The following is a 54662-nucleotide window of genomic DNA, read 5'->3' on the forward strand; positions in this document are numbered from 1 at the left end:
TATTCTACGATACGCTTTTCTTTTTTCTGTCTATTTTCTCTACAGCACTTCACTGGCAGGAGCTTTTTCTGTTACAGTATTATTTAGGGACGATGTCGCCGACGCCGTTTAAAATATAGCGGGGGCGATAAGCAAAGACCTGCATATTTTCCAGATCAGTAACACCGGAAAGCACCAGGACAGTAGTCAGGCCGCTTTCCATCCCCGCTACGATGTCCGTATCCATACGGTCACCGATCATGACAGCTTCGTCTGAATGAACGCCTAGCATTCTCAGGCCGGTACGCATCATCAGTGGATTGGGCTTGCCGACAAAGTAAGCCTGTTTGCCTGTAGCAAGTTCGATCGGCGCAACCAGAGCGCGGCAGGCAGGAATGATGCCTGTTTCCGTGGGACCGGTCAGGTCAGAGTTAGTGGCGACTAAACGGGCGCCTTTTTGCAGCAGGCTCACGGCTTTTAAAATCATATCATAGTTATAGGCACGGGTCTCGCCGACAACTACATAATCAGGATTAGTATCGTTCATCGTGATACCGGCATCATAAAGCGCATTGACCAGTCCCGGCGCGCCAATAACGTAAACGCTGCATTTGGGTGACTGGCTGGCCAGAAATTTAGCCGTTGCCAGAGCGCTGGTGTAAAAGTGGCTTTCATCAACATCAAGGCCCATACGCGCTAATTTTTGCTGTAATTCTTTAGGTGAACGCTCGCTGGAGTTGGTGAGGAATAAAAACTCTTTCTTTTCTCTGTAAAGCCAGTCAACAAACTCTTTGACCCCGGGCAGCAAACGATTACCGTGATAGATAACACCGTCCATATCGCAGATAAAACCCTTTTTAGCATAAAGTTCCTGTAAAGTATCTATGGTGATCACTTCCTTATATTAGGTAATTCAATCTTATACTATAATTATCGGCTATTAAAGCAAGAATTTCAATGTTTTCAAGTATTGAAATTCATATTCAAAGTAAAATTTATGAAAATTTTTCATTAAAGAGATATTTTGTTATAATATTAAGCAAATATACGAAATAAGTGAGGAGAAGGTTATGCGTATTGCTGTGATAGATGGAATGGGCGGCGGACTTGCCGCACAGGTGGTAAGTCAGCTGACGGGCAGGCTGCCTGAACAGGTCGAGCTTATCGGTTTGGGCACTAATGCTTTGGCAACGGCGGCAATGCTCAAAGCCGGAGTCAAACGCGGCGCTACTGGAGAAAATGCGATCTGTGTTTCGGCAGCGACGGCAGATTTGATCATTGGACCAATCGGGATCATTATACCTAATGCCATGATGGGAGAGATCACCCCGCGTATTGCTGAAGCAATCGGCAGCGCTGCTGCTAAAAAAGTACTTTTGCCTGTGAGCCAGAACCATTTTGAAATAGTTGGCGTGGAGCCTAAATCACTGGCAGCCTTAGTAAAAGAAGCGGTAAGCAGAATTTTGACTTTGGTTGAAGCCAGAGGGTAAGAAGTGGTATAATATAAAATAGTTTTGTTTGGAGAAAGCAAGTAAAGGAGAAAGACGAAATGATTGCTATCCGTGACCGGGTACGTTTTGTAGAAACAGATATGATGGGCGTAGTGCATCATGCCAACTATCTGCGCTGGTTTGAGATGGGGCGTGTAGCTTATCTGCGTGCTGCCAGTGTCGAGCTGCTGGATCTAATGGCGCACGGAATTATTTTCCCGATTACAGAAGTGTATGTCAAATACAAAAATTCCTGTACTTTTGATGATGAGTTTGAAGTACAGACTATCATGACTGAGTTCAGCCGTGCCAAAATGGATTTTACCTATAAGGTAGTAAGGCTTGCTGATGGAGCAGTACTGGTTGAAGGCAGGACCCGTAATTTATTTACTAATCAGCAGGGTAAGATCATCCGTTTGGACGCCTGCTATTTTGATAAAATCAATGCGCTGTTTCAGCAGGAAACAGCCGAGGAGTGAGAAGATGGAAACTAAATTTGAAATCGTGCCGGTGCCGACCCGTATCTTGACCCATCACGACGATATCGTAGCAGCCATTGTGGAATATGGCGGCGATAAGATAGGACCTGATGACGTAGTTTGTGTTGCTGAAAGCGTTGTGGCTATTACTCAGGGCGGCGCCAAACGCAGTGAAGATTTTAAACCGGGCCTGCTGGCCAAGGTTTTGTGCCGTCTATTTCCTTCCAAAGGCAGTATTTCCGGCTGGCACAGTATGCAGGCACTGATCGACGCCGAAGGCGGCATGCGCGTTTTGATTGCCGTCATCTGTGGTTTTGCCGCCAAATGCGTGGGTGTTTCCGGTGTGTTTTACCGCATGGCCGGCGAACAGGCGCGCCTGATCGATGATGTTACAGGTACGATGCCGCCGTATGATAAACATATCGTTTATGGTCCGCATAATCCAGGCAAGGTTGCCGAGGATATTACTAAAGGGACAGGTGCTTTTGGAGCAGCTGTAGCTGACGTTAACGATCTGAAGCGGTCTTGTGTTCTGGGCGTTTCCAAAGGTGTTGATGCTGATGAAGTGGCACAGATTTTGATTGATAATCCCTTTGGCAACGGCAGTCAGAAAACACCGGTCGTTGTTATAAAAAATTACCGCAGGGCACGCTGAGGAGGCTAAAAAATGCTTTTTATTTTAAAAGTTATTGCAGCACTGGTCGTATTGGCAGCTGTTGTGATCGGAATATATATATTACTGCAGGGTAAGGAAGAGATGTTTTTTGATGTCACTAAGCGGACCAAAGCCAGACTGACAAACCGCAGTGAAGACAAGCTGGACTTTGAAGTGGAGCTGCCCATGCATAATGACGGCAAGGAAGAAGGTATTATATTGGATGCCTTTATCCGTGTTTATTTGCCGCAGGAGCAATATGCCGATGCCCAGCTGCGCGGCCGCGTCAATTTAAAAGAAGCGCCGCGTGAAGACGATTATTTTGAAGCAATGTTGCTTGGGCCCGGTGTAAAAAAGACGATGGTCGTAAAATTCGAGCTGGTGCCGGAACATGACGTCACCTTAAAGCAGGCTGTAGAAGGTATGCCTGATGTAGATATTGCACTGTTCCTTGACTGCCGTGGCCGGACAGCACTCTATACTGTCAAAAAAATCATTACTTTGCACAAAGATGAATTGCAGGCTTTGCTGGCCTAATATATAATTGGAACGAAAACCGCCGGAAGGCGGTTTTTCTTTTTGGAATAATTTTTTCTTTTGGCAGGTTTTTTCAGTGTGGATATGGAATTATAAAAGATTAATGAATGTACGGAAAAGCGGGGTGAGGAGATGTTACTGGGGATCGACGTAGGCGGTACTTTTACAGATGCCGTACTGATCGGCAGAGGACGGATCATAGCGCAGGCCAAACGCAGGACAACGCAGGCGGCAGTATTGAACGGTATTTTAGAAGCGCTGGATGAAGTTCTGCAGGAGCAGGAAGTTTATAATATTGAACGGGTTGTGATTTCCAGCACGATCGTAACTAACGCTTTAACAGAAGGACGAACTGATCCGGTATTTTTGGCAGTGATGACAGGGCCGGGAATGAACGTGAGCAAGAGCTTTCCCGTTGAGCCTTATTATGTGAGCGGCTATGTCGATCATCGCGGCAAAATCACGGCGCGCACTGACTGGCAGAAGCATCGGGGCCTGCTGGATAAAGCTAAAACAAAAGTTGCGGCTGTGTCTGGAAAATTTTCGGTACGTAACCCGGAGAATGAATATGTTTTGGCAGCAGAACTTCAGGATTGCGGTTATGAAAAAATTTTTCTTGGTTCGGAATTATCCGGTGAACTGAATTTTGTGCGCCGGACTAATTCAGCTTATTTTGCAGCGGCTGTGTATAAAACCTTTAAAAATTTTTGCCGGCAGGTACAAAACAGCCTGCAGGAGCGCAATATCACCGCTCCGGTGCATGTGTTAAAAGCCGATGGCGGGACTTTGCCATTAGAAATAGCTCTGAAACAGCCTGTAGAAACTATTTTTACAGGACCTGCAGCCAGCGTTTTAGGGATCGAGGCCCTGGGTGCACCGCAGGGAAAGAGTATTTCTCTGGATGTAGGCGGCACTACTACCGATATAGCTTTTTGGGAAAACGGATTGCCGCTGCTGGCCCGTCAAGGCGCAAAGATCGCAGGCTATCCTACAGCGGTACGGTCATTCCATATGCGCAGTATCGGTATTGGTGGCGACAGCCGCATCAGGCGTACAGAAGTCGGTTTTACAGTAGGACCTGAACGGAGCGGTCCGGCGATGGCAGTGGGAGGCAGTGAACCGACCTTGTCAGATGCTTTGATTGTGTCAGGCCGGGTCGAATTTGGCGATAAGGAAGCAGCGCAGAAAGCGATGCAGCAGCTTTGCCGGCAGGGAGAGACTGCGGCTGAGGTTGCCGGACAGATCATTGCCGCAGCTGTAGCTGCTATCGAAAAGACGATTAATGAAATGCTGCATGAATGGAGCGTTCAGCCTGTTTATACAGTCAATGATGTTATTAAAGGAACTGAATTTGAACCGGAACTGCTGGTCGGTGTCGGCGGCGGTGCACCCGGTTTGATCACAGCTTTGGGCGAGCGGCTGGGGCTGCCGGTTGAGATACCGATTGGCGCGACTGTGGCTAATGCTGTCGGTGCCGCATTGGCAAGGCCCACTTTAGCGGCCAGCCTGCGGGCCGATACGACGGAAGGCTACTATCTGATCCCGGAGAGCGGGCGGCGTGAACGGCTGCCCAGCGGTTTCAGCATGCAAATGGCGCAAGAGCTTCTGGAAGCATGGCTGCATGAGCAGGCTAAGGCCTGGCAGCTGCCGGGGCAGGAAGCCGAAGTTATCAGTAAGGAATTTTTCAGAACTATCCATGGCTATTACGACAGCGGCGAGATCATTTCGCTGAGGATGCAGTTGAAACCCGGCATCCTGCAAACTGTCACCGGCAGGGAGGTGGCGTTTTGAAACCGAAGCTTGGTTTGATATTTTTTCCGGCGTTTGACTGGATGATCTCACCGACACATCCGGAGCGGCAGGAGCGCTTATTATATACGCGCGACCAGCTGCTGGAGGAAGGGTTGTTTGACCTGCCGCAGATCAGGGAATACCGGCCCCGTCTGGCCGAGATCAATGATTTGCAGCGTGCGCATATCGGTGTGCCGTCGATCGCACGGCTGATCACCCCGGCGCATCTTACTTCTGCCGGCGGTTGTCTGGCTGCTGCTGACGCAGTCATGTCCGGTGAAGTGAAGCGTGCTTTTGCTTTAGTCAGGCCGCCTGGACATCATGCGATGCGTGTGGTTCATGGTATCAGGGGCTTTTGTACAGTCAATATCGAAGCTGTGATGGTAGAATACCTGCGCAGCGTTTATGGCATCAAAAAAATCGCCGTTGTTGATACTGATGTACATCACGGTGATGGCTCGCAGGATATTTTTTATCATGATCCCGATACTTTATATATTTCTTTTCATCAGGACGGACGAACCTTGTATCCCGGTACGGGTTTTCCTGACGAAGCCGGCAGTCCGGCGTCCTGGGGCACAAATATCAATCTGCCGCTGCTGCCAGGCACAGGTGATGAAGGGCTGCACCGTCTGTATGACGGGTTGATCCGGCATATTCTTGATGATTTCGAGCCTGAGCTGATCATCAATTCAGCCGGTCAGGACAATCATTTCAGCGATCCGCTGGCTTCCATGTCGGTAACGGCGCAGGGCTATGCAAAACTGGCTGATAAGCTGCAGGCTGATATTGCTGTGCTGGAAGGCGGTTATTCTGTAGAAGCGGCGCTGCCCTACGTTAATACGGGCATCATTCTGGCTATGGCGGATATGGATTACAGCAAGGTTGTGGAACCTGACCAAAGCGCTCTGCGGCGGCAGGACGAACGCTGCAATAAGCGTGTGGATCAGCTGATTGCTGAAACAGGCGAACTGTGGCGCAGCAGACTGGTAACCAGAAAAGAACTGCTGGAAAAATGCGGCGGCAGCTGGAGCCGGCGCAAAAGCATTTATTACGATGAAGAAGGTATCAGGGAAGAACAGGTCGAAACAGCCCATTACTGCAAACATTGCAGCGGTTATCTGACGCTTCAGACTGCGGCCGCAGGCACGCGATTTGGTGATCAGAGCGCATTTATCGTTGTGCTGCAGCGTGACACCTGTAAGGATTGTCAGCGGTCTGCTTATGATGAAGCTCTGCGGGAAAAACGCAAGGGCAAGTGGCAATATGTTTTAGTGCAGCATATAGCTGACGGTGAAATAGAAAATTTATGATCAAAACAGGCTAAGGCCTTAAAAGATTAGGAAACGGAGTAAAGAAAGCTAATGAAAGAAATTGTTATTGCAACACGTAATCCCGGTAAACTTGAGGAATTTAAAGTATTGATGAAAGATTTGGAGGTAGAACTGAGATCGCTGGAAGAATGGCCGAATGTACCTGAACCGGAAGAAACAGGCAAGACTTTTATGGCCAATGCCCGTCTGAAGGCTGTTTACTATGCCAAAGCGACAGGCTTGCCCTGTATCGCCGACGATTCCGGTTTGGAAGTACTGGCGCTGGAAGGCGCGCCAGGCGTGCGCAGCGCCCGCTATGCAGGGGAAGAGGCGACGGATGAAGAAAATAATAAGCTGCTTTTGCAAACCATGAAATTTCAGGTGAAACGTACCTGCCGTTTTCGCTGCGCTTTAGCCGTGGCGGCGCCCAACGGCAAGATCCTGCTGGAAAGCGACGGCATCTGTGACGGTATGCTGCTGCATGAGCCATTGGGAACAGAGGGCTTTGGCTATGATCCTTTATTCTGGTCGACAGAACTGCACAAAGGCTTAGGCGAAGCAACGATGCAGGAAAAAAATAAAATCAGCCATCGCGGCAAAGCTATCAAAAAACTTGTTGCGAATTGGGGGAAAATGAAGTGAAAATCGGTATTACCGGCGATACTCACGGCAGCAAACAAGCTATCAGGCAAGTTCTGCACGCCGTGCCGCCTGTTGAATATTGGTTTCATACCGGAGATTACAGCCAGGACGGCCGTTTTTTAGTTGCCGAAACCAAGCTGCCGCTGCTGGCAGTATGCGGCAATACAGACCCCGGCGAAGGCAAGGCCAATGTCGACGAATTTATTACGCTGGCGGGGCAGCGCATCTGGCTGACCCACGGACATCGTTATCTGCATGGATATCAGGTGTCCGAACTGGCCTGGTGGGCGCGTAAGCTGGAAGCTGATATTGTGGTTTTCGGGCATACCCATGTTCCTTTGGTCAAATGGTTCGGCGATGTGCTGCTTGTCAATCCCGGCAGTCCGATTTTGCCGCGCAGTGAAATGGGGCCGACATTTGCAGTATTGACTGTCAAAGAGGGAGAACGTCCCGCAGCAGAGCTTTATAAATTGTGAGCAGATAAGTTAAGCAAGCTTTTAAATTATAAAAAAACTAAAAATTCTGACGTATACCCTTGAAAAAGCAGTGTATTTCATTTACAATGTATAGTGTATACTAAATTGAAATTACGGGGGTAATAATGTATGACATTACGTGACGACGCTTTAAGACTCCATTTGGAAAATCATGGTAAACTTGCCGTTGTGAGCAAGGTTCCCATTAAAACCCGCGAAGATCTGGCCTTGGCATACACTCCTGGTGTTGCTGAACCATGTAAAGAAATCAAAGAAAATAAAGATATGTCCTTTGAATATACCTGCCGCGGCAATATGGTCGCTATCGTCAGCGACGGTACGCGTGTACTTGGTCTGGGCGATATCGGTCCTGAAGCAGCTATGCCGGTCATGGAAGGCAAGGCCGCACTCTTTAAAACCTTTGGCGATGTAGACGCTGTACCTATCTGTATCGACACCAAAGATCCTGCCAAAATTATTGAAACAGTACGTTTCCTGCAGCCCAGCTTTGCCGGTATCAATTTGGAAGATATTTCCTCGCCCAAATGCTATGACATCGAATGCGAACTGAAAAAGATCTGCGACATCCCGGTGTTCCATGACGACCAGCACGGCACTGCTATTGCCTGTCTGTCGGCAGTTATCGGCGCACTGCGCTTTGTAAAAAAAGATATGAAAACGGCTAAATTCGTCGTTAACGGCTGCGGCGCCGCAGGTTCGGCTATCGGCCGCCTGCTTGTCAGCATGGGCGCTGAAAATGTAACGATGGTCGACCGTTTTGGCGCTTTGTACGAAGGTATCGACGCTAAGCTTGACCGTATCCAGTCTTACCTGGCTACAGTCACCAATAAAGAGCATAAAAAAGGTGATCTGGCAGAGATTGCCAAAGGCGCTGACGTTTTGATCGGTGTTTCCGCACCTAACGTCTTTACTAAAGAAATCATTGCCAGCATGGCTGATAAAGCTATCGTTTTTGCACTGGCTAATCCGGTGCCGGAAACTTCTTATGCTGACGCTATCGCAGCTGGTGCCGCTGTTGCAGGTACCGGACGCAGTGACAGCCCGAACCAGGTCAATAACGTTACCGTATTCCCGGGTGTGTTCCGCGGCGCTATCGACGTGCGTGCGAAAGCGATCACCGAAGAAATGAAAGTTGCTGCTGTTTATGCAATTTCCGAGCTGATCGACGAGAAAGATCTGCGTGCTGATTATGTTGTTCCCGATGCCTTTGATCCGCGTGTTGCTCCGGCAGTTGCTGCTGCAGTAGCCCGTGTGGCCATGGAAACCGGCATCGCCCGCATCAAAGTCGATCCCGAAGAAGTGCGTGCCAACACTATGAAACGTGTCGGCAGATAAGGAGGCCATTATGCGCGAGATAAAAGTTCAGGAGATAACTGCCGCTGTCAGTAAGCTTTGTAAAGATTCCTGCTATTACCTGCCGGAAGAGCTGCTGGCAAAATTAAAAGCATCTATTGCCACCGAAGAATCTCCTTTGGGGCAGGAAATATTGACGACTATCGTTGAGAATGCCGAACTGGCCAAAGCCAAAGCTGTACCGATCTGTCAGGATACCGGTCTGACCGTGGTCTTTCTGGAGATCGGGCAGGAAGTACATTTTGTTGGCGGCGACCTGTATGAGGCTGTCAACGCCGGTGTCGCCGATGGCTATGTCGGCGGCTATCTGCGTAAATCCTCTGTTGACGATCCTTTATTTGTACGTAAAAATACTGGCGATAATACGCCGGCAATCATTCATACAACCATCGTGCCCGGCGAAAAAATCAAGATCACAGTTTTTCCGAAAGGCTGTGGCAGTGAAAATATGGGCGCTTTAAAAATGCTCAAACCGGCTGACGGCGTCGAAGGCGTGATCAAATTTGTTGTTGACACTGTACGCAGTTCCGGCCCGAATCCCTGCCCGCCTGTTACAGTCGGCGTAGGCATTGGCGGCAATATGGAAAAAGCTACGATTCTGGCTAAATATTCCCTTACTCGTAAGGTGGGCGAACACAATCCCAATCCGCAGTATGCAGAACTGGAAAAAGAACTTCTCAAACGTGTTAATATGACTGGCGTAGGCCCTTCAGGGCTGGGCGGCAGTACAACTGCTGTCGCTGTGAATATTGAATACGCACCGACCCATATCGGCTCTCTGCCGATTGCCGTAAATCTGAACTGCCACGCTGCACGTCGTGCAGAAGTGGTATTGTAAGGAGGGGCCTGAAATGAGTGAAGCTACTATCAAATATATTACGGCGCCTTTAAGCGCAGAAACTATTAAAGACCTGCATGCAGGCGACGTAGTGCGTATCAGCGGTTACATTTATACTGCCCGCGATGCTGCGCATAAGCGGATGACTGAAGCACTGGACAAGGGCGAGCAGCTTCCTTTTGATGTGCGTGATCAGGTGATCTATTACGTTGGGCCCAGCCCCGCTAAACCGGGTGAAATAGTAGGCAGCGCCGGTCCGACGACCAGCGGCCGCATGGATAAATACACTCCGACTATGATCGAGCAGGGCATGCGCGGGATGATCGGCAAAGGACTGCGTTCGCAGGAAGTTATTGACGCCTGCGTGAAACATGGCGCTGTTTATTTCGCCGCTGTTGGCGGTGCGGCAGCCGTTATTGCCAAATCTATCAAAGGTGAAGAAATGATCGCTTATGAAGATCTTGGGCCTGAGGCTATCCGCCGTTACGAAGTTAAAGATTTTCCTGCAATCGTCTGTATCGACAGCGAAGGCAATGATTTTTACAAAGTCGGCATTGCCAAGTACAGCAAAGAGTAACAAATTTAACAAATATTTAAGAGGCTGCAGCGGCAGCCTCTTATTTTTTACAAAAACCTTGACAAGCTTATTTAGTTGAGCTATCATAATGCCAATCGAATAACACACTCTTATCGAGAGCGGTGGAGGGACAGGCCCTGTGAAACCCGGCAACCAAGCCCCGGCTATGGTGCTAAATCCTGCAAGAACATTCTTGATAGATGAGAGGAAAGCAGAAGCAAGCGCTCTTTCCTCGGAAAGAGCTTTTTTGTTTGCCCGACCGAGCCAAGATAGGTACTGTGTTAAATTCATTATTAAAGGAGAGATTGTTTATGAAAAAGTTGTTTTTAGCCTTGCTGGCAGTGTTCAGCATCGCGTTAGTCGTTGCCGGCTGCGGCGGCGACAGCAAACCTGCCGCTAACAGCGGCGATAAAAAGGTGGTGCTGAAAGTAGGCGCAACGCCTGTGCCGCATGCCGAAATCTTAAATCTGATCAAACCGCAGCTGGCTAAAGAAGGCGTTGACCTGCAGATCATTGAATTCAGTGATTATGTAAAACCCAACCTGTCACTGGCAGATAAAGAATTAGACGCCAACTTCTTCCAGCATACCCCGTATCTTGAAAAATTCGCTTCCGAACGGAATCTGCCGCTTGTGGCCTATACCAAGGTACATATCGAACCGATGGGCGTTTATTCCAAAAAATTGAAAGATTTGAATAATGTTCCCAGCGGTGCTAAAGTTGCTATCCCTAACGATCCCACTAACGGCGGCCGTGCGCTGGCCTTGCTGCAAAGCGCCAAACTGCTCAAACTGCGTGACGGTGTAGGCATTTCCGGTACGCCTGGTGATATTGTTGAAAATCCTAAAAACCTGCAGATCGTGGAAATTGAGGCTGCTCTGCTGCCGCGTTCCATGGATGATGTTGATCTGTCTGTGATCAATTCCAATTTTGCCATGGAAGCACAGCTGAATCCGGTCAAAGATTCGCTCTTTACCGAACCTAAGGACTCTCCGTATGCCAATATCCTGGCGATTCGTAAAGGCGACGATAAGCGTCCTGAACTGCAAAAACTGGATAAAGCTTTGACTAGTCCGGAAGTAAAAAAATTCATCGAAGAAAAATATAAAGGCGCTGTCGTACCCGCATTTTAATGAAAGTTTTGTTTGATTTAAGTAGCTGATCATTGCTTGATCAGGAAATGAAAAAAATATTCCCACCTCAGCGAAAGTTGAGGTGGGAATATTTTTTTGCCTGGCTCTATGGGAATAGAGTCAGGCTTTTGCATGTCAGCAGAAGCGGTGCTGGCAAGTGATATTGTAAATATTGCCACATAGGTACGATAAAAATATAAGTAAGAGCAAAAAGCTGACTGAAATATAAAATAAAACGTGCTTATGTCTTGCGGGGGGGTACAACCGTGGTACAATAATTATGAATTATTGGTGAAATATTTTATAGAAAAGAAAAAATACCAAAGTATTGATTATGGGTGGATTCCAGTGGGATATAATTCTTTGCTGCGTAAGATAATTTTGATCATCGGTGACATATTCTGTTTATATTTGGCTACCAGTATCGCTATGGTGCTGGAGCTTGGCAATAAACAAACGGATAAGATAGCTTTCCATCTGGAATTTTTACCGATCCTGGTCATCATGATGTTCTTTATGTTCAACGTCTATGGATTGTTCAGCCTGATCCGCAAAAAACTGGTAGATATTTTCCTTAATCTTCTGGTTGCTGTGACCAATATTTACATCATGGCGATGGCCATGACTTTCTTTTTTCGCCAGTTTGATTATTCACGTGTCGTACTTGTTTATTCAGCAGTGTTTTCGTTTGTTTTACTGGCTATTTGGCAATACGTCTGTCACCAGTGGGAATGGAAGCACTTTCCCAAGCAGACGGCTGTACTGTTTGCAGCCGGTGAAGAAGCAGCACGCATCCAAAATAAACTGGCCAAAACTTATGGTCTGGAACAGGCGCTGCAGTCTGTTTGTGACAGCTGTCAACAGACCAACTGGCAGCAGCATATCGACGCCAACTACTATGTTTTTATTGGTGCGGAGCTGCCGATTGCGGACAAAGAAAAAATACTGCGCTATGCACGCAGCACGAAGAAACAGATCTTTTTTGTACCGACCATGTATGAACTGGCCTGCAAGAATACGGGCATTTTAGTAGTAGACGACATCCCCATGCAGCGGGTGACGCGGATGCTGCTGACGGCCGAACAGCGGGTGCTGAAACGGATCTTGGATATTACAGTAGCAGTGACAGCGATCATTCTGTTGTCGCCGGTAATGATGATTACCGCGATCATGATCAGCGTAGACAGCAAAGGCCCGGTGCTGTATTCACAGGAACGTGTCGGCTTATATGGCAAAACCTTTTTTGTACATAAATTCCGCAGTATGAAACAGGACGCGGAAGCAAAATGCGGGCCGGTGCTGGCAGCGGAAGGCGACCCTCGGATCACAAAATTTGGCAGGGTCATGCGGGCCACCAGGCTTGACGAACTGCCGCAGCTGTTCAATGTGCTGAAAGGCGAAATGAGCATCGTCGGCCCCAGGCCGGAACGACCCTTTTTCGTTAAGCAGTTTATTGCCCAAAATCCTGAATATGATTACCGTCATAACGTAAAACCGGGCATCACGGGCCTGGCACAGATAGCAGGTAAATACAATACCAGTGCCTATGACAAACTGATCTACGACCTGCTGTATATACAGGACGTCAGCGTCAAAACCGACCTGATGATCATGCTGCAAACATTCAAAGTTCTGCTGACAAAAAGCAGTACCGAAGGAGTACAGGGAAAGTAATGGAGCAAAAGAAAAAAGTCCTTTTTGTGGCAACCGTAGTAAAAACGCATATTAATACTTTCCATTTACCCTTCCTCAAAATGTTTAAGGAACATGGCTGGGAAGTACACGTTGCTGCAAAAAATGACTTTATTGGCGAACCATGTGTCATACCAAACTGCGATCAATACTTTGATATAGATTTTGTACGCTCACCATTTTCACAACGCAATATTGTAGCTTATAAACAGTTAAAACAAATAATAAAAACAAATCATTATGACGTTATCCATTGCCATACACCTGTCGCTGGAGTTCTGGCGAGACTGGCAGCAAGAAAGTTTAAGGATACGACAGTAATTTATACAGCGCATGGATTTCATTTCTACAAGGGTGCGCCACTTTTAAACTGGCTTATTTACTATCCGGTTGAACGCTTTTGCGCAAAGTTTACAGATAAGCTGATAACCATAAATCAGGAAGACTATATCAGAGCAAAAAGCTGGAGCCTGCACGATAATGGCAAAGTATATTATGTACCTGGTGTTGGCGTGGATATAGAAAAAATACACAGTATTTCTATAGATAAAGAACAGAAGAAAAATGAATTAGGCATACCCAATGGTGTTAAGGTTCTGTTATCGGTAGGAGAGTTAAACGAGAATAAGAACCATGAAATTGTTATAAAAACTTTAAGTAAACTAGATAATAAAGATTTTATTTACCTTATCTGTGGTAAAGGCGAATTAAAAGAATACCTGCAAAATTTAGCCAAAGAACTGGGAATTGGTGATAAAGTAAAGTTTTTAGGCTACAGAATAGATGTATTGGAAATTTGTAAAATTGCTGATTTATTTATTTTTCCATCCAGAAGAGAAGGACTTCCAGTGTCGCTAATAGAGGCACTGGCTTGCGGCGTGCCTTGTGTTGCATCTGATATTAGAGGAAACAGAGACCTGTTAGACAGTGATAGTCTTTGTAAAAGTAATCAGGAAGATGAATGGATAGCATTACTTGAAAATGCTGTTAATAAAAGTTTGAAAAAACAACCTTTAGATGAAAAATATTATATTGAGAATATTATAGAAAAGAAGAAAACAATTTATGGACTGTAAGTTATATAAAAAGAGGTAAATTAGTTTGAAGAAAATACTATTCTTGAGCAATGGAAAAGCATATTTACCGGAAATAGAAGCATATAAGAAGTTCTTTAGTGAATATATTTGTATAGATAGTAGAAATGAAAAAAATATTAATTTGTATGAGTATGATTTAATATGGAAGTTTATGGGAATAGATTTGGGAAAAATAGATCGGCCGGTAATACATGAATATGCTTCAGCCTCTGTTGGAATATTTCCGAAAGTCAAAAATACTATTAAATCTTTATTAAACAGTAAACCTAGTGCAAGAATATTTTTGAATGAAGAAGTGAGAAAACAGTTTGTTTTTAATGACAGAGTGCCTTGTTATTATAGAGATATGGGTATTGATTGTTCATTTTTTATTAATAATTCTAATAAAAAATATGATTTTCTTTATATTGGCGATATTAGTAGAGGAAGGAATGTAGATGTTTTATTAAGAAAATTTGTTTTCCATTTTCCTGAAAATACAATATTGCTTATAGGGAAATATGAAAAAGATTTATATTTGAAATATAGATCATACAAGAATATTCATTTTTCTGGTTATATTCCTTATCAAAAAGTACCGTTATTAGCATCTGAATGTAAATATGGCATTAATTATATACCAGATATTTATCCTTATAACATACAAACCTCTACAAAACTTTTAGAATATTTAGCATTAGGATTAAAAGTTATTACTACAGACTACTGTTGGATAAATAAATTTGAGAATGAACAGGGTATGCGATTTTTTAAGATATCAGAAGACTTTTCTAATTTTAATATCAATAATATCTCTCAATTTCAGTTTGTAAATAAAGATATTAGTAAATTGAAATGGCATAAAATTTTAGAAGTATCGGGTTTGAAAGAGTATATTGAGAAAATAATATAGTATATGGAGCTTAGCTATAAAGATGGAAAGAGAAACTGCATTATGTTATGTTGATGATATTGATAGAGCAAGATTTTTTAACAGATTTAGAGGTATAGATATAATATATTTAACCAACAGTTTTACAGTATATCTATATTTAAAATTTAGATTTAAAAAAGTATTTTTACCAAAGATGGAAGGAATTTATAAATTTAGTTGTTCTAAAGATTTATCTAATACTTTAGAAATGAAGATTAATGATATTACTGCAGAGAGTGCAAAAAAATTATATACTTATTTATTTGAAACAATTGATCATATAAATGGCCAATATCATTTTGAGTACGTTATTTTGTGGAATGGTAATAAAATAGGTGATTGGGCATGTGAGGAATATGCAATCAAAAATAAAAAAAAGAAGTGTTTTTTTGAAATATCTAATATCCCCTCTAAATTATTTGCTGACCATTTGGGAACTAATAAACATTCAAGTATTTTTTTGAATCCTGAACAGCTTGATAATACTGCTGATCAAGATATTAAATCTTATGAAGATTGGAGAAAAAATTATTTAGAGCTAAAAAAAGGTAATTTTATTCTACCCCAATCTAAACGTAGAAATTTTATTATTTCAACTATTAGTGCAGTGTGTAATTTATTGGGGGGAAAAGCAGGAATTTGTATAGAAAAAAATTCTTATAAATTTATCTTTAAAAATTTTTTTAAGATAAGTAGCAAATCTCATATTAACTATGTGGATAGTTTTAAAATTGGTAATTGTAATTATGTATTTGTACCATTACAGGTTTCAAATGATACTCAGTTAGTTGTTAATAGTAATATGGGGTTGAGAGAGTTAATAAGTTTTGCATTAGAATATGCAAGAGAAAATCATTTAAAAGTTGTTGTTAAACCACATCCGGCAGAACAGGATTATAGCTTTTTAGAATACTTATGTGAGATAAAAGATAAGTGCGGAATATTTATTAGTGATAATAATACAATGGAACTTATAGAAAATAGTAAATGTGTAATTACTATTAATTCTACAGTAGGAATGGAAGCAATGATAATAGGAAAACCTATATTAATATTAGGTGATGCTATATATTCCGGGTTTAATCAAAGAAGATTGGCAACGTATATAATCAATTATTTATTAAATATCGAGTATTTTTCTGATGATTATATTGATTGGTCTTTACTTAAGCCAAGGTTTAAGTAAATGTTGTAATTATTGTTTTTATAAGGAGAAGATATATGATACCCAAAGTAATACATTACTGTTGGTTTGGAAATAATACAAAAGATGAAGTGGTAAAAAAGTGTATAGAAAGTTGGTATAAGCATTGTTCTGATTATGAAATAATAGAGTGGAATGAAAGTAATTTTAATATTAATGAAAATTACTTTGTCAAAGAAGCTTATAAAGCAAAGAAATGGGCCTTTGTTAGTGATTATGTTAGGCTCAAAGTTCTATATGAATATGGTGGTGTTTATTGTGATGCAGACCTAGAAATAATAAAAAATATTGATGACTTATTAAGATGGGGTGCATTTTCAGGATATCAAAATATTAATGAAATACCTACGGGTATAATAGGGGCGGTACCTCAAAATAAATGGATAGGATATTTATTATCGTATTATAATAATAGACATTTTATTTGTGATAAAGGCTATGATATGAGAACGAATGTAAGTATAATTACGGAAATGACAAAAGAAAAATATAATTTATTTTTTGATAATAGAATTGAAGTTTTTGGTGATTTATGTGTATTATTTCCGCAAGATTATTTATGTGCTAAAAATTCTCGAAATGGAAAAATTATTATTACTAAAAATACATATGCAATACACCATTTTAATGGTAGTTGGGTAGATAGAAATGTAAAATTTAAGCTTTTTGTGCGGAAATGGTTGAATAGAATATTTGGAGAAAAAGTAGTGGAAAAATTTTTCGTATTAAAAAATACTTATTTTAGAAAACTGATTAATTAACTAAAATTTTGGAGGTTGAAAATATTATATTATGAAAAACGAATTAATAAGTATAGTTATTCCTATATTTAACAAAAAAAAATTTTTGAAATCTTGTTTAAATAGTGTTTTAAAACAAACATATGAAAATATAGAGATTATTTTGGTTAACGATGGCAGTAATGATGGTAGTGATGAAATTTGTTATGATTACGCTAGTAAAGATAAGAGAATAATAGTGATTAATCAGCAAAATAATGGTGTGAGTAGTGCTCGTAATACAGGTATTGAAGTATCAAAAGGTAAATATTTACTGTTTATTGATGCTGATGATCAAGTTTTTCCTGAATATGTAGAAAGATTATATTTTAATTTGATAAACAGTAGCAGTGATATTATTTTTTGTAGCAGGAAAGAAGCCCTATACAAAAAAGACAGAATTAATAAAAAAATAGATTATATATTGGAATATCATAAAGGAAATATTTGGGAGGATTTTGAAAGGTTATATTATAGTAATGGTATTCCCTTTGGTGGTGTTTATTTAAAGATATATAATGCAGAATTAATAAAAAAGAAAAAATAAGATTTAAAGAAGATCTTATTTCTGGAGAAGACTATATATTTAATTTAGAATATTTTGAAAGTATAAAAACATATTGTTCAATACCAGATATTTTGTACATTTACAATATTTATGATAGATGCTTATTTGCTAAAAATGTAATAAATGAAAAGCGTATTGTAAATGATAAGAAAATATTACTTTTTACTAAATCCTATATTAGTAATCATATGTTACCCCCCCGAATACTAGTAAGTGTAATTATTGGGGTCTTGAAGGGAGTTTTGCAAGTTGTTTGTAAAGACAAGACGCTGGGAATTTGGGGAAAATATAAATTTTATAGTCAAATATGTGATAAATTGGGTATAAGAGAACAACTTGTTGGAATAAATAAGGCAATAAATAAAAAACAATTTTTAGTATTGATAAGTATAAAACATAAAATGTCATTTTTCTTTTTTATATATAATTATTTGATAATAAAAAAATATATGATAATTGATGAATAAGTAAAATTTATTACATTTATTTATAATTTTAGGTTAGTAATCTATTTATCTTAAGGACATATGTTGCGAATAGAACAAGCAAGCAAAAATATTAAATATTCTACAATTGCATATGTAATAAATAATCTACTGAAGTTTGTGGTGCGTCTTATTTTTGTTCGCTCATTGCCCATAGAGTATTTAGGTATCAATGGGTTATTTACTAATTTGCTGGCCATGTTATCGTTGGCAGAGTTAGGCGTTGGCCCGGCGATTGTTTATAGTTTATATAAACCGCTGGCGGAAAAAGATACAGAAACTGTTAAAGCTCTGATGAGGCTGTTCCAAAAGGCCTATATCGGCATTGGTATTTTTATTATAGTTGCCGGCATTTGTGCACTGCCGTGGCTGGATTGGTTTATCAAAGGAAATGCTGTTGCTGATATACACTGTTTCTATATAATTTTTTTACTGAATACTGGTGTTAGTTATTTTTATTCCTATAAACGTAATTTACTGATTGCCGATCAGAAGCAGTATATCAACAGCATTTATCAAAGCGGTGGTCAGATAGTATTGGCAGTTCTGCAAATCATTGTGTTGCTTGTATATCCCAGTTATTGGTTGTATATTATTTTGATGCTGCTGGTGACAATCGGTGAAAATTTTGCAGTGGCTAAAAAAGCTGACCAGGTTTACCCTTTTTTGCAGGATAAAGCAGTAAAAAAATTGGATAGTGGCATTAAGAATACTATTATCAAAAATGTCAAAGCTATGATCGCACATAAAATAGGTGGTATGGCAGTCTTTTCAACATCTAATCTGATTTTATCCAAATTCGTTGGGCTGGCGGCTGTTGGCTTATACAGTAATTATTATCTGGTTATCAGTGCAGTCAATAGTTTTGCCAGTCAGTTTTTTACTTCGGTAACAGCAAGTATTGGTAATTTGCTTGTGGTGGAAAGAGGAGATAAGAAAAATAAAATTTTTCGGGTTATGGAATTTACTGTCGCCTGGCAGGCGCTGATCGTCAGCTGTGGTTTTTATGTGCTTTTCAATCCACTTATCGAACTGTGGTTAGGCAAACGTTTTTTGTTTGAGAGTATTATTGTGGATTGTTTGATAGTGAATTTTTATTTGATGTATATGCGGAAGGCTGTGAATACTTTTAAAGATGCCAGCGGCTTATATTGGAATGACCGTTATAAGCCGTTAGCAGAAGCCGTGATCAATTTAGTTGCATCTGTGTATCTTACTATTCATTACGGCGTTATCGGCGTTATTTGGGGCGGCATCATCAGTACGCTATTGACCTGTTTTTGGGTAGAGCCATATGTTTTATTTAGGAACAGTATTGAGATCAAACTGAAAGACTATTTTAAGGATTATTTTAAATACGCTGTTGTGACTTTGCTAACAGCCTTTTTCAGTAAGTGGCTGTATAACCAATTGTTTAGTGAAATTACTATCATTAACTTTGTGCTTGGTGTGGTTTTGTGTTTGGTTGTTACTAATGCGGTGTGGATTCTGGTTTTCCGAAAGCGAGAGGAAATGGTTTATCTGCGTGATATTGCCAGGGATAAGTTTGGCATGAAATTTTTGTAGTTTTACAGGAAAATTTTGAATTTTATTTTCGCTGTTGGTATGTAGTACAGATCGCTTTTAAGATGGCTGCTAGTTTATTAGTGCTGAACTATTGCTGGCAGGGACAGAAAGTAACGGCAGGCATTAAAAATGAAAGTGCGATTTTTAACAAAGCTTTTAACAAAGCCTCTGTGTGTTAAAACGCTTGATACAGGCTGTGAATGGAATTTGTTAGGGAAAGCAGTACATGGTAATCAACAAAGGTTATACATAGTGAGTACAAAGCTATTACAAAGACTTTACACCTAATAAGAAAGATAAGAAGAATGAGAAGGAAAAGAAGTTTATTTAAAACTCACTTTTCTAAATTTGTTTATATAAGGAAGTAAAATACGATGTATATCAAGCGTCATTTAGAAGCGACAATTGAAAAGTTAAGCGGCTGCTGTAAGGTGCTGCTGGTTACGGGACCACGGCAGGTGGGGAAGACTACTTTACTGCGCAAACTGGCCGAAGGCAACCGGACTTATGTGACTATGGACGACATCAATGTGCGCAGTCTGGCGATGACGGAGCCGGGGCTGTTTTTACAGCGTTATAAGCCGCCGCTTTTGATCGACGAGATCCAGCTGGCGCCGAAGCTGCTGCCGTATATCAAAATGTATGTGGATGAACACGGTAATAATGGCGATTTTTGGCTGACAGGTTCTCATGCTTTTGATTTGATGGAGAATGTTACAGAAAGTCTGGCTGGCAGGATCGGTATCGTGCAGCTGTTAGGGTTCAGCCATGCGGAACTGGCTGGACTGGAGGCGGGCGCTTTTGTGCCAGAAGAAAAGTTTTTGCTGCAGCGGGCGCAGGAAACAGAGATACTGCCGATGCGGGACTTGTTCGAGCAGATCTGGCGCGGCAGTATGCCGGCGTTGAACAATGCTTCTGAGCAGGACTGGAACAACTATTATTCTTCTTACGTGCAGACCTTTCTGCAGCGTGATGTCAGGGCGTTGACCCAGGTCAACGATGAGCTGCAGTTTTACCGCTTTTTATGTGCGGCAGCCAGTTATACAGGCAGCATGGTCAATTATGCGGCGCTGGCTAAAGAAGCCGAGATCACCGCGCCGACAGCGAAACAGTGGCTGAAAGTATTGGTGGCGGCAGGGCTGGTCTATTTACTGGAGCCGTTTATGCATCCAAATTTAAAATATGCTGTTAAAGCACCGAAGGTATATTTTACGGATACAGGATTAGCGGCTTATCTGCTGCGCTGGAGCAATGCCGAGATATTGGAAGCTGGCGCCATGTCAGCCAGCTTTTTAGAGACCTGGGCGGTAATGGAGATTTATAAGAGTTTCAGTAACTGTGGGCAGGTGCCGCCGCTGGGGTATTATCGTGACTTTAACAGCCGTGAAATAGAGCTTGTACTGAACTTGGATGGCAAGGTGCATCCTCTGGCGATCCGCAAAAGTTCTAATCCGGCAAAAGAGACGAAAAAGTTTGATATGCTGCAGCCGGTAACAGAAGGGGAACATGCTTTGCAGTTGGGAGAGGGTGGAGTGATCTGCTTTGCGAGTGATCTTTTGCCCATAGACGCCAAAAACTGGTATATACCGGCTGGACTGCTGTAAAAACTGTTAGTAGATAGCTGAAGGAATAACCTTTGCTGATTTTGAATGTGATGTTCAAGGCAGCAGAGGTTATTTTATATTGCTGCTAAGATAACCGCCTGTTTATTGCCGGGGAAATAAATGGGCTTGAACTTAAAAATAACTGTGCTTTTGTCTTTGCCGCAGGTGTAGTATAATAAAAACATCTTTTAAAGAAAATGAGGCAGAAAATGCAATATAAGGAAATAAAACAGGGATACTTTCTTGCGCGGCCTAATCGTTTTATCGCTCATGTCGAGCTGGACGGGCAGGTAGAGGTGTGCCACGTGAAGAATACCGGGCGCTGCCGCGAACTTTTGACGCCGCGGGCGGTAGTGTATGTGGAGTGTCACGACGATCCGAAGCGTAAGACAAAGTATTCGCTGATTGCAGTAGAAAAAGGCGGGCTGCTGATCAATATGGATTCGCAGGCGCCGAACAAAGTGGTGGGCGAGTGGCTGCAGGGCGGCGGTTTAGTGCCTGATATCACATTGTTGAAACCGGAATGCAAGCATGGTACATCGCGTTTTGATTTTTATGTAGAAACACTGCAGCAGAAGCTGTTTATTGAAGTAAAGGGCGTAACGCTGGAGGAAAACGGTATAGCCATGTTCCCCGATGCACCGACGGAGCGGGGAGTCAAGCATTTGGACGAGTTGGCGCAGGCAGTGCAGGAGGGTTATGCTGCCGCGGTGATTTTTGTGATCCAGATGCGCGGGGTGACCTGTTTTAAGCCAAATAGGCGCACCCATGCGGCTTTTGCCGAGGCTTTGCTGCGGGCGCAGCAGGCCGGGGTACAGGTGCTGGCTTATGATTGTAAGGTAACGCCGGACAGTTTGGTTTTGGGTGAGCCGGTTCCCTGCTGTCTTTAAGTAGCTGGAGCTGCTGTAACAGAAATTTGCTGCTGTGCCTGCTCAAGGGCGGGCATCAGCATAATAAAAAGAACGGAGCAGATTATGAGAGAATATACTAAGTTTTATATTACACCGAAGGGCGAAAGAGCAGCCCGCAGTGGCCATCCCTGGGTCTATGCTGAAGAAATCACCAGGATCGAAGGCGAATACCAAAACGGTGATCTGGTCGATGTGGTAACAAACAAGGGCAAATATCTGGGCACCGGGTTTGTCAACGACCATTCCAAGATCAGGGTGCGCCTGATTTCGACCAATACCAACGATAAATTTGACGCTGATTTTTGGGAAAGGCGTTTGCGTTATGCGATTGACTATCGGCGTACGGTAATGCCGGGTGAAGATTTTAAGTGCTGCCGTCTGATTTTTGGCGAGGCCGATCATTTTCCCGGTTTGACAGTGGATAGGTTCAACGATATTCTGGTGGCGCAGACTTTGTCGCTGGGTATAGAACTGCGCAAAGAGCTGATTTTTAACTTGCTGTATAAGATCTTACGTGAACAGGGTGAAGAAATCAGGGGTTTATACGAACGTAACGATGTAAAGATCCGCCTGCTGGAAGGTATGGAAGAAAATAAGGGCTGGTTTGCGCTGGCCGAGGCCCCGGAACCGGGCGAACCTCTGACAGCGATCGTTGAAAACGGGATCAAATATAATGTAGATGTGGAGAACGGCCAAAAGACAGGCTTCTTTTTGGATCAGAAGTACAATCGCCAGGCAATCGCCAAAATTGCCAAAGGCAAGCATGTACTGGACTGCTTTACCCATACAGGCGCTTTTGCCCTGAATGCGGCGGCGGGCGGCGCTGCTGCTGTAACAGCTGTAGATATTTCGGCCGAGGCAGTGCAGATGACGGACGCCAACGCCTCTAAAAACGGCTTGGATAAAGTCGTTAAAGGCTTGAAGGCCAATGTTTTTGATCTGCTGTCTGAGCTGGTCAATAATAAGGCCCGGGAATATGATTTTATTATTTTAGACCCGCCGGCGTTTACAAAATCAGGCAGTACAGTCAAAAACGCTATTCGCGGTTATAAAGAGATCAATTTGAAGGCGATGAAGCTGCTGCCTCGCGGAGGGTATCTGGCGACCTGTTCCTGCTCGCATTTTATGAAGGAAGAGCTGTTTGTGCAGATGCTGCATGATGCTGCGGCCGACGCCAACGTACAGCTCCGGCAGATCGAGGCGCGCCAGCAGTCGCCGGACCATCCGATTTTATGGAACGTGCCGGAGACTTATTATTTGAAATTTTATATTTTCCAGGTAGTTTAAGGTGTGTTTGGGAGGGCAGAAAAGATGCAGATGCAGCAGTTATTGGAAGCTATGATCGCTTATATGGGCGGCGATGCACGCCGTATCCAGCATTTTATCAAGGTACATGCTCTGGCGCAGCTGCTAGGACGGCAGGAGCAGCTGGATGACAGGACGCAGTTTATTTTAGAAACGGCGGCGCTGACACACGATATTGGCATCAAAAACGGCGAGGCGAAGTTCGGCGCTGGTAAATGCAGCGGTAAAACGCAGGAGCAGGAAGGCCCGCCGGTAGCAGCAGAGATGCTGGTAAAGCTGGGCTTTGCTTCTGATGTCCGCGAGCGGGTCTGCTATCTGATCGGGCATCACCACACGTATACCAATATCGACGGCTTGGATTATCAGATTTTAGTGGAAGCGGATTTTCTGGTGAATTTTTACGAAAATGGAATGAGCCAGGCGGCTATTAAAACGACCTGCGAGCGAATTTTTAAAACAGAAGCCGGTATCAGACTGTGCCGTCAGATGTTTGGTATTTAAAGAACGTAGTAAACCGGTACCTGTCTGAATGAAACGGGCAGGTGCTTTTTTTGAGTTGAATACACAGCAGAAGTTACAGAAACCGGCACGAAAAATGGAACAGACCCTTAGGCAGCGGTGTATACCGGCTGACCATAAGGGTCTGTTCGCTATGTTAAGGAGAGGGGAACGCTTATTTAGGTGCCGTCAGATATTTGTCAATGGCGGCTGCGGCTCCGCGTCCTTCGGCAATGGCCCAGACTACCAGGCTCTGGCCGCGGCGGGCGTCGCCGGCGGCAAAAATACCTGGGATCGAGGTCATATAATCATTATCATTGGCCGCAATAGTATTGGCCGCTGATCTGGTAAATTTAAATTCATCAAATAACAGTGTTTCGCTGCCGGTAAAGCCCATTGCCAGCAGTACCAGCTGGGCAGGAACTGTTTCTTCCGTCCCTGCTATCTCAACAGGAACCAAACGGCCGTCCTGTCGTTGCCAGTCGATCTGGCACAGGCGCAGCTTGTCGACTTTACCGTTTTTGCCGATAAATTCCTTGCTCATGATGCAGTAATCGCGCGGGTCCTGGTGGTACAGCTCGAAGGCTTCTTCCTGTCCGTAATCAGTTTTGAAGATACGCGGCATTTCCGGCCAGGGGTTATCTGCGGTACGGGAATGGGGCAGGCAGGGCATGATCTCGATCTGTTTTACGCTTTTACAGCCCTGCCGTATAGCGGTTGCTACACAGTCGGTGCCGGTATCGCCGCCGCCGATGACGATAACGTCTTTCCCTTTGGCGGAGATCGCTTTTTTATCCTTGAACTGGCTGTCCAAAAGGCTTTTCGTCACGCTGTGCAGATAGTCCTTGGCAAAGTAGATGCCCTGCAGCTCGCGGCCTAGGACAGGCAGATCGCGCGGTACGGTACTGCCTGTGCAGAGGGCGATTGCGTCGAACTGTTTGAGCAGCATTTCCGAAGAAACTTTGTGCCCGATTTCGCTGTTCAGCTCAAATTTGATACCGGCGTCTTCCAGTAGCTTGATGCGCCGTTCAACCAGCTGTTTATCCAGTTTCATATTGGGTATGCCGTACATCAAAAGTCCGCCGGCGCGGTCGGCCCGTTCGTAGACGGTGACGCTGTGGCCGGCCTTATTGAGCTGGTCGGCACAGGCCAGCCCGGCCGGACCACTGCCGATGACGGCAACTTTTTTGCCGCTGCGGATCGCTGGGAGGTTGGGTTTGACGTAACCTTCTGCAAAGGCTGTTTCGATGATATATTGTTCAAGATTACGGATGCTGACCGCACTGCTGGCCAGGCTGGCGCTGCAGGCTCCTTCGCAGGGAGCGGGACAGACGTGCGAGGTGAATTCCGGGAAATTATTGGTTTTATTCAGGCGGGCATAGGCAAAATGGTCCAGCCCCTGATAAACGAAGTCGTTGAATTCCGGCATCAGGTTATGCAGCGGACAGCCTGATAAGGCCTGCCCCAGCAGCACGCCGCTGTGGCAGAAGGGAATGCCGCAGTCCATACAGCGTGCGGCCTGTTTTTGCAGTTCCTCTTTATGCGGCAGGCTGCTGGTTTTGATCTCGTCCCAGTCCCTGATGCGTTCCTGAGGCGGGCGCAGCGCAAGCTCCTGCCGTTTGTAATCCATAAATCCGGTCGGTTTACCCATTATGCCTGCACCTCCTCAAATACTTTGATCGTCGCTTCCTGCTCGCTCATACCAGTTTGCAGGTAGGCGGCGACTTTTTCAGTAACGCGTTTATAATCTTTGGGAATGACCTTGACAAATTTTCTGACGCAGCTGTCCCAGTCCGCCAGTATTTGGCGGGCGATGCTGCTGCCGGTGTATTCTGCGTGCTTCAGGATCATTTTCTGCAGCTGCATGATGTCGTTGATTTCCTGCAGCGGCTCCAGCAGCACGATTTCTTTGTTGCAGTAGCCGGCAAAGGTAGCGTTTTCGTCGAAAACGTAAGCAATACCGCCGCTCATGCCGGCAGCAAAGTTGCGGCCAGTTTTGCCCAGAATGACGACTGTGCCGCCGGTCATATATTCACAGCCATGATCGCCAACGCCTTCGATAACGGCGTTGACGCCGCTGTTGCGGATACAGAAGCGTTCACCGGCAATGCCGGAAATATAGGCTTCCCCGCTGGTGGCGCCGTAAAAAGCTACGTTGCCGATAATGACATTCTCGTGCGGGTTAAAAGTTGCTTCGGCAAAGGGATGGATGATGATCTTTCCGCCGGAAAGTCCCTTGCCGACATGGTCGTTGGCATCGCCTTCCAGACGCAGAGTGATACCTGGCGGCAAAAAGGCTCCGAAGCTTTGTCCGGCTGAGCCTTTGAAATGCAGCCGGATCGTATCCTCCGGCAGTCCGTCCAAACCGTAAAGACGGGTGATCTCACTGCCGAGGATAGTGCCGACGACGCGGTCGGTATTTTTGATCGGCAGAGTGATATCGACCTGTTTTTTACCAGCGACGGCAGTTTTACAGATCGCCAGCAGCTCCCGGCAGTCCAGCGATTTTTCCAGCTGGTGGTTTTGCTCGGTCGTGCAGACCTGGCTGGTGCCCGGTTCCACCTCGGGCTTATACAGCAGCGGCGACAGGTCCAGATTTTTATTTTTCCAATTGCGCTGCGGTTTTGCCAGCAGCACTTCGGTGCGGCCAACCATTTCATCGATACTGCGGAATCCCAGCTCGGCCATGTATTCGCGTACTTCCTGAGCAATGAAGTGCATAAAGTTGACGACGTATTCCGGTTTGCCTTGAAAGTTTTGGCGCAGCTTCGGGTCCTGGGTGGCAACGCCCATAGGGCAGGTATTCAGATTGCAGACCCGCATCATCACGCAGCCCAGGGCGATCAGCGGCGCTGTGGCAAAGCCGAATTCTTCGGCGCCAAGCAGGGCGGCAATAATTACGTCGCGTCCTGTCATCAATTTACCGTCGGTTTCTAAAGTCACACGGTTACGCAGGTTATTGAGCAGTAGTGTCTGATGGGTTTCCATCAGACCCAGTTCCCAGGGCAGGCCGGCGTGGTTGATGCTGGTACGGGGCGAAGCACCGGTACCTCCGTCATAGCCGGAGATCAGCACCACGTCGGCGCAGGCTTTGACGACGCCGGCGGCGATGGTGCCAACGCCGACTTCGGAAACCAGCTTGACGCTGATTTTAGCACGGGGATTGGCATTTTTCAGATCGTGGATCAGCTCGGACAGATCTTCGATCGAATAAATATCGTGATGTGGCGGCGGTGAGATCAGGCCGATGCCTGCTGTAGTGCCGCGGCATTCGGCGATCCAGGGATAAACCTTGCCGCCGGGCAGCTGACCGCCTTCGCCGGGCTTGGCTCCCTGGGCGATCTTGATCTGGATCTCGTCGGCGTTGACCAGATAGTTGCTGGTAACGCCAAAGCGCCCTGAAGCAACCTGCTTGATAGCGCTGCGTTTGCTGTCGCCGTTTGGCAATGGCTGGAAGCGGGAAGGATGTTCGCCGCCTTCCCCCGTGTTGGATTTGCCGCCGATACGGTTCATGGCGATCGCCAGACACTCGTGGGCTTCCTGACTGAGCGAGCCGTAGCTCATGGCTCCGGTCTTGAAGCGTTTACAGATACTTGCGGCCGATTCTACCTGTTCGATAGGGATCGGTAAACGCTGCGGTGTAAAGGTCAGCATACTGCGCAGATTCTGGTTGGCAAAAGCACTGCTGTTCAACTCGTTGGAGAAATGCTTGAACATGGCGTAATCGTTTTTGCGGCAGGCCTGCTGCAGAGCAAATACAGTCTGCGGGTTGAACATATGCCGTTCGCCGCCGCTGCGCCATTGATAAACACTGCCAGAGTCATAACTGCACAGGTCGGGCGCCGTAGTTTTAAAGGCCGGCAGATGCCGCAGCTCTACTTCTTTGGCTATCGCTTCTAACCCTATACCTTCCAGACGGGAAGGAGTACCTGTAAAATATTGTTCGATGACGCCGCTGCTGATACCAATAGCTTCAAAAATTTGCGCGCCGCGGTAGGACTGTACTGTGGAAATACCCATTTTGGAAAGGATCTTGGCGATGCCGTGAGTACAGGCATCGATATAATTGGCGGTGGCCTGCTCGACTGTAACGCCGGTGATCATACCATTAGCACACATTTCCTCGATCGTTTCAAAAGCCAGATAAGGATTGATACCGCTGACGCCATAACCAAGCAGCAGTGCGAAATGATGTACCTCGCGCGGCTCGGCTGATTCAATAATAATGGAAGCTTTGAGCCGGGTGCCGTTACGGATCAGGTGGTGATGCAGGCAGGCCCCTGCCAGCAAGGCCGGGATACCGGCCATTGTTTCGTTCATTTCCCGGTCCGATAAAATCAAAATACATTTATCCTGAGCGATCAGGGTGTCTGCCTGGTCACATAAGCTTGCCAGAGCCTTTTTGAGTCCGGCGCCGCCTTCGGCAACAGGATAAAGCATGGGCAGCGTGGCAGCCTGGAATTTAGGCTGCTGGATATTTTTGAGCTTGGCCAGCTCGATATTGCTCAAAACAGGCGATTCGGCCGAAATCTGCCGGCAGCTGTCGGGCTGCGGGTCGATCAGGTTTTTCTCCGGACCGATACCGCTGGTAGTATCGGTAAATACTTCCTCGCGAATAGCGTCGATAGGCGGATTAGTGACCTGGGCGAAAAGCTGTTTGAAATAGTTGTATAAAAGCTGCGGTTCTTCTGACAAAACTGCCAGCGGCGCATCATTGCCCATAGCTCCCAGCGGGTCGATGCCTTTAGTCGCCATCGGTTTCAAGAACTTAGTCAGGTCTTCCAGCGTATAGCCAAAAGCCAGTTGCCGGCGCAGCAGGGTGTTGGGATCGGTTTTAGGCAGTTCGGTAGTCAGTTCGATATTCTTTAATTTGATGAGGTTAGCGTCCAGCCACTGCTGATAAGGCTGTTCCGTAGCTATTTTATGTTTGATCTCGTCGTTGCCGATGATGCGTCCGGCTACTGTGTCGATGACCAGCATCCTGCCCGGCCGCAGACGGTCTTTTTTGACGATGGTCGCCGGGTCCAGATCGACGACGCCTACTTCCGAGGCCAGTACGATCGTATCGTCCTGGGTGATATAATAGCGGGAAGGACGCAGGCCGTTGCGGTCCAGTGCGGCGCAGATAGTACGACCGTCGGTAAAGGCCATGGCCGCAGGACCGTCCCATGCTTCGATCAGGGAATTGTGGTATTCAAAAAAGGCTTTCAGATCCGGGTCGATATGGGGATTTTTGCCCCAGGGTTCTGGAATCATCATCATTACGGCATGGGGCAGGCTGCGCCCCGACATAACAAGGAATTCCAGACAATTATCGAACATCCCTGAATCGGAACCTGTTTCATCGATAATGGGCATGATATCTTTGATCTTGCTGCCCCAGAGGCTGTTGCTGCACATGGTCTGCCGGGCGCGCATCCAGTTGATGTTGCCGCGCAGGGTGTTGATCTCGCCGTTATGCATCAGATAACGGTAAGGATGGGCACGCTCCCAGCTGGGGAAGGTGTTGGTGCTGAAACGGGAATGGACTAAAGCCATAGCTGTTTCTACGGCATTGTCCTGCAGATCGGAGTAAAAAGAACTCAGCTGCTCCGTTGTCAGCATGCCCTTATAAACGATGGTCCTTGAAGAAAGACTGGCAATATAAAAGTATTTACCGCCGCGCAGAGTGCCGTAGCGGATATGGTTTTCAGCCTGTCGGCGGATGCTGTACAGCTGCCGTTCAAAGGCATTATCGTCGATGCTCAGCCTGTCAATGATCTGCGGGCTGGCCTTGATAAAGACCTGGGCCATAAACGGCTGGCTCTGGCGTGATTTTTCCCCTAAAACGGCAGGGTCGACCGGCACGTTACGCCAGCCCAGGATTTCCTGACCGCTGGCAGTGACGATATTTTCAAAATGACGCTGGGTATTTTCTCTCTCTACAGCGTCAGGCGGCAGGAACATGAAGCCGACTGCATAATGGCCCGGCTGCGGAAGCTCCAGATCAAGCTTGGCACATTCTTTGACAAAAAAAGTGTGCGGCAGCTGCAAAATGATACCTGCGCCGTCGCCGGAGTTCATATCGGCGCCCTGACCGCCGCGGTGATCCATGTTGCGCAGCACTACTAAGGCCTGCCGCAGGATCTTGTTGGATTTACGGCCTTTGATGTTGGCGACGACGCCCAGACCGCAGGCGTCATGTTCGAACCAGGGGTCATAAAGTCCCTGCTTGGGCGGTAATGAAGTATACATGTGATTTTCCCCTCTCAAAGCAAATTATATCTGTATACAGAATTGCAATGCTAATTATAAAATATGCAAAAAAGAAATGCAAATTGTATACATTATTATTTTTAGTGTTTATATAAAAGAACAAAATGCTGTAAATTTTGAACAAAAACAGCTGCAGGGCAAACTGGTGCATGAAAAAGACAGAATATTGAAATGTTTGTGAAAAATCAGCGGAAGCGGCTTTTACACTATACAAATTTTATTTAATAGTGTAATATTAGATACTGTAAGAAGAAGTTTCTTGCAGATAGGGGAGATAAAGATGAGTAAAGCAACAAAATTTGATGAATTTTTAAGTTCCAATAATATCAACTGTTTTGCCAAAGAAGAAATCGATAATGAGATGCACAGTATAGTTTACCGTGCTCACATGGAAGTCAGCAGTCAAAATCTGCCGACGATGATCGTACTGGACGACAGTATCTATACGATGATCCAGGTGCGCGTGGCGGCAGGCGTGGTCAATGGCGGCAACCGTGAAGCCGTTCTGGCACATCTCAATGAACTCAATAAAAAATACAAAGTCTTTAAATATTATGAAGGCGATAACGGCGACATTTGTCTTGACAGCTGTATCACAACGACTGACGAAGGCTTTGAAGCGCCCATCATCCACACGGTGATCGATGTTATCTTAAAACATCTTACAGAAGAATATCCTGTCCTGATGAGTAAAGTCTGGGGCAAATAATTTATCATTATAAATAGCAATGAAGCTGTGAGGCCTTAGGTCCCGCAGCTTTTTTGTAAGGAGGAGCACACACAGTGAACAAATTGGGCTTGACTACTGAAGAAGCAGGCAAAGCACTATCCGAACATGGCAATAATGCCCTGACGCAGCCACCGCGCGAAACCTTTTGGGATAAGCTGTGGGAGAATTTTAAAGACCCGATCATCCGTATCCTGATCCTGGCGCTGCTGGTCAACGTCGTTTTTGTGTACATGGGCCACGGCGACTGGATCGAGACTATGGGCATATTTCTGGCTATTATTCTGGCGACCTTTGTTTCTACTTATTCTGAGTACAGCAATGAAAACGCATTCCAGAAACTGCAGGAGGAGGCCAGCCGCATCCGCTGCAAGGTTTGGCGTGACGGAGAGCCCGTAGAGCTGCATATCGATGATATCGTCGTAGGCGATGCGGTAATTCTGGAGGCCGGTGATAAAGTGCCTGTGGACGGTATTTTGCTGGACGGCGACGTGAAGCTTGATCAGGCGGCCCTGAACGGTGAAAGCAAGGAAGCTCATAAACTGATCGCGCCGCCTGCTTTTGAGTGGGGCGACGGAACGATCGATTTTCTGGATGAGCATAAGTTGTTCCGCGGCAGCGTCGTTGTGGAAGGACAGGGCATCATGCAGGCTGTCAAGATCGGCGACAATTCTATCTACGGTCAGCTGACCCAGGAGCTGAAGGATGATGAACGTGACAGCCCGCTGAAATTGAAGCTGAAAGGGCTGGCTCACCAGATCAGCCAGTTCGGTTATGCCGGCGGCGTGCTGATCGCTTTGGCAGTCATGCTGCACAAGGCCTGGCTCTACGGTGATTTCGGCGCTTATTTTGCCAATACGCCGCTCTTGTTGTCCGATTTAGTGCAGGCTGTTATTTTGGGTATCATCATCATCGTTATGGCGGTACCGGAAGGACTGCCGCTGATGATAGCTATCGTTTCCTCGCTGAATATGAAAAAAATGCTGCGAGACAACGTCCTCGTCCGCAAGCTGGTCGGTATCGAAACTGCCGGCAGCCTGAACCTGCTTTTTACCGATAAGACTGGTACGATCACCAAAGGCAAGCTGGAAGTCGTACGGTTTATTACCGGCGACCGTCAGGAATATCCTGCTTTTGATGTGCTGCCAGCCAAGCTGAAAGCTTTTACTTATCAAAACGTGGTGCTCAATACCTCGGCCGCTGTTTCGGATGGTGCTATGGTCGGCGGTAATATGACTGAACGGGCGCTCAGTAACTATGTAGGCAGTTACCGCATGGAAGAAGTGCTGCACCGTGACAAATTTATTCCCTTTAACAGCGCCAACAAATATTCCTGGGCGGCAGTCAGTGGTAATAGCGAGCGTTATTGTCTGGCTAAAGGCGCTCCGGAAAAACTGATTTTACAAACCAGCCATTACTGGGATGCGGAAGGCAACCGCCGTCCGCTGACCCCGGAAATGAAGAAAACTCTGGACGACAGGATGCTGGAACTGGCTGCGGACGCGATCAGGATGCTGGCGCTCTGCACCTATGAAAGCGACATCGAAGGTGACGCTTTGCCGGCAGACGGTTTGACTCTGGTAGGCGTACTCGGCATCCGCGACGAAGTCCGTCCTGAGGCTGTCGAAGCGATCGCCGAAGTGCAGGATGCAGGCGTACAGATCGTTATGATCACCGGTGACCGCCGCGAGACAGCTGTAGCGATCGCCAGAGATGCAGGCCTGCTGCAGCGTCCAAACGAATTAGTCTGGACCTCAGCCGAGCTGGCAGAGATGAGTGACGAACAGGTCAAGCTGGAGCTGCACAAGCTGCGCGTTGTCGCCCGTGCCCTGCCGATGGATAAATCCCGGCTGGTGCGTCTGGCGCAGGAGATGAACCTGGTCGTCGGTATGACTGGCGACGGCGTCAACGACTCGCCCGCACTCAAAAAAGCTGACGTAGGCTTTGCTATGGGCAGCGGTACCGAAGTAGCCAAGGAAGCGGGAGATATCGTGATCCTCGACGATAACTTCCTCAGCATCAAACAGGCGATTCTGTACGGACGTACGATCTATAATTCTATCTGTAAATTTATCGTCTTCCAGCTGACGATCAACTTCTCAGCTGTGGCGATCAACTTTATCGCGCCGTTCATCGGTATCGAAAAACCGCTTACCATTACGCAGATCCTCTGGATCAATCTGGTTATGGATACGCTGGCGGCTCTGGCTTTCGGCGGCGAGCCGGCACTGGAAAAATACCTGCGTGAAAAGCCCAAAGACCGCAGTGCGCCGATCGTCAGTAAAAAAATGCTGTCTACCATTACCATGGGCGGCGTGTATATGACCTTTATCGCGATCCTCTTTTATAAGAGCAGCTATATCGATCACCTGTTCCGCAACGCTCCCGACCACATCTACACCTATACGGGCTTCTTCTGCACGTATATCTTTATGGCGGTCGCCAATGGCTTTAATGTGCGTGTTTCCGGGCTGAATCTGCTGGAGCATATCGATAAAAATAAAGGCTTCCTCAATGTTATGGCTCTGATCGTGGCGATCCAGGTACTGCTGACCTATGTCGGCGGCCGGATACTGCGCACAACGCCGCTGAATCTGCATGAATGGAGCGTAGTTATTCTGTTCGGTCTGTCGATGATCGTAGTCGACCTGCTGCGCAAGGGCATTTGCCAAATGCTGGAGAAAAAATAAAAGCCACCACCTCAAATATAGTTTATAAAAAATAGGAGTGATGACTGTATGGATCCTCTCGGATCTGTCAAAGAAGTATTGATAGTTGTTGTTTTGATTTTAATGAACGGCCTGCTGGCCATGCTGGAAATGGCGCTGGTTTCGGCGCGTAAAAGCCGGCTGGAGCAGCTGGCTGATGAGGGAAGCAGCAAGGCTGCGTATATTTTAAAGCTTGCCCAGGAACCGACTGAATTTTTGTCGACGGTGCAGATCGGCATCACACTGGTCGGCATCGGTACTGGCGTCTACAGCGGTGCCATGCTGGCGGCGCCTTTGGAAGGCCTGCTGCGTGAGATCAGCGTGCTGCGGCCTTATGCCGGCGTTGTGTCGTATACCTTCGTCGTGGCGCTGGTCACCTATCTTAGTCTGGTCTTAGGCGAACTGATACCGAAAAAAATGGCGCTCAACAATCCGGAAAAGGTTGCTATGAGCTTTGTCGGCTTTATCAAGGTCATTATCGCCGCGTTCAAACCGCTGACTGTTTTTCTGAGCGTTTCGACCAGGTTCTTTCTGAAGGTGCTGGGTCTGAAACCCAGTGATGAACCGCCGGTGACGGAAGAAGAGGTGCGCGTACTGCTGGAGCAGGGGCGAATGCATGGCGTCTTTAATGTTGACGAGCAGAAAATGATCGAAAACATTTTTGAGCTGGACGACCTGCGTGTCAGTGAGATCATGACGCCACGCACCAAGATAAGCTGGCTGGACGCTAATGAGCCGCTTTATAAGCATCTGGAGGTCATTGCGGAAAAACAGTATTCCTGTTATGTAGTAGCCGAAGAAGATTTAGAGCATGTATTGGGCGTAGTTTATACAAAACGCTTTCTGGCAGAAGTACTGGGCGCTACTGGCGCTTCACTGCGCAGCTCTGTGCAGCAGCCGCTGTATGTGCCCGAAGGTATGTACACCCAAAAGCTGCTGGATATGTTCAAGGATACACGGATCAAAGTAGCGCTGGTCATGGACGAGTTCGGCGGACTGGCCGGTATGGTCACACTGCGTGATATTATCGAGCATCTGGTCGGCGATCTGCCTTCCTATGACGAAGATTTCAAGCAGGAGATCGTGGAGCGTGAAGACGGCAGCTGGCTGGTAGACGGCTTACTGCCCGTCAGCGAATTTAAAGACTTTCTTGATCTGGACGAGCTGCCGCTGGAAGAAAAAACGGGCTTCAACACTGTGGCCGGTTTTGTGGTTACCAATATCGGTCATATTCCGACAGCAGGTAACTACTTCCTGTGGAATGGTTACCGTTTTGAGGTCGTCGATATGGACGGGACCCGCATCGACAAAATACTGGTCGTAAAAATGCCGGAAGAGGAAACGGCAGTGACGGATACAAAGGATTAATAAGCTAAACAACAAAGCCCCGGCCAGTGGCCGGGGCTTTACTTTTAAGCAGCAGTTATTTTTAAAATTTGAGAGAGGCGGCACGTTCTAAAAAGCCGCGCAGGATATCGCAGGAAGAGTCAAATTTAGCCTGTTCTTCGGCAGTGATCTCGACTTCTAAAATTTCTTCGACGCCGTTTTTGCCGATCACGCAGGGCACGCCTGCGGCAACATTGTGCTGCCCGTATTCTCCGTGCAGGGCGATCGAGCAGGGCCAGACCAGTTTTTGGTCGTGGAAAACAGCGCTGATGAGCATTTTAGCTACATTGGCGATACCGAATTCAGTGCAGCCCTTGCCGTCGATTTCAATATCACCGGCTTTTTTGACCTGCGCCTGCAAATCGTCCAGACTGACGGCTGCCAGTGCCGGGCACTCGTCGCGCAGCTGCAGGAATGGCTTGCCGCCAATAAAAATGCGCGACCAGACGATAAAGCTGGAATTACCATGCTCGCCCATACAGAAGCCCTGGATCGAGCGGCGGCTGTAACCGGTGACTTTACTGAGTACCCGCAGCAGGCGGTAGGTTTCCAGACTGGTGCCGGTGCAGAAGCAGCGGGCGGGCTGCCAGTTCATCTGGCGGCGGATATATTCGCAGATAATATCAGCAGGGTTGGAAATGCTGATCATGATACCCTTGAAATCGACCTGTTTGAGGTGGGAAACTACTTCGTTGGCCATTTTGATCGAATCGTCAAACATATCCAGACGGGTTTCGCCGGGACGGCGGCTGCGGCCAAAGGCCATGACCATGATGTCGGCGTCATTCAGTTCCTCGTAAGCGCCGGCTCGGATATGTACGTCTTTGCCGCACAGCGAGCCGCTGACACAGTCATCCAGGTCCAGTGCCTGAGCGGCGGCTTTTTCTTTCAGAATGTCGATCAATACGATATCGTCAGCCTCACCGGACTGGATCAAAGCCAGTGCCACGTGCGACCCGACATGGCCGGCACCGATAATAACTACTTTACGGGTCTTGAACATAAAAATTCCTCCTCAAAATAGATTTGAGTATACTGTTAAGTATAGTATACAGCGCCGCAGAAAGAATAACAATCACAAAAAGAACGGCAGTTTTGCTGCCGTTCTTTTTAATGCCGGTAATTATTTGTTATTGGATCGCGCCGCCGGAAACAGTACCGATGATCTCGATATCTTTCATGGTAGCTTTGTTAGCTTCGGTAACTTCCTCGGCCAGTACAGTAAAGTCGGCCCATTTGCCGGTCTCGATCGAACCGAGCTTATCTTCCAGATGCAGCAGCCAGGCAGCATTTAAAGTGATGCAGCGCATGGCTTCGTCGGCGGTTAGGCACTGGTCTTCGCCATAAACCTTGCCGCTGATGCCGGATTTACGGTTGCAGGCACACCAGGCGGAGAAGAGCGGATTGACTTCAGTGATCGGATCGTCAGAATGAACGCCAAAGCGTACACCGTGGTTGATCGCACTGCGCATCGGTTCCATCCGTTTGACCTCATAAGGTCCTACAGTGTATTGAGCATGCACGTCGCCCCAGTAATACAAATGGTTGGCAAAGAAGTTAGCGCCGATGTTCAGGTCATGCAGGCGGGCCAGTTGATTTTCGGTAGCCAGCTGTACATGTTCGACAGTATGACGGTAAATAGTGGTGGGATTTTCTTCACGCAGGCGTTGTACGACGCGCAGTACCTGTTCGGTAGCGCCGTTGCCATTGGTATGGATAGAAACGGAATAACCGTGGTCTTCGCACTCTTTGATCATAGCCATCAAAGTATCGTCGTCATAGATCAGCTTGCCGTTTTTAGCGCCGCTGTAATATTCTTTGTTCAGCAGATTGGCAGTATAGCCTTGAATAGAGCCGTCTGCCAGAATTTTGGCATGGTTGAAAATGAAGCGGTCAGTCTCGATCTCCTGACGCAGTTTCTGCAAACCGTCCCAGCCGTTGAAAGGAGTTTCCATATTTTTGCTGTAGAAGGGTTCTACGGCAAAACGTACAGGCAGAGTTTCTTTGTTCAAGGCTCTGGTATAACCTTCGGCAGCTTTAGGAGTCAGGAGGAACCCGAAAGCCTTATCAGCGATGGTAGTACAACCGTTGTGTTTAGCCAGCTTGGCGATATAGCGGGTAGCTTTTTCAGCAGTGTCTGCGGCGTCGCCGTCGATGCGCATGCCGCCTGCTTTCAAAACGTAAGCCATAAATTCCGGTTCTGCTACGTTGCCGTTGCAGGTACCGTCGGCATAACGGCCAATGTTGTCATCATGGATAGCGTCCAGATCGGCCAGTTCGATCGCTCTGCTGTTGACCGTCATCAAATGTCCGGAAGCATGGTTCAGGCAGATGGGTATCGTGCTGGAAACCTGGTCGAGCCACTTGCTGTTGATGTTTTCCAGTTTGGCGTCGCCCAAAATCAGCGGGTCGATACCATAGACGTTCAGCCAGTGCTGGTCGTTATATTTGCCGGGATTTTTAGCAACGATCTCGCTCAGTTTTTCGATGATAGCTTCCGGTGTACGGCAGCCTCTGGAGATCTCGCCGTCAGCGGTATGGCGGTCAAAGTAGCCGACATAAGCGTAATTCATATTATATAAGCCGCTTTGCTGCGCATGCATATGTGCTTCAATGAAGCCTGGGTACATAACGTTGTTGATAAAAGTATCATTGATCTGATAAGTGATGCCGTTCGCCCTGCAGAAAGCTTCGACGTCGATGAAATCGCCGACTGCGATGATAATGCCGTCAGCTACAGCTACACATTCAGCCCAGGGCATTTGTTCGTTCATGGTAACGACTTTTTTGGCACGGAATACAGTTACCTGTTCTTTACCGGTATAATTTTTGGCAAAATCGGCAGCTACTTGAAAATTTGTGGACATATACATAAGATCACCTCATTGTTTAATATTTTTAACTTAGTAGGAAAAGCTGTATTAAATTTACTTATTTAGTAATTTTTTCGTCAGGCAAGGGACCGGTAGTGAGCCAGAACAGGGCACAGATGAAACCGAGGACATACAGGCCCAGCTGAGTAGAATTCTGACGGGTACTGCGGTTGATATCCATTAAAACAGCGGTATCAGACGGTGTGGCTGCTTTATCGGCAATGTACTTTCTAAAGGTTGCGTCCGGCATAAAGCCGATGGAAGCCTGCGAGCTGATCGCTGTTTGGGCAGCCGGGCTCAGGTCATTGCTGCTTAAAGCGGCATCTTTAAAAGTACCTGTGATCGAGAACAGCATGACTACGCCCAGGATAGCGACGCCGATCGCCTGACCGACATTACGGGTAGCAGTCTGGATACCGCTGGACTGCTGGGCATCGCGGGCATTGACCGCGCCGGCGATAATGTTGGACGATTGTGAAGCGACGAAGCCCTGGCCGGCGCCGAAGAAGAACAGGCCTACATACATCAGCCAGTTGACACCGGAAGGATTTAAGGAAAGAGCCATCGGGATCGTGGACAGAGCCACCATGCCGATACCAATGCGGCAAACCTTTTTAGGAGAAGCATCGGGGCTCAACTTGGGGATACCCATCGAGAAGAAAATCATCGGCAGCGCCATCGCGCTCATAGCAACACCAGTCATAATGGCACTGAAACCTGCAACCAGCTGCAGATAAGTGATGACCAGGAAGAACGACCCGCCGAAGCAGAGGAACAGCATCGCTGTAAGATACAGTCCACTGCGTACCTGCGGCGTCGTTAAAAAGGAGGAAGGAATAAGACAGGAACCATAAGTTTTTTCAACATTACGTTCAATGCGAACCAGTAAGGCCAAAGTCAGCAGGCCTAAAACTGCGATAAACAGTGCCGGCGACATCCCGAACAGTGTCAAAGCAGTACCGCCGATAACCGGAGGAGCGATCGGAGCGATCAGGCCCCAAACGGGGATCTTGCTGATGCCGATGATGAGCAGGAACAAGCCTGCAACTGCCACTACAGTGCCTTTCAGGTCAAAGCGGACCTTTTCTTCAGGCAGCGGCACGTCACCGACTAAGAGCGAACCGGCGAGGACGATGGCAAAATATACTGCCATGCAGGTAAAGGCGATACGCCAATCGAAAGTATCGATCAGAAAACCGGCGGCGATAGGACCCAGGCAGGAAGCTACGCCGGTAGCAGCGCCGATAGCGCCGAAGGCGAAAGCTCTGTCGTTGCCTTTATACAGGCCGGGAATAAGTCCGAGTACAGAAGGGATCAGGAAGCTGGCGCCGATACCGACCAGTAAGCGGCCGCCCCAGGTAAAAAGGAAAATGTTGCTGGAAAACGCTACAACCAGTTCGCCGATAGCGCACATGGCGGCGCCGGCGCGGAAAGTTTTTTTCCAGCCGACGATCAAGCCGACCATACCGCCGACGATCATCAGGCAGCCTGCGCATAAGGAGTAAATGATATTTGCCAGCTGGATATCCGACATCGTCGCATTTAAACTGGCGAGTAAAGAAGCTGTGGCGACGGTAAGTACCGAATTATCGCCAGAGGTTCCGATCTGGGCCATGACCAGAGGAAAGAGACCAAGAAACTTATACTTGTTGAGAGCTGTGCTAGTAGACATAATGACCTCCCCAAAACTTTAGATTTTAAATATCTTGCAAGATTTCTTCTTGTCTTTATTGTAAAACTTGGGGTAGAATAAGTATAATACTAGTTTAAATATGTACTCATAACCATTTTGTTATGAAAGGAGACCGCTATGGATCTATTGCAGCTCAAGTATTTTAAAGTAGTAGCCGAACAGGAACATATTACTAAATCGGCCAAGCTGTTGATGGTATCGCAGCCTTATCTCAGCGCGCTTATCGGCCGTCTGGAAGAAGAAATGGGCGGGCAGCTGTTTGACCGCGATGGCCGCAGAGTCGTGTTGAACGAATACGGCAAGATTCTTTTACATCACGTCAATGAAGCCCTGCAGCATCTGGAAGACGCTAAAAAAGAGATCTCGGACATGCGCTCGCGCGATACCAAATATATCCGTCTAGGCAGCAGCAGTACCATGCTTTCCAAACGCTGGCTGGTCGATTTTCTTAAGGAACATGAAGATATTCGCTTAGCGCATTTATTGTCACCACACAGTGATATTATGGAAGGGCTGCTCAGCGGCCGCTTTGATTTTGGCCTGACGACCAATAAGTTCGACCACCCCAGAATAATTTCCATACCCTTGTGGAAAGACCGGTATACCGTGCTGGTCGGAGCTAAACATCCTATGTCCAGACGTAAAAAGATCTATCTTAAGGATCTGAAAGACGAAAAGATCTGTGCCCTGCCGGAAGACCAGAGCAAGCTGCGCATTGTTGATGAACTGTGTAAAAAGACTGACATTGAGCTGGATTTTGTGTTGGAAGGCAATGTCGAAGTTTTAAGTGATTATATGCGTGAAGGCAGAGGCGTTTCCTTTGGCCTGGCCAGTGCTAAAGATACCTATATCGACATCTGTTCTATTCCTTTGGCCGACGAGGTCGGTGAAGTAAGTATTTACCTGTCATGGTGCGGCGAGCGTTATCTCACCAATTCTATGCTGACCCTGCAGCGCTATCTGAGTGACGTAGGGCGCAGGATCGAAAGTGAGCTGTAAGCAGATTGCCGCAGAAGATAAAAATATAGTGAACAAATAAAACAGCCCGTAGCTTTTGCTGCGGGTTGTTTTATTTGTGTTTGAACGTACTACCTGTTTGTATATGGATTTTTATTTGTTTAAAAATCACCAACTGTGTATTACTGCTAACTTCGGCGGCTGACAAGCTTTTGACCTGCGCAGACGTCGACAGTTGTAAAGCTGCTGGCGTAATGCGCAGGGCAAGACACTCGCAAAGTTTTACTTACAGCAAAAGTAAGTGTCTTGCGGGGGGGTACAAGTGTGATATAATAGGTGCGAACATTATTTTAACAAATGTTTTTAAAGTTTTAGTAAATAAAATCAGACTTTCAGTAAAATAAGACAAAGAAGGAACAATATTTTCAGCAGCGCAGAGTGGAGGTGTAAGGGTGTATGACGAAAAATGCCTGATGTGTATCGGCGGCAATATCCGCTTTCTGCGCATGGCCAGACAGCTGAGCCAGCAGGAGCTGGCACAGCGTATAGATGTCAGCCAGACCCATCTGAGTAATCTGGAACGTAACCATGTCAACGTCAACCTGAAGCTGCTGCTGCGTATCGCCAATGTGCTGGAATGCCCGCTGGAAGTATTTTTAGATACCCAGACGGCGCTGGACTGGGGCAAAGAGCAGGCTGAAAAGGAAACTCCTGCAGAAGTCTATACGCTGGAGGAGGTGCGGCAGCTTTTGCAGCTTGTAAGGCTGTCGCACAGGTAAAACGCTGTAACCGCGGCAACAGCTGCGGAGGATATATTAAATTTACCAGACAGGGAGGCGGTCAGGTATAAACAAAGCAGCCCAAAGAAAATTTTAGATAGAGAGAGGAGGAGTAAGGTGCCCGAACAAATACATCTTGGTTTCGGCATTGATAAGAATTTTGGCAAATTCGCCGGCATCACCATCACCTCGCTGGTGCATAACAATATGTACACTGATTTAGTTGCGCACATCGTCTATGACGAACTGTTGCCGGAGGATATGGAAAAATTACAGCAGATGGAAGTTTTATACCGTAATTTAACACTGCGCTTTTATCAGATCACAAGTACCGAGGGTATGACCTTCATTGTGCCTTCCGGCCATATCACGCAGGCCATGTATTATCGCTATCTGTTTGCCGATCTGTTGCCATCAGAGATAACAAAGATCATCTATCTTGATGCGGACATCATCTGTAAGGGCGACATTTTATCCTTGTGGCAGACGGACTTGCAGGGTAAGGTTTTAGGTGCTGTACGCGACTGGGGCGAAGCCAAAAGCTGCGACCGTATCGGTCTGAAAAACGGCCGCTATTTTAACTCCGGAGTGCTGCTGATGAATCTGACTAAGTGGCGGCAGCAAAAACTGACGCAGAAGCTGTTTCAGTGGCTGGAGCAGGTCGGCGATACCAAGATCCTCTGGGGCGATCAAGATGCGCTCAACGGCGTTATCGACGGCGAGTTTACAGAACTGCCCAAGAAGTACAACTGCATCATCATCAATAATACCTTGCTGAAAGCAGGTGCGGAAGATGTGATCGTGCATTATATCGACTACGTGAAGCCCTGGCATATTTACTATTACGATAGTGATGAAAAAAAGCTGTATTGGCAGTATGTCAAAAAGTCGTTGTGGAGCGATCTGCAGCCTGTTGATGGCAATACGGTAGAAACGGCGCTGCTGACGGCGCGTTTGCTGCATAACCGTGGCGAGTACCAGAAGGCGGCCTCGTATTACGAAGCCGTGCTGAAATACCTGCTTGGGGATAAATATTTTTAAAGACGTTAAGAAGAAATAAAGATAAATCAAATTACAAAAACCTAGGGAAGAAGGATGAAAATGAGTAGAAAACAAATGCTGGCAAAAAAGGTGGCCCATACCTTGCTGGCCATGTCGATCGTATCGGCCAGCGGACTGAACTTGTGGGCTGGCACCGCCTGGGCGGCTGACAATGGACAAGATGGCAATGATGATATTCGCAATGGTGTTGTGATCAGTGATGCCTATAACGAAACTGTAGGGGGTACAGCTGATACAGATGGTAAAGACGGTACCCAGGGTACTGATGCAAATGACGATGGCGGTAATGGCGGCAAAGGCGGTAATGCCAGCCTCAGCGGTACTTTGACTGTTAACGATAGCAGTAAAGCTGTCAGCTTAACGGTGCAGGGTGGTAAAGGTGGGGCTGGTGGGGCCAATCCTGCTCGTACTGATGTCAGTACCGGCAACGGCGGTGCTGGAGGCAGTGCCGAGCTGCAGTTGACTGTTGCTGGCGAGGTACAGACCGGTGCCCTGGTACTGACAGCTTCGGCTGGTACTGGCGGTGCTGGTGGCATGGCGGGTGAAGGATCGGTCATCCCGGTGAATGGTGCTGTTTTGGGTGGCGGTGGTGCTGGTGGTAATGCTGCAGCGGGCATAGCCATAACTGATGGCAGTCTGAAGGCAGACAGCATTACACTGGCTGCCACTGCCGGGAATGCTGGCAGTTATGCTTGGACTGCTTGTTGGGGGAAAGACAACCAAGGCAGTAATGGTGCTAAAGCTGGTACTGCCTCTATTAAGGGCCTTGTTTTGAGCGGTCAGCAGGCAGAGGTAAAGGTGGCAAATAATATTGTGATCACCGGTACAGGCGGTAGGGGCGGCTCCGGTGGTTCTAATTATGGCTCAGTCGGACTGGCTGCTGTTGGCGGCGCTGCCGAAGCCTATGGTCTGGTTGCAGCAGGCAGCGGTGCTTACAGCGTACAGTTTGCGGACTTGACACTGAAGGCTACCGGCGGTACTGGTGGTAATGGTGGTAATGCTAGTATGTTCCAGGGTGGTACGAATAATAGCCACGGTGATAATTACATGAGTACTGACGGCGCTGACGGCGGCAGTGCTGTAGGTAAGGGACTGCTTGTAGAAAGCGGTGTTGTACAGCTGACGGCCAATAATATTAACATTACGGCGGCTGGTGGGAATGGCGGCAATGCTGGGAGTAATAATACAGCCAATAGGCAAGATGCTGCTGCTAAGGTTGCTAACGCCGGGCAGGGCGGAATGGCTTCAGCAACAGGTATTGAAGTTACAGGCGGTTTAGCGGATAAGCTGTCAGTAGGAGCAATTAAAGCTACAGCGACTGGCGGTGCTGGTGGTTGGGGTGCTCAAGGTAGTTATGATTCTGTGAATGATGGTACTGATGGTGACCAGGGAGGCATTGGCGGCGCTGGCGGTGAAGCCTATGCTTATGGCCTGTTCAGCAGCAGCAGTACGAAAATAACAGCTGACAGTATTGCTGCAGAAGCTACAGGCGGAGTTGGTGGTTACGGCGGTGCTGGTGGCAGCAGTACGGTTTATAGTAGTAGCCTCGTTGCCGGTTCTGGTGCTAAAGGCAGCACTGGTGGCAGCGGCAGCAATGCTTATGCTTATGGTATTTGGAGCAGCAGTGCTGCAGAAGTGACTGCAGGCAGTATCAGCGCTAAAGCTACAGGCGGCACAGGCGGCACAGGCGGCAATGGTGGCCAAGGTAGTCAAAGCGGAGTTGGCGGCAGCGGTGGCAGTGGCGGTCAGGCAATGGCTTATGGTGTGTATGGCAGTGGTAGTACGCTTATTACTGCCGATAGCATCAGTGTTGAGGTAACAGGCGGTGCCGGCGGTGCCGGTGATGCTGGCGGGAGTGGTAATGCTGGCATGAGTGGTAAAAGTGCTAGTTCGACTGCACCTGGTACCGTTGGTGAAAATGGAAGCAGTGGTGCCGAGGGCGGTAGTGGAGGCACTGGTGGATTGGCAACTGCCTATGGTCTGCACAGCAGCGGCGGGATCACCATATTGACCGCAGAGAATATCAATGTTCAGGCAACAGGTGGTGTTGGTGGCAACGGTGGGAAAGGTGGTGCTGGCGGCCGAGGTGGATATGGTGGATATGGTAATAGTAGTTTTGTCGGCAGTAATGGCAACTTAGGCGATGGTTATGACGGTGGCGACGGTGGCGACGGCGGCGATGGTGGTTCTGGTGGTGCTGGCGGCAGTGCTGTGGCCTATGGCTTGCACAGCAGCGGCGGGATTACGATACTGACAGCAGACAGCATCACTGCTCAGGCCAGTGGAGGAACAGGTGGTTCTGGTGGAGCTGGTGCTTTAGGAGGAATGGGTGGTTCTGGAGGGAATGGGTATTCTAGTGGTAATAATAATGGTCAAGACGGTACATCAGGTACCGTCGGTCAGCAAGGTCAGGACGGACAGCAGGGCGCACAGGCCGAAGCCTATGGCGTGTATGCCGAAAAGGGCGCTGTGATCACTTTGAGCGCCAAGACTGATGGCGGCACGATCACTATCGGCGCTAAAGCAGAAAATGCCCAAAGCACGAAAGCCTATGCCATCTATGCCGATAATGCCACAGTACTGTTTAATGACAATGCTGTTTTAAACAGTGACGGCTCGTCTACTGATAATGATGTTATCACTTACCTGAACAATGCGACTTTGGGCTTTGGTACTCCAGGTGAAGGTCAGGCGGTTGGCCGTACTATTAACGGCGGTACTTTGCAGCTGGCGGGCAGCAATACCTTTAAAGTTGCTACCGATTTGACAAATAGTACTGCCCCTGCTGCCGATAAATTTACTTTCAACAGTCTGGCAGCTGACAGCAGCACGGCACCGCAGTACATCACTGTTGGTTATGACAAAGCTTTTGACGGCAGCAAGCTGGACAGCTTTATCGGCGATGTGACGGTGCTGACAGTAACTAATTTGGCTGCTGGCCAGAATTTAAATAACTTTGTCGGCAAAGCCAGCGAAATGGACGACCCCCTGACCAGATTCCTGGCAACGCCGACCGTAGCAGTGAGCGGTAATGATGTCAAGATCACGCAAATAGATTTTGAAGAAGCCGGCGCATCCGAAACAGTGATGACGGCAGCTGACGCGCAGATGTCGATCGGCAATCTGTGGCGCGTTGAGGGCAACAACCTGATGAAACGCATGGGCGACCTGCGCAGCGACCCGGAAGCTGCTGAGGGCGGCGTTTGGGCCCGTTACTACAGGGGTGAAATGAGCGCCGACAGCGCCTATGACCGCAGTTTTGATCAGGATTATACAGCCTTCCAGGGCGGTATCGACAAGGTGCAGGATTATAAGGGCGGCAAGCTCTATACAGGTATCGCCGTCAACCGCATCGACGGTAATGCCAGCTACAACAGCGGCAGCGGCGACCTGAGCAGTACCGGCGTAGGCGTATATGCCAGCTGGCTGGGCAGTAAAGGCCATTATCTGGATGTTATCGCCCGTGGCAGCAAGCTTGCCAACGACTTTAAGCTGGTAGACAGAAGCGGTAATACTGCAAAAGGTGATTATGATACCTGGGCTTATGGTATCAGCGCCGAATACGGTTACAGGCAAAATCTGCAGGGCGGCTGGTTCGTAGAGCCGCAGGCAGAATTGAGTCTGGGACGTATCGGCAGTGCCGATTATACCATGTCCAACGGTACACAGATCAGTCAGGACGCAGTCAACAGCGCTGTGACCCGGATAGGTGTTTTGAGTGGTAAGGAATTTACCATGAACGGACGGCAGGGCAACGCTTATCTTAAAGCCTCGCTGCTGCATGACTTTGGCGGCAACGGCGGCGGAGCGGCCTATTATAACGGCAGAAGCACCGTTGTGGAAAGCGCTGATATGAGCGGTACCTGGTGGGAAATTGGTCTGGGCGCTAATCTGGGAATCGCCAAAAACAGCAACCTGTATTTTGACGCCTTGAAAACCTTTGGCGGCGACCTGCGTACAGAATGGCAGTTCAACGCCGGGTTACGGTTTACGTTCTAAGTGATTGTGAATTGATTTTTCAAAATTGCAGATAAAAATAAAGTACCTGATATGGAAGAGTAGCCATATCAGGTACTTTTTACATGAAATGAGCCGGTTAGTATTTATCACTGTTGTACTGCAAGTTACAAAGCAATTTTGTTGGCGAAATGAATTTTATTTATTTATCAGTATTTTATATCAGAAAAATATTGACAAATATAGTATTATATACTATATTGGAACTAGAATAAGTCTTGAAAGATGGAAGAACAGATAAAATTTTTCGTAGAATTTATGATTTGCAGATATAATACCTTTGTTCTGAAGACAGAAAGCGTAGTTTGAGCTGTGGTATCCCCAGCAGGGAGCAGCATTTAAACATGTGCGTATGCGGACGCGTTATTCCGTAAATATAAATAATCAGGAGGATAGGAATATGAGAAGTATCACAACATTAGACCTGCAATATGCCCACAGATTTTATGGTTTTAAAGGTGAAGCTCAGTATCTGCACGGACATTCTGGTATTTTGACGATCGAAGTAGAGGATTCTGTTGAACCCGGCGTCAACATGGTGTTTCCTTGTAACGAAATCCAAAAAACAGCTTGGGACGTTTTAAAAAATTTTGACCATGCGCTGATTTTGAGGGAAGATGATCCGTTGCTGCCGGCCGTACTTGATGTTTACGAAAAACAGGGCATCCGCAATGGCGCACCGCAGAATCAGATGAAGGGCGCTGCTTTTAAAACAGAGCTGGCAACTGCATACCCTGATTGCCGTCTGGTGGTCACTAAAGAAACAATGACAGTTGAAGGCATGATCAAAATCGTCTATGATCTGCTTAAGGACAAGCTGAATATTGCCAAGATCACTTTTGTCAGTGGTGTCAATACTGCTTCGGCAGAGTTTGTAACGAAAAATAAAATCGATCGCTGCCCGCTCTGCGGCATTGCCCTGAATGAAAACGGCGTTTGCCCGAAGTGTGGTTACAGGAAAAATTAATAACTGATTGCAGCAAAAAAGCAACAGCTGAAAAGCTGTTGCTTTTTATTTTAGTTAGTTTTACAGCATTTGCCAAAAGATGTAAAGCAGTTTGAGAGCATAAACAAAAATAACAGCGCCGCAGATACGGTTGATCCACTGCAGGTGTGAGGGACGCAGTTTGCGGCAGCAGGTTTTGAAAATACCGATCAACATGAAAAACCACAGACAGGAAGCCGTAATAACGCCGCTGATAAAGTAAGTGGCAGTATCGGCAGGCAATGAGGAACGAAATGCTCCCAGCATCAGCGTGCCGTCGATGACGGCCTGTGGGTTGAACCAGGTAACTGTAAAGGCCAGTGAAACTGTTTGCCAGAGCGTAGGTTTGTTCTCATCAGACGCATTTGCCTCTATCTGCGCATGCATCAGCTGCCAGGCCAGATAGAGTAAAATCAGACCGCCGCCGCAGAGCAGAGCTTTTTGCAGCAGCAGACTGTGTTCGATGATGAGGCCGATGCCCCAAAAGCAGGCCAGCGCCAGACTGATATCGAAGCAGGCGACGATACCGGCTGTAGCGAGGGCCGTGCCTAAAGGCGCGTTAAGCGCCGTATTGATAACGAAAAGATTTTGGGCGCCGATAGGGGCAAGATAAGCCAAACCTATGGTAAGCCCCTGTAAAAAGATATCCAAAACAGATCTCCTTTAATAACAATATAGAAGCTTTAAATCAGATCACGGCCTGCAGCAGTGCAAAGACTGCTGCACCGCTGACTATTGCCAGCCCCAATGATTTTGTTTTATAGACCAGCGGGAAGATGATAACGGTGGACCAGAGATACAGGTTGTGCAGACCCAGGTCAAAGCTGCCTGCCGGTAAAAAAACATCGGGCAGGACCAGTGCTCCGAAAATAGCCGTCGGCACATAGGTAAGCCAGGTTTTGAACCAGCGCGGCACAGGTTTGCCGGCCAGCAGCAGAAAGGGAATGATACGGGAAATATAGGTGACGCCCATCATGATGAAAATAGCGCCCCAGATATATTCAGCGGACATTGTCGGCACCTCCTGCATGACGTTCGGTAATATAGCAGGCGGCGCCGGAGGCGGCCAGGGTTGCGAGCACGATGTGCAGCTTATAAGGGACAATCTGTGAAAGCAGGATCGCCAGAACTCCGGAAATCAGGCCGGTGATGATCATTTTGCGGTCACTGAGATAGTTGACCCAGATACCGAGGAACATGGCGATCAGCAGATAGGATACCAGTTCGGTCGGCGGATTGAGCCAGGCGGCGGCATAGCAGCCAAGCGCGTTGCTGAGCGACCAGACGGCGCAGGAGGTAACGTTGAGCCCCAGTGCTTCTTCACCTGTCCAGCGGGGAGCGGTCTCTGTTTCAAAGGCGTTCAGATTGACGGCGAAGGTTTCGTCAGTGATGCCATGAGCATAACCAATGAGAAAGTTTTTGCTGCGGCCGTCAAAAAAATTCATCAGCGTAGAGCTGAATAGAAGATGACGCAGATTGACGATAAAAATAGTGAGGCCGATAGAAACGAGTGCCGCACCCTGAGCCATCATGGCGATACCGATGAACTGGCCGGAGCCGGCGAAAACCAGTACGCTCATGCCAAAGGCTTCGAGCGGGGTGAGGCCTGCCTGCTGCGCCAGGATGCCGCAGGCAATGCCAAGGGCCAGATAGCCGATGGCGATGGGAATAAGTTTTTGCAGGACACGCCTGTTGATTGTTATAGCTGACACGAATGGACACTCCCCTTATTTAAAACGACTTCTTCTATTATAACTTATTTTGCATGGATAAGAAACCGGGAAAAGTGTTATATTTATTACGGCGCAGGAAATTTTTTTGGCTGGAGACGTTGTTTGCTGCGGCGACGCTTGCGTTTTGACGGAGAACTGAGTAAAATAATATAAATAAGGACTAATTTGATTTAAGCAGATGTTTGTATATACATACAACGCTAAGGAGGTTTTTTAGATGACACAGATCAGACCGTTCTGCGGGCTGCGTCCGGTGCCGGAATATGCGGCCGAGATCGCCGCTTTGCCTTATGACGTGATGGATACGGAAGAGGCGCGGCAGATCCTTAATAAGAACCCGCTGAGTTTTTTGCGGGTAACAAAATCAGAAGCGACGATGTCGGAATGTATCGATCCGCACAGCCAGGCAGTTTATAAAATGGCTAAAGCGAATCTTGACAGGTATCTGGCCGACGGGCAGATGAAGAAGGATACTACGCCCTGCTACTATATTTACCGTCAGCAGATGGGACAGCATATCCAGATCGGTCTCGTAGCCGCAGCGTCGGTAGAGGAATACCGCGAGAATATTATCAAAAAGCACGAATTGACCAGGCATGACAAAGAGCAGGACCGGGTCAACCATATTCTGGCTACAGAAGCGCAGACCGGCGCTGTTTTTTTGACTTATAAGGGCAAGCCCGAGATCAATACGTATATTTTGAGCCTGATGGGGGCAAAAAAACCGGTATATGATTTTACTTCGGAAGACGGAGTGCAGCATACTCTGTATGTGGTGGATAACCTGATGGAGATCGCCGAGCTGACCCGCCTGTTTGAAGATGTGCCGGCGCTGTATATTGCCGACGGCCATCACCGGAGTGCGGCGGCTATGCGGGTGGCGGACGAGCTGAGTAAGAGGCCGGAGCATAGTGCCAATGAAGATTACAATACTTTTTTAGCGGTTATTTTTCCTGACAGTATGATGCAGATCATGGACTACAACCGTTTGGTAAAAGATCTGAATGGCCTGTCTATGGAGGAGTTTTTGAATAAGGTTGGCGAGAAATTTGAAATCAGCGAGCTGGAAGGCGGACCGAAGCCGGAAGAACGGCATCAGTTCAGCATGTATCTGACCGGTAAATGGCGCCGTCTGACAGCGAAAGAAGACACTTTTGCTGCTGATGATGTGATCGAGTCGCTGGACGTTTCGATATTGCAGAATAATCTGCTGGCGCCGATTTTGGGTATCAAAGATCCGCGCACGGATGAACGTATCAATTTTATGGGTGGTATCCGCGGACTGGACGCTTTGGCGGCTAAAGTAGACGAGGGTGCTTACAGCGTAGCCTTTGCCATGTATCCCACGTCGATGGAGGAGCTGATCAAGGTAGCCGATGCCGGTAAGATCATGCCGCCGAAATCGACCTGGTTTGAACCTAAGCTGCGCGATGCGATGGTCGTGCATTTGATCGGAGAAGATGAATAATGAAACGTATCTATAATTTTAACGCCGGCCCGGCTATGCTGCCGCTGGAAGTGCTGCAGGAAGTACAGGCCGAGCTGCTGGATCTGCAGGGCAGCGGTATGTCGATTTTGGAAATGAGCCACCGTGCGCCGGTTTATGAAAAGATCAACGCCGAGGCGGAAACCGATATCAAAGAGCTTTTGGGTTTGGGTGACGACTATTGCGTCCTCTTTATGGGCGGTGGCGCCAGCTTGCAGTTTTCGATGGTACCAATGAATTTTTTAGGCGCCGGGCAAACTGCTGCTTATGCTGTGACCAGCAATTTTTCGGATAAAGCTGTCAAAGAGGCGGAAAAAGTAGGCAATGTCGTTGTTCCGTTCAGCAGCAAGGCTGAAAAGTACGACCGGGTACCGCAGCCGGGTGAGATCAGGCTGCCGGAGAACTGCGCTTATCTGCATATTACGGCTAATAATACGATCGAAGGCACGGAATACAGCGTTTATCCTGAAACCGGCGAGGTGCCGCTGATCGCTGATATGTCTTCGGATATTTTGAGTAAACCGATCCCGGCGGAGAAGTTTTCGCTGATCTATGCCGGTGTGCAGAAGAATATCGGACCTGCCGGAGCAGTAGCGGTCATTGCTCGCAGAAAATTTATTGAGGGACGTTCTAAAGCTCTGCACAGTATGCTCAATTATGAAATCCATATGAATAACAATTCACTGTATAATACGCCGCCGGCTTTTGCGGTTTATATTGTTGGCAAGGTCGCCAAGTGGCTGAAAGCCCAGGGCGGACTGGTGATGATGGAGCAGCGTAATGCGGCGAAGGCGAAGATCGTTTATGATGTGATCGATATGTATCCTGACTTTTTCCGCGGTTTTGCCAAGGCTGACAGCCGTTCGATGATGAACGTGACTTTTGGCCTGCCGACTGAAGAACTGGAAAAAAGCTTTGCGGCCGAGGCAGAGGAGCTTGGTATGGGCGGACTGAAGGGACACCGCAGTGTTGGCGGCTTGAGAGCTTCGATCTACAACGCGATGCCGCTGGATGGCTGCGAGAAGCTGGCAGAATTTATGGAAGCTTTTTATAAAATACATAAATAATATTGACCGGGAAATAGTAGACGCTGCTTGCTCAAAAACAGGCGGCGTTACTTTTTACCTGAATTGGTTTGAGGGAAGGGCAGCAAATGCGATATGATTTACTGATCAAAAACGGGTATGTGGTAGATTATGCAACAGGACGTGAAGGTTATTTTGATGTGGCGGTGCAAAACGGTCTGGTGACGGCTGTCGAAAGCAGTATCAGCGGCAGTGCGGCGCAGGAAATCGATGCGTCAGGGAAGCTGATACTGCCAGGGCTGGTGGATTCCCATGTACACGCTTCGGCCTGGCTGGGCGGCAGCTATGCTCATGCGATGCTGATCAAGGCCGGTGTGACCAGTGCTTTGGATATGTCGGGGCCAGGAACCAGTGTGTTGGAGTTGGCACGTGACTATGGTGTTGGGCTCAATCTGGCGACGATAGAATATGTGCGGCCTGGACATACTGTCAGCACTGCCGATCCTTCGGCAGCAGAACTGCAGGAGTTGCTGGAGCGGGTCCTGCGGCAGGGGTCTTTAGGCATTAAGCTGCTGGGAGGTCATTATCCGCTGACAGTGGCGGCGACGGCCAGAGCGATCAAGACAGCGGCGGGCATGGGAGCATATACGGCTTTTCACGCCGGAACGGCCGAGCATGGTTCCAATATTGAAGGGATGTTGGAGGCTGTGGAGCTGGCAGACGGTAATCCCTTGCATTTAGCACATATTAACGCTTATTGCCGCGGCACGGTACGGCCGGAAACGGAAGAAACTGAGCTGGCTCTTAAAGCATTGCTGGACAACCCCAATATTTCCTGTGAGTCATATTTATCACCGCTCAATGGTACCAGTGCCGAAATCATTGATGGTCTGCCGGGGAGTATGGTTACACGCCGCTGCCTGAAAACCGGCGGCTTTACTGAGGATGAGGCTGGAATGGAGGCTGCGCTTCTGACCGGCTGGGCACAGGTCAACTATCCGCAGGGACAGGAAATGACTTTGCTGACTGGTGAGCCGGCCAGGGATTATTGGCTTGAACAGAAAACACTGGTGTCCGTAAGTTTTGCAGTCAACCCTGTAGGGCCACGGGTACGGCTGGCAACGGCCAAAAAGGCTGACGGTGGTTTTATTGTGGACGCGATCAGTACCGACGGCGGTGGTATTCCCCGAAACGTGCTGCTGCCGGCTGGTCTTGCTTTAGTAGATCTGGGTGGACTGACGCTGCAGGAGTTGGTGGCGAAGATCAGCTACTTGCCGGCACAGATGTTGGGGCTGACGAATAAAGGCAGTTTGGCAGCAGGCTGGGATGCCGATATTACGATCGTTGACAGACTGCGGCGCAGTGCTTTTGCTACGATCATCGGCGGACAAGTCTGCTATATAGATGGCAAGATTTTAGGGCGTGGCGGCAGGATAATTACGACGGCTGCCGGGGCGGACTATGTACGCAGTCAGGGGCTGGAGCCTTTGATCGTGGATTTGGCTGACAGCAGTGTGCTGCGGAAAGCACGAAAATAAAAAGTGTGAAAAATAAACAACCTGACTTCAAGCAAACTTGAAAGCAGGTTGTTTATTTTTTTATTGGGGTTGTGACCTTGTAAGGCCGCAGCAGATTATAGAGCGGCAGCAGGTACAGGTAAAAGGCGAACCAGATCGAAGCATTGCCGGCGCCTATGGTAGCGAGCGGTACAGCGCAGGCTATGGACCAGGGGATAAGCGCAGCGACGACGATGGTACTGTTTTCCAGGTCGAGGGCCAGTTGATAGTTATTTGCGGCACTGTCCTTATGCAGCTGATAGGTAAGGATACTGCTGAGGGTCTGGTTGCAGGTCGCCATACTGGTGATAGTAGCAGTTAGTAAAACGCTGCCGTAAGGCGTTATTTTCTGTTCAAGACGCGCGATTAGGGACTGCGTGGTATCCAAAAAGCCTGTCGCTTCAAAAATCCCGGCGTAGGCTGAAGAAAGCAGGATGATCACACTGACTGTAAACATGGAAACGATACCGCCGCCGCTGAGTACCAATGCTAACTGGGGGTCGGCGGGATGGAAGCCGTAAAACATGATCGCCGCCAGCTCGCTGAGGCTGATGTTCTGCAAATACAGACAGAGCAGACTGCCGGTGACGATACTGGCAGCCATCGTCAGGCGGACCCTGATTTTACACAGAGAGAGGAGAATGATCAAAAGCGCCGGGATAATAGTAGTCCAGTGCAGATCAAAATTTTGCGGAAACAGCGTATATAAAGACGTTTCGCTTACGGTGCCGGTGCCGGTAAAGCCCAGCAGGGCATAAAGGGAGCAGGTAAGCAGAAAAGGTAACAGTGCCGATCTGAACATATTTTTGATATTACGGTAAATATCTGTCTGTGTCAGTTCGCTGATCAATAAAGCGCTGGTTGACATAGGCGAACAGCGGTCGCCGAAATAAATACCTGATAGAATCGCGCCGCCTGTAAAAGTGGGATCGATGCCGCTGGCTTTGGCGATCGACATACAGATAATGCCAATCGTGGCCGCAGTGCCGAAGGACGTACCTGTTAAAAGAGAAACGAAGCAGCAGAGCAGAAAGACTATCAAAATAAATATCGATGGCAAAAGCAGCGCCGACATATGGTAAATAATGAATGGAATCGTGCCGCAGGCACGCCAGACGGCGGTGATCATACCGATGAGGACAAAGATAAACAGGATATTTTTGATCGTAAGCACACCGCGCCCAGACATACATAAAACCTGTTTTACAGTATAGCCTTTGTTGATGGCATAGCCGAAAAACATCAGATAGCCTAAACCAAGGGCCCAGAGAATAGAATATCCGGCCATAATGCAGCCGAACAGGACAGCGGCGAAAAGAAAGATAATAACGGTTTCCATGATTTTCTCCTGTAACCGGTAAACGTTAGAAATTGTTTGCCGGTCAAGTATAAAATTAATTAATAATATCATACTGCTTGCAGCTGCGCTTGTCTAATAAAAAAGTAAAAAGCCACCCTACAGTGAAGTGCTGTAGAGAAAATAGACAGAAAAAAGAAAAGCGTATCGTAGAATA

At 47.4% G+C, this 54662-nt stretch carries 44 protein-coding genes and 1 riboswitch; of the genes, 34 read left to right on the forward strand and 10 right to left on the reverse strand.

Translation table 11 applies throughout. The features are described 5' to 3' along the window. Window positions 1-79 precede the first annotated feature (79 nt). The gene (locus tag Q4G98_RS10405; RefSeq protein ID WP_366916952.1) at window positions 80-865 is read right to left on the reverse strand and encodes an HAD-IIA family hydrolase; all 786 of its coding nucleotides are present in this window, start codon (window positions 863-865) and stop codon (window positions 80-82) included. Between the two features lie 184 nt (window positions 866-1049). Between Q4G98_RS10405 and Q4G98_RS10410 the strand changes: the two genes are divergently transcribed. The 23 genes from Q4G98_RS10410 to Q4G98_RS10520 all read left to right on the forward strand — a co-directional run bounded on the left by Q4G98_RS10410 (window position 1050) and on the right by Q4G98_RS10520 (window position 23909). Continuing rightward, on the forward strand, window positions 1050-1469 hold the full coding sequence (locus Q4G98_RS10410; protein WP_293546043.1) for a DUF3842 family protein: 420 nt from the start codon (window positions 1050-1052) through the stop codon (window positions 1467-1469). Window positions 1470-1528: 59 nt separating this feature from the next. After that, window positions 1529-1948: a thioesterase family protein gene (locus tag Q4G98_RS10415; protein ID WP_298563005.1), complete on the forward strand. Its 420-nt coding sequence runs from the start codon at window positions 1529-1531 to the stop codon at window positions 1946-1948. A gap of 4 nt (window positions 1949-1952) precedes the next feature. Continuing rightward, window positions 1953-2603: a coenzyme F420-0:L-glutamate ligase gene (locus tag Q4G98_RS10420; RefSeq protein WP_293546039.1), complete on the forward strand. Its 651-nt coding sequence runs from the start codon at window positions 1953-1955 to the stop codon at window positions 2601-2603. A gap of 12 nt (window positions 2604-2615) precedes the next feature. Then, window positions 2616-3140, forward strand: a complete 525-nt coding sequence (locus Q4G98_RS10425) for a hypothetical protein (RefSeq protein WP_298563006.1) — start codon at window positions 2616-2618, stop codon at window positions 3138-3140. A 132-nt stretch (window positions 3141-3272) separates the two neighbouring features. Further along, entirely contained in the window at window positions 3273-4931 is a 1659-nt protein-coding gene (locus Q4G98_RS10430; protein WP_298563008.1) for a hydantoinase/oxoprolinase family protein, read from the forward strand. A 41-nt stretch (window positions 4932-4972) separates the two neighbouring features. Continuing rightward, complete coding sequence (locus Q4G98_RS10435) at window positions 4973-6244, forward strand: histone deacetylase (RefSeq protein WP_366916953.1); 1272 nt, start codon at window positions 4973-4975, stop codon at window positions 6242-6244. A 51-nt stretch (window positions 6245-6295) separates the two neighbouring features. After that, a complete protein-coding gene (locus tag Q4G98_RS10440) occupies window positions 6296-6886 on the forward strand; it encodes an XTP/dITP diphosphatase (RefSeq protein ID WP_293546032.1) in 591 nt (196 codons plus the stop codon). After that, window positions 6883-7362: a metallophosphoesterase gene (locus Q4G98_RS10445; RefSeq protein WP_298563012.1), complete on the forward strand. Its 480-nt coding sequence runs from the start codon at window positions 6883-6885 to the stop codon at window positions 7360-7362. Before Q4G98_RS10440 ends, Q4G98_RS10445 begins: the two co-directional genes overlap by 4 nt. A 129-nt stretch (window positions 7363-7491) precedes the next feature. Then, entirely contained in the window at window positions 7492-8718 is a 1227-nt protein-coding gene (locus tag Q4G98_RS10450; RefSeq protein ID WP_293663455.1) for an NADP-dependent malic enzyme, read from the forward strand. A gap of 10 nt (window positions 8719-8728) precedes the next feature. Continuing rightward, window positions 8729-9574 (forward strand): fumarate hydratase, encoded by an 846-nt coding sequence (locus Q4G98_RS10455; protein WP_298563014.1) that lies wholly within the window; start codon window positions 8729-8731, stop codon window positions 9572-9574. A 13-nt stretch (window positions 9575-9587) separates the two neighbouring features. Beyond that, window positions 9588-10151 carry a Fe-S-containing hydro-lyase gene (locus tag Q4G98_RS10460; RefSeq protein WP_298563015.1) on the forward strand — a complete coding sequence of 188 codons (564 nt, stop codon included), beginning with the start codon at window positions 9588-9590 and terminating at the stop codon, window positions 10149-10151. A gap of 107 nt (window positions 10152-10258) precedes the next feature. Further along, window positions 10259-10358: riboswitch (SAM riboswitch) on the forward strand. Between the two features lie 104 nt (window positions 10359-10462). Continuing rightward, window positions 10463-11284: a MetQ/NlpA family ABC transporter substrate-binding protein gene (locus Q4G98_RS10465; protein WP_298563017.1), complete on the forward strand. Its 822-nt coding sequence runs from the start codon at window positions 10463-10465 to the stop codon at window positions 11282-11284. 348 nt (window positions 11285-11632) lie between these two features. Beyond that, on the forward strand, window positions 11633-12958 hold the full coding sequence (locus Q4G98_RS10470; RefSeq protein ID WP_298563019.1) for a sugar transferase: 1326 nt from the start codon (window positions 11633-11635) through the stop codon (window positions 12956-12958). Then, entirely contained in the window at window positions 12958-14052 is a 1095-nt protein-coding gene (locus tag Q4G98_RS10475) for a glycosyltransferase family 4 protein (RefSeq protein WP_298563021.1), read from the forward strand. Before Q4G98_RS10470 ends, Q4G98_RS10475 begins: the two co-directional genes overlap by 1 nt. Window positions 14053-14077: 25 nt before the next feature. Then, the gene (locus Q4G98_RS10480) at window positions 14078-14965 is read left to right on the forward strand and encodes a glycosyltransferase (RefSeq protein WP_298563022.1); all 888 of its coding nucleotides are present in this window, start codon (window positions 14078-14080) and stop codon (window positions 14963-14965) included. Between the two features lie 22 nt (window positions 14966-14987). Beyond that, window positions 14988-16172: a hypothetical protein gene (locus Q4G98_RS10485; protein ID WP_301961969.1), complete on the forward strand. Its 1185-nt coding sequence runs from the start codon at window positions 14988-14990 to the stop codon at window positions 16170-16172. Between the two features lie 35 nt (window positions 16173-16207). After that, window positions 16208-16951: a glycosyltransferase family 32 protein gene (locus Q4G98_RS10490; protein ID WP_298563025.1), complete on the forward strand. Its 744-nt coding sequence runs from the start codon at window positions 16208-16210 to the stop codon at window positions 16949-16951. Between the two features lie 31 nt (window positions 16952-16982). Then, window positions 16983-17516, forward strand: coding sequence for a glycosyltransferase family 2 protein (locus tag Q4G98_RS10495; RefSeq protein WP_298563027.1), 534 nt, complete (start codon window positions 16983-16985; stop codon window positions 17514-17516). Between the two features lie 548 nt (window positions 17517-18064). After that, entirely contained in the window at window positions 18065-19588 is a 1524-nt protein-coding gene (locus Q4G98_RS10500) for a lipopolysaccharide biosynthesis protein (RefSeq protein WP_298563028.1), read from the forward strand. A gap of 374 nt (window positions 19589-19962) precedes the next feature. Continuing rightward, the gene (locus Q4G98_RS10505; RefSeq protein ID WP_301961970.1) at window positions 19963-21192 is read left to right on the forward strand and encodes an ATP-binding protein; all 1230 of its coding nucleotides are present in this window, start codon (window positions 19963-19965) and stop codon (window positions 21190-21192) included. A gap of 209 nt (window positions 21193-21401) precedes the next feature. Beyond that, window positions 21402-22082, forward strand: coding sequence for a DNA/RNA nuclease SfsA (sfsA, locus tag Q4G98_RS10510; RefSeq protein ID WP_177559105.1), 681 nt, complete (start codon window positions 21402-21404; stop codon window positions 22080-22082). Between the two features lie 84 nt (window positions 22083-22166). Then, window positions 22167-23390: a class I SAM-dependent rRNA methyltransferase gene (locus Q4G98_RS10515; protein ID WP_177559108.1), complete on the forward strand. Its 1224-nt coding sequence runs from the start codon at window positions 22167-22169 to the stop codon at window positions 23388-23390. A gap of 24 nt (window positions 23391-23414) precedes the next feature. Further along, window positions 23415-23909 (forward strand): HD domain-containing protein, encoded by a 495-nt coding sequence (locus tag Q4G98_RS10520; protein WP_301961971.1) that lies wholly within the window; start codon window positions 23415-23417, stop codon window positions 23907-23909. A gap of 172 nt (window positions 23910-24081) precedes the next feature. Here Q4G98_RS10520 and Q4G98_RS10525 read toward each other — a convergent pair whose 3' ends face one another. Together Q4G98_RS10525 and gltB are read right to left on the reverse strand one after the other, a co-directional pair. Then, window positions 24082-25557, reverse strand: coding sequence for a glutamate synthase subunit beta (locus Q4G98_RS10525; RefSeq protein ID WP_298563037.1), 1476 nt, complete (start codon window positions 25555-25557; stop codon window positions 24082-24084). Continuing rightward, complete coding sequence (gene gltB, locus Q4G98_RS10530) at window positions 25557-30140, reverse strand: glutamate synthase large subunit (protein ID WP_301961972.1); 4584 nt, start codon at window positions 30138-30140, stop codon at window positions 25557-25559. Before gltB ends, Q4G98_RS10525 begins: the two co-directional genes overlap by 1 nt. Window positions 30141-30441: 301 nt before the next feature. On the opposite strand from gltB, the gene Q4G98_RS10535 reads away from it, so the two are divergent. The 3 genes from Q4G98_RS10535 (at window position 30442) to Q4G98_RS10545 (ending at window position 34964) form a co-directional block, all read left to right on the forward strand. Beyond that, entirely contained in the window at window positions 30442-30870 is a 429-nt protein-coding gene (locus Q4G98_RS10535; protein ID WP_177559120.1) for a histidine kinase, read from the forward strand. A gap of 74 nt (window positions 30871-30944) precedes the next feature. Further along, window positions 30945-33578 carry a calcium-translocating P-type ATPase, PMCA-type gene (locus Q4G98_RS10540; protein ID WP_298564126.1) on the forward strand — a complete coding sequence of 878 codons (2634 nt, stop codon included), beginning with the start codon at window positions 30945-30947 and terminating at the stop codon, window positions 33576-33578. 48 nt (window positions 33579-33626) lie between these two features. Further along, window positions 33627-34964 carry a hemolysin family protein gene (locus Q4G98_RS10545; RefSeq protein WP_298564129.1) on the forward strand — a complete coding sequence of 446 codons (1338 nt, stop codon included), beginning with the start codon at window positions 33627-33629 and terminating at the stop codon, window positions 34962-34964. Window positions 34965-35025: 61 nt separating this feature from the next. Here Q4G98_RS10545 and Q4G98_RS10550 read toward each other — a convergent pair whose 3' ends face one another. From Q4G98_RS10550 to Q4G98_RS10560, 3 genes are all read right to left on the reverse strand, one after another. Continuing rightward, entirely contained in the window at window positions 35026-35985 is a 960-nt protein-coding gene (locus tag Q4G98_RS10550) for an L-lactate dehydrogenase (protein WP_298564131.1), read from the reverse strand. 127 nt (window positions 35986-36112) lie between these two features. Next, complete coding sequence (locus Q4G98_RS10555) at window positions 36113-37855, reverse strand: amidohydrolase (protein ID WP_301961973.1); 1743 nt, start codon at window positions 37853-37855, stop codon at window positions 36113-36115. Between the two features lie 58 nt (window positions 37856-37913). Beyond that, window positions 37914-39527, reverse strand: a complete 1614-nt coding sequence (locus tag Q4G98_RS10560; protein ID WP_298564140.1) for an MFS transporter — start codon at window positions 39525-39527, stop codon at window positions 37914-37916. Between the two features lie 138 nt (window positions 39528-39665). Between Q4G98_RS10560 and Q4G98_RS10565 the strand changes: the two genes are divergently transcribed. The 5 genes from Q4G98_RS10565 (at window position 39666) to Q4G98_RS10585 (ending at window position 47330) form a co-directional block, all read left to right on the forward strand. After that, window positions 39666-40547, forward strand: coding sequence for a LysR family transcriptional regulator (locus tag Q4G98_RS10565; protein WP_177559138.1), 882 nt, complete (start codon window positions 39666-39668; stop codon window positions 40545-40547). 410 nt (window positions 40548-40957) lie between these two features. Next, on the forward strand, window positions 40958-41284 hold the full coding sequence (locus Q4G98_RS10570; protein WP_301961974.1) for a helix-turn-helix domain-containing protein: 327 nt from the start codon (window positions 40958-40960) through the stop codon (window positions 41282-41284). A gap of 117 nt (window positions 41285-41401) precedes the next feature. Beyond that, on the forward strand, window positions 41402-42325 hold the full coding sequence (locus Q4G98_RS10575) for a glycosyltransferase family 8 protein (RefSeq protein WP_301961975.1): 924 nt from the start codon (window positions 41402-41404) through the stop codon (window positions 42323-42325). Window positions 42326-42385: 60 nt separating this feature from the next. Beyond that, window positions 42386-46345 (forward strand): autotransporter outer membrane beta-barrel domain-containing protein, encoded by a 3960-nt coding sequence (locus tag Q4G98_RS10580; protein ID WP_301961976.1) that lies wholly within the window; start codon window positions 42386-42388, stop codon window positions 46343-46345. 418 nt (window positions 46346-46763) lie between these two features. Beyond that, window positions 46764-47330, forward strand: a complete 567-nt coding sequence (locus tag Q4G98_RS10585; RefSeq protein ID WP_177560267.1) for a 6-carboxytetrahydropterin synthase — start codon at window positions 46764-46766, stop codon at window positions 47328-47330. A 60-nt stretch (window positions 47331-47390) separates the two neighbouring features. On the opposite strand, the gene Q4G98_RS10590 is transcribed toward Q4G98_RS10585, so the two are convergent. The 3 genes from Q4G98_RS10590 to Q4G98_RS10600 are packed head-to-tail and all read right to left on the reverse strand — an operon-like array spanning window position 47391 to window position 49060. Beyond that, window positions 47391-47999 carry a LysE/ArgO family amino acid transporter gene (locus Q4G98_RS10590; protein WP_177560270.1) on the reverse strand — a complete coding sequence of 203 codons (609 nt, stop codon included), beginning with the start codon at window positions 47997-47999 and terminating at the stop codon, window positions 47391-47393. A 37-nt stretch (window positions 48000-48036) separates the two neighbouring features. Further along, window positions 48037-48360 carry an AzlD domain-containing protein gene (locus tag Q4G98_RS10595; RefSeq protein ID WP_177560273.1) on the reverse strand — a complete coding sequence of 108 codons (324 nt, stop codon included), beginning with the start codon at window positions 48358-48360 and terminating at the stop codon, window positions 48037-48039. Further along, a complete protein-coding gene (locus Q4G98_RS10600; RefSeq protein WP_177560276.1) occupies window positions 48350-49060 on the reverse strand; it encodes an AzlC family ABC transporter permease in 711 nt (236 codons plus the stop codon). Before Q4G98_RS10600 ends, Q4G98_RS10595 begins: the two co-directional genes overlap by 11 nt. 238 nt (window positions 49061-49298) lie before the next feature. Between Q4G98_RS10600 and Q4G98_RS10605 the strand changes: the two genes are divergently transcribed. From Q4G98_RS10605 to Q4G98_RS10615, 3 genes are all read left to right on the forward strand, one after another. Continuing rightward, the gene (locus Q4G98_RS10605) at window positions 49299-50549 is read left to right on the forward strand and encodes a DUF1015 domain-containing protein (protein WP_177560279.1); all 1251 of its coding nucleotides are present in this window, start codon (window positions 49299-49301) and stop codon (window positions 50547-50549) included. Then, window positions 50546-51634: a 3-phosphoserine/phosphohydroxythreonine transaminase gene (gene serC / locus Q4G98_RS10610; RefSeq protein WP_177560306.1), complete on the forward strand. Its 1089-nt coding sequence runs from the start codon at window positions 50546-50548 to the stop codon at window positions 51632-51634. The genes Q4G98_RS10605 and serC overlap by 4 nt, the downstream gene beginning before the upstream one ends. Window positions 51635-51720: 86 nt before the next feature. After that, window positions 51721-53130: an amidohydrolase family protein gene (locus Q4G98_RS10615; protein WP_177560282.1), complete on the forward strand. Its 1410-nt coding sequence runs from the start codon at window positions 51721-51723 to the stop codon at window positions 53128-53130. Between the two features lie 52 nt (window positions 53131-53182). Here Q4G98_RS10615 and Q4G98_RS10620 read toward each other — a convergent pair whose 3' ends face one another. Beyond that, complete coding sequence (locus Q4G98_RS10620) at window positions 53183-54487, reverse strand: Na+/H+ antiporter NhaC family protein (RefSeq protein ID WP_298562831.1); 1305 nt, start codon at window positions 54485-54487, stop codon at window positions 53183-53185. Window positions 54488-54662: the final 175 nt, after the last annotated feature.

Source organism: uncultured Phascolarctobacterium sp. (genome assembly GCF_958349595.1).
GTDB lineage: Bacteria > Bacillota > Negativicutes > Acidaminococcales > Acidaminococcaceae > Phascolarctobacterium.

Bases quoted from the DNA above. Each gene is read 5' to 3' on its own strand.
- Q4G98_RS10410 (WP_293546043.1), top strand. From the start codon at position 1,050: ATGCGTATTGCTGTGATAGATGGAATGGGCGGCGGACTTGCCGCACAG.
- Q4G98_RS10415 (WP_298563005.1), top strand. From the start codon at position 1,529: ATGATTGCTATCCGTGACCGGGTACGTTTTGTAGAAACAGATATGATG.
- Q4G98_RS10420 (WP_293546039.1), top strand. From the start codon at position 1,953: ATGGAAACTAAATTTGAAATCGTGCCGGTGCCGACCCGTATCTTGACC.
- Q4G98_RS10425 (WP_298563006.1), top strand. From the start codon at position 2,616: ATGCTTTTTATTTTAAAAGTTATTGCAGCACTGGTCGTATTGGCAGCT.
- Q4G98_RS10430 (WP_298563008.1), top strand. From the start codon at position 3,273: ATGTTACTGGGGATCGACGTAGGCGGTACTTTTACAGATGCCGTACTG.
- Q4G98_RS10435 (WP_366916953.1), top strand. From the start codon at position 4,973: ATGATCTCACCGACACATCCGGAGCGGCAGGAGCGCTTATTATATACG.
- Q4G98_RS10440 (WP_293546032.1), top strand. From the start codon at position 6,296: ATGAAAGAAATTGTTATTGCAACACGTAATCCCGGTAAACTTGAGGAA.
- Q4G98_RS10450 (WP_293663455.1), top strand. From the start codon at position 7,492: ATGACATTACGTGACGACGCTTTAAGACTCCATTTGGAAAATCATGGT.
- Q4G98_RS10455 (WP_298563014.1), top strand. From the start codon at position 8,729: ATGCGCGAGATAAAAGTTCAGGAGATAACTGCCGCTGTCAGTAAGCTT.
- Q4G98_RS10460 (WP_298563015.1), top strand. From the start codon at position 9,588: ATGAGTGAAGCTACTATCAAATATATTACGGCGCCTTTAAGCGCAGAA.
- Q4G98_RS10465 (WP_298563017.1), top strand. From the start codon at position 10,463: ATGAAAAAGTTGTTTTTAGCCTTGCTGGCAGTGTTCAGCATCGCGTTA.
- Q4G98_RS10475 (WP_298563021.1), top strand. From the start codon at position 12,958: ATGGAGCAAAAGAAAAAAGTCCTTTTTGTGGCAACCGTAGTAAAAACG.
- Q4G98_RS10485 (WP_301961969.1), top strand. From the start codon at position 14,988: ATGGAAAGAGAAACTGCATTATGTTATGTTGATGATATTGATAGAGCA.
- Q4G98_RS10490 (WP_298563025.1), top strand. From the start codon at position 16,208: ATGATACCCAAAGTAATACATTACTGTTGGTTTGGAAATAATACAAAA.
- Q4G98_RS10495 (WP_298563027.1), top strand. From the start codon at position 16,983: ATGAAAAACGAATTAATAAGTATAGTTATTCCTATATTTAACAAAAAA.
- Q4G98_RS10500 (WP_298563028.1), top strand. From the start codon at position 18,065: ATGTTGCGAATAGAACAAGCAAGCAAAAATATTAAATATTCTACAATT.
- Q4G98_RS10505 (WP_301961970.1), top strand. From the start codon at position 19,963: ATGTATATCAAGCGTCATTTAGAAGCGACAATTGAAAAGTTAAGCGGC.
- sfsA (WP_177559105.1), top strand. From the start codon at position 21,402: ATGCAATATAAGGAAATAAAACAGGGATACTTTCTTGCGCGGCCTAAT.
- Q4G98_RS10515 (WP_177559108.1), top strand. From the start codon at position 22,167: ATGAGAGAATATACTAAGTTTTATATTACACCGAAGGGCGAAAGAGCA.
- Q4G98_RS10520 (WP_301961971.1), top strand. From the start codon at position 23,415: ATGCAGATGCAGCAGTTATTGGAAGCTATGATCGCTTATATGGGCGGC.
- Q4G98_RS10525 (WP_298563037.1), bottom strand. From the start codon at position 25,557: ATGGGTAAACCGACCGGATTTATGGATTACAAACGGCAGGAGCTTGCG.
- gltB (WP_301961972.1), bottom strand. From the start codon at position 30,140: ATGTATACTTCATTACCGCCCAAGCAGGGACTTTATGACCCCTGGTTC.
- Q4G98_RS10535 (WP_177559120.1), top strand. From the start codon at position 30,442: ATGAGTAAAGCAACAAAATTTGATGAATTTTTAAGTTCCAATAATATC.
- Q4G98_RS10545 (WP_298564129.1), top strand. From the start codon at position 33,627: ATGGATCCTCTCGGATCTGTCAAAGAAGTATTGATAGTTGTTGTTTTG.
- Q4G98_RS10550 (WP_298564131.1), bottom strand. From the start codon at position 35,985: ATGTTCAAGACCCGTAAAGTAGTTATTATCGGTGCCGGCCATGTCGGG.
- Q4G98_RS10555 (WP_301961973.1), bottom strand. From the start codon at position 37,855: ATGTATATGTCCACAAATTTTCAAGTAGCTGCCGATTTTGCCAAAAAT.
- Q4G98_RS10560 (WP_298564140.1), bottom strand. From the start codon at position 39,527: ATGTCTACTAGCACAGCTCTCAACAAGTATAAGTTTCTTGGTCTCTTT.
- Q4G98_RS10565 (WP_177559138.1), top strand. From the start codon at position 39,666: ATGGATCTATTGCAGCTCAAGTATTTTAAAGTAGTAGCCGAACAGGAA.
- Q4G98_RS10580 (WP_301961976.1), top strand. From the start codon at position 42,386: ATGAGTAGAAAACAAATGCTGGCAAAAAAGGTGGCCCATACCTTGCTG.
- Q4G98_RS10585 (WP_177560267.1), top strand. From the start codon at position 46,764: ATGAGAAGTATCACAACATTAGACCTGCAATATGCCCACAGATTTTAT.
- Q4G98_RS10595 (WP_177560273.1), bottom strand. From the start codon at position 48,360: ATGTCCGCTGAATATATCTGGGGCGCTATTTTCATCATGATGGGCGTC.
- Q4G98_RS10605 (WP_177560279.1), top strand. From the start codon at position 49,299: ATGACACAGATCAGACCGTTCTGCGGGCTGCGTCCGGTGCCGGAATAT.
- Q4G98_RS10615 (WP_177560282.1), top strand. From the start codon at position 51,721: ATGCGATATGATTTACTGATCAAAAACGGGTATGTGGTAGATTATGCA.
- Q4G98_RS10620 (WP_298562831.1), bottom strand. From the start codon at position 54,487: ATGGAAACCGTTATTATCTTTCTTTTCGCCGCTGTCCTGTTCGGCTGC.